At 39.2% G+C, this 41,987-nt stretch carries 34 protein-coding genes, 2 rRNA genes, 1 pseudogene and 1 riboswitch (2 of these 38 running past the window's edge); of the genes and pseudogenes, 23 read left to right on the top strand and 14 right to left on the bottom strand.

Features of this window, described 5'->3' with window-relative positions:
• From CPS94_RS08080 to CPS94_RS08070, 3 genes are all read left to right on the top strand, one after another.
• Nucleotides 1-45: ribosomal RNA gene (locus CPS94_RS08080) — 23S ribosomal RNA — on the top strand; it begins 2,872 nt to the left of the window's first position.
• A 71-nt stretch (nt 46-116) separates the two neighbouring features.
• Nucleotides 117-233, top strand: a 5S ribosomal RNA gene (gene rrf, locus CPS94_RS08075).
• A gap of 209 nt (nt 234-442) precedes the next feature.
• Nucleotides 443-1,069 carry a hypothetical protein gene (locus tag CPS94_RS08070; protein ID WP_112193580.1) on the top strand — a complete coding sequence of 209 codons (627 nt, stop codon included), beginning with the start codon at nt 443-445 and terminating at the stop codon, nt 1,067-1,069.
• 220 nt (nt 1,070-1,289) lie between these two features.
• Here the strand turns inward: CPS94_RS08070 and CPS94_RS11805 are convergent, their stop codons facing one another.
• The 3 genes and pseudogenes from CPS94_RS11805 to CPS94_RS08060 all read right to left on the bottom strand — a co-directional run bounded on the left by CPS94_RS11805 (nt 1,290) and on the right by CPS94_RS08060 (nt 3,030).
• Nucleotides 1,290-1,463: a hypothetical protein gene (locus CPS94_RS11805; RefSeq protein WP_407936382.1), complete on the bottom strand. Its 174-nt coding sequence runs from the start codon at nt 1,461-1,463 to the stop codon at nt 1,290-1,292.
• Between the two features lie 27 nt (nt 1,464-1,490).
• Nucleotides 1,491-1,712: pseudogene (locus CPS94_RS11800) on the bottom strand (phenolic acid decarboxylase); the annotation flags it as partial.
• A 37-nt stretch (nt 1,713-1,749) separates the two neighbouring features.
• The gene (locus CPS94_RS08060) at nt 1,750-3,030 is read right to left on the bottom strand and encodes a hypothetical protein (RefSeq protein ID WP_112193575.1); all 1,281 of its coding nucleotides are present in this window, start codon (nt 3,028-3,030) and stop codon (nt 1,750-1,752) included.
• Between the two features lie 286 nt (nt 3,031-3,316).
• On the opposite strand from CPS94_RS08060, the gene CPS94_RS08055 reads away from it, so the two are divergent.
• The gene (locus tag CPS94_RS08055) at nt 3,317-5,446 is read left to right on the top strand and encodes a PTS transporter subunit IIBC (protein ID WP_238145408.1); all 2,130 of its coding nucleotides are present in this window, start codon (nt 3,317-3,319) and stop codon (nt 5,444-5,446) included.
• Nucleotides 5,447-5,512: 66 nt separating this feature from the next.
• Nucleotides 5,513-6,322 carry an endonuclease/exonuclease/phosphatase family protein gene (locus tag CPS94_RS08050; protein ID WP_112193571.1) on the top strand — a complete coding sequence of 270 codons (810 nt, stop codon included), beginning with the start codon at nt 5,513-5,515 and terminating at the stop codon, nt 6,320-6,322.
• A gap of 44 nt (nt 6,323-6,366) precedes the next feature.
• On the opposite strand, the gene CPS94_RS08045 is transcribed toward CPS94_RS08050, so the two are convergent.
• Both CPS94_RS08045 and CPS94_RS08040 read right to left on the bottom strand, forming a co-directional pair.
• Complete coding sequence (locus CPS94_RS08045; RefSeq protein ID WP_112193569.1) at nt 6,367-7,929, bottom strand: ATP-binding cassette domain-containing protein; 1,563 nt, start codon at nt 7,927-7,929, stop codon at nt 6,367-6,369.
• Between the two features lie 11 nt (nt 7,930-7,940).
• On the bottom strand, nt 7,941-9,872 hold the full coding sequence (locus tag CPS94_RS08040) for a class III lanthionine synthetase LanKC N-terminal domain-containing protein (RefSeq protein ID WP_112193567.1): 1,932 nt from the start codon (nt 9,870-9,872) through the stop codon (nt 7,941-7,943).
• A 425-nt stretch (nt 9,873-10,297) separates the two neighbouring features.
• On the opposite strand from CPS94_RS08040, the gene CPS94_RS08035 reads away from it, so the two are divergent.
• Nucleotides 10,298-11,095: a helix-turn-helix domain-containing protein gene (locus CPS94_RS08035; protein ID WP_162626424.1), complete on the top strand. Its 798-nt coding sequence runs from the start codon at nt 10,298-10,300 to the stop codon at nt 11,093-11,095.
• Nucleotides 11,096-11,152: 57 nt separating this feature from the next.
• On the opposite strand, the gene CPS94_RS08030 is transcribed toward CPS94_RS08035, so the two are convergent.
• Together CPS94_RS08030 and CPS94_RS08025 are read right to left on the bottom strand one after the other, a co-directional pair.
• Nucleotides 11,153-12,148, bottom strand: coding sequence for a LacI family DNA-binding transcriptional regulator (locus tag CPS94_RS08030; RefSeq protein ID WP_004050688.1), 996 nt, complete (start codon nt 12,146-12,148; stop codon nt 11,153-11,155).
• Between the two features lie 14 nt (nt 12,149-12,162).
• Nucleotides 12,163-13,659, bottom strand: coding sequence for a sucrose-6-phosphate hydrolase (locus CPS94_RS08025; protein ID WP_112193563.1), 1,497 nt, complete (start codon nt 13,657-13,659; stop codon nt 12,163-12,165).
• Nucleotides 13,660-13,884: 225 nt separating this feature from the next.
• Between CPS94_RS08025 and CPS94_RS08020 the strand changes: the two genes are divergently transcribed.
• The 4 genes from CPS94_RS08020 to CPS94_RS08005 all read left to right on the top strand — a co-directional run bounded on the left by CPS94_RS08020 (nt 13,885) and on the right by CPS94_RS08005 (nt 18,955).
• Nucleotides 13,885-15,813 carry a sucrose-specific PTS transporter subunit IIBC gene (locus CPS94_RS08020; RefSeq protein WP_112193561.1) on the top strand — a complete coding sequence of 643 codons (1,929 nt, stop codon included), beginning with the start codon at nt 13,885-13,887 and terminating at the stop codon, nt 15,811-15,813.
• 172 nt (nt 15,814-15,985) lie between these two features.
• Nucleotides 15,986-17,158, top strand: coding sequence for an MFS transporter (locus tag CPS94_RS08015; RefSeq protein ID WP_112193559.1), 1,173 nt, complete (start codon nt 15,986-15,988; stop codon nt 17,156-17,158).
• An 89-nt stretch (nt 17,159-17,247) separates the two neighbouring features.
• Nucleotides 17,248-17,976, top strand: coding sequence for a DUF975 family protein (locus tag CPS94_RS08010; RefSeq protein ID WP_112193557.1), 729 nt, complete (start codon nt 17,248-17,250; stop codon nt 17,974-17,976).
• A 292-nt stretch (nt 17,977-18,268) separates the two neighbouring features.
• The gene (locus CPS94_RS08005) at nt 18,269-18,955 is read left to right on the top strand and encodes a carbon-nitrogen hydrolase family protein (protein WP_238145338.1); all 687 of its coding nucleotides are present in this window, start codon (nt 18,269-18,271) and stop codon (nt 18,953-18,955) included.
• Between the two features lie 50 nt (nt 18,956-19,005).
• On the opposite strand, the gene CPS94_RS08000 is transcribed toward CPS94_RS08005, so the two are convergent.
• The 5 genes from CPS94_RS08000 to CPS94_RS07980 all read right to left on the bottom strand — a co-directional run bounded on the left by CPS94_RS08000 (nt 19,006) and on the right by CPS94_RS07980 (nt 24,447).
• Nucleotides 19,006-19,797, bottom strand: coding sequence for a hypothetical protein (locus CPS94_RS08000; protein ID WP_112193553.1), 792 nt, complete (start codon nt 19,795-19,797; stop codon nt 19,006-19,008).
• 15 nt (nt 19,798-19,812) lie between these two features.
• Nucleotides 19,813-20,673, bottom strand: a complete 861-nt coding sequence (locus tag CPS94_RS07995) for a sugar ABC transporter permease (RefSeq protein ID WP_089135663.1) — start codon at nt 20,671-20,673, stop codon at nt 19,813-19,815.
• A 120-nt stretch (nt 20,674-20,793) separates the two neighbouring features.
• Nucleotides 20,794-22,083: a carbohydrate ABC transporter permease gene (locus CPS94_RS07990; RefSeq protein WP_112193551.1), complete on the bottom strand. Its 1,290-nt coding sequence runs from the start codon at nt 22,081-22,083 to the stop codon at nt 20,794-20,796.
• Nucleotides 22,084-22,151: 68 nt separating this feature from the next.
• On the bottom strand, nt 22,152-23,402 hold the full coding sequence (locus CPS94_RS07985) for an extracellular solute-binding protein (RefSeq protein ID WP_112193549.1): 1,251 nt from the start codon (nt 23,400-23,402) through the stop codon (nt 22,152-22,154).
• Between the two features lie 103 nt (nt 23,403-23,505).
• Nucleotides 23,506-24,447, bottom strand: a complete 942-nt coding sequence (locus tag CPS94_RS07980) for a LacI family DNA-binding transcriptional regulator (protein WP_112193547.1) — start codon at nt 24,445-24,447, stop codon at nt 23,506-23,508.
• A 182-nt stretch (nt 24,448-24,629) separates the two neighbouring features.
• Between CPS94_RS07980 and CPS94_RS07975 the strand changes: the two genes are divergently transcribed.
• The 4 genes from CPS94_RS07975 (at nt 24,630) to CPS94_RS07960 (ending at nt 30,949) form a co-directional block, all read left to right on the top strand.
• Nucleotides 24,630-26,291 carry an alpha-glucosidase gene (locus tag CPS94_RS07975; RefSeq protein ID WP_112193545.1) on the top strand — a complete coding sequence of 554 codons (1,662 nt, stop codon included), beginning with the start codon at nt 24,630-24,632 and terminating at the stop codon, nt 26,289-26,291.
• 16 nt (nt 26,292-26,307) lie between these two features.
• On the top strand, nt 26,308-28,065 hold the full coding sequence (locus CPS94_RS07970; protein WP_112193543.1) for a glycoside hydrolase family 13 protein: 1,758 nt from the start codon (nt 26,308-26,310) through the stop codon (nt 28,063-28,065).
• A 65-nt stretch (nt 28,066-28,130) separates the two neighbouring features.
• The gene (locus CPS94_RS07965; protein WP_056958148.1) at nt 28,131-29,078 is read left to right on the top strand and encodes a Dyp-type peroxidase; all 948 of its coding nucleotides are present in this window, start codon (nt 28,131-28,133) and stop codon (nt 29,076-29,078) included.
• Between the two features lie 101 nt (nt 29,079-29,179).
• A complete protein-coding gene (locus CPS94_RS07960; RefSeq protein ID WP_112193541.1) occupies nt 29,180-30,949 on the top strand; it encodes an alpha amylase N-terminal ig-like domain-containing protein in 1,770 nt (589 codons plus the stop codon).
• A gap of 141 nt (nt 30,950-31,090) precedes the next feature.
• On the opposite strand, the gene CPS94_RS07955 is transcribed toward CPS94_RS07960, so the two are convergent.
• Nucleotides 31,091-32,386 (bottom strand): C40 family peptidase, encoded by a 1,296-nt coding sequence (locus CPS94_RS07955; RefSeq protein WP_112193539.1) that lies wholly within the window; start codon nt 32,384-32,386, stop codon nt 31,091-31,093.
• Nucleotides 32,387-32,971: 585 nt separating this feature from the next.
• On the opposite strand from CPS94_RS07955, the gene serC reads away from it, so the two are divergent.
• The 3 genes from serC to CPS94_RS07940 all read left to right on the top strand — a co-directional run bounded on the left by serC (nt 32,972) and on the right by CPS94_RS07940 (nt 36,588).
• Complete coding sequence (serC, locus tag CPS94_RS07950) at nt 32,972-34,039, top strand: 3-phosphoserine/phosphohydroxythreonine transaminase (RefSeq protein ID WP_238145407.1); 1,068 nt, start codon at nt 32,972-32,974, stop codon at nt 34,037-34,039.
• A 125-nt stretch (nt 34,040-34,164) separates the two neighbouring features.
• On the top strand, nt 34,165-34,740 hold the full coding sequence (locus CPS94_RS07945; protein WP_112193535.1) for a uracil-DNA glycosylase family protein: 576 nt from the start codon (nt 34,165-34,167) through the stop codon (nt 34,738-34,740).
• A 162-nt stretch (nt 34,741-34,902) separates the two neighbouring features.
• On the top strand, nt 34,903-36,588 hold the full coding sequence (locus tag CPS94_RS07940; RefSeq protein WP_112286465.1) for an IS1182 family transposase: 1,686 nt from the start codon (nt 34,903-34,905) through the stop codon (nt 36,586-36,588).
• 17 nt (nt 36,589-36,605) lie between these two features.
• Here CPS94_RS07940 and CPS94_RS07935 read toward each other — a convergent pair whose 3' ends face one another.
• Nucleotides 36,606-37,139 carry a folate family ECF transporter S component gene (locus CPS94_RS07935; RefSeq protein ID WP_004050643.1) on the bottom strand — a complete coding sequence of 178 codons (534 nt, stop codon included), beginning with the start codon at nt 37,137-37,139 and terminating at the stop codon, nt 36,606-36,608.
• 59 nt (nt 37,140-37,198) lie between these two features.
• Nucleotides 37,199-37,303: riboswitch (THF riboswitch) on the bottom strand.
• A gap of 157 nt (nt 37,304-37,460) precedes the next feature.
• Here CPS94_RS07935 and CPS94_RS07930 point away from each other — a divergent pair.
• From CPS94_RS07930 to CPS94_RS07905, 6 genes are all read left to right on the top strand, one after another.
• Nucleotides 37,461-37,706, top strand: coding sequence for a MurR/RpiR family transcriptional regulator (locus CPS94_RS07930; RefSeq protein WP_162626423.1), 246 nt, complete (start codon nt 37,461-37,463; stop codon nt 37,704-37,706).
• 167 nt (nt 37,707-37,873) lie between these two features.
• Complete coding sequence (locus CPS94_RS07925) at nt 37,874-38,527, top strand: HD domain-containing protein (RefSeq protein ID WP_112193531.1); 654 nt, start codon at nt 37,874-37,876, stop codon at nt 38,525-38,527.
• A 198-nt stretch (nt 38,528-38,725) separates the two neighbouring features.
• A complete protein-coding gene (locus CPS94_RS07920; protein WP_056958109.1) occupies nt 38,726-39,415 on the top strand; it encodes a response regulator transcription factor in 690 nt (229 codons plus the stop codon).
• Nucleotides 39,405-40,760 carry a sensor histidine kinase gene (locus CPS94_RS07915; RefSeq protein ID WP_112193529.1) on the top strand — a complete coding sequence of 452 codons (1,356 nt, stop codon included), beginning with the start codon at nt 39,405-39,407 and terminating at the stop codon, nt 40,758-40,760. Before CPS94_RS07920 ends, CPS94_RS07915 begins: the two co-directional genes overlap by 11 nt.
• A 136-nt stretch (nt 40,761-40,896) precedes the next feature.
• Nucleotides 40,897-41,586, top strand: coding sequence for an ATP-binding cassette domain-containing protein (locus CPS94_RS07910; protein WP_112193526.1), 690 nt, complete (start codon nt 40,897-40,899; stop codon nt 41,584-41,586).
• Nucleotides 41,579-41,987: the 5' portion of an ABC-2 family transporter permease gene (locus tag CPS94_RS07905; protein WP_112193524.1), read on the top strand. It continues 341 nt past the right edge of the window; 409 of the gene's 750 nt are visible here — the first part of the coding sequence; the start codon lies at nt 41,579-41,581; its stop codon lies beyond the right edge, outside the window. Before CPS94_RS07910 ends, CPS94_RS07905 begins: the two co-directional genes overlap by 8 nt.

The raw sequence follows: 41,987 nt of genomic DNA, 5'->3' as shown, positions 1-41,987 counted from the left end.
GACGTATGGAGCGGACCATTACTAATCGGTCGAGGACTTAACCAAGTCAAAAACGTAGCGTTTTCGGAGATAAAGATATTGTCTAGTTTTGAGAGAACAAGGTTCTCACAAAAAAGTGTGGTGGCGATAGCACAAAGGTTACACCTGTTCCCATTCCGAACACAGAAGTTAAGCTTTGTAACGCCGATAGTAGTTAGGGGATCGCCCCTTGCGAGGGTAGGAAGTTGCCACGCGATCAAAGTCGTTAGTCGATTTGACTAGCGGCTTTTTTTGTATATCCTGCTATTTGATGAACACTTTGTTCAAGTGGGGGGGAAATAATTGAATAATATGATAAAACAAACGGAAGATGATATTTTAAGAGAAGTCTATGACATTATTTAAAATCAAAATGTAACAAGAGATGAACAAAGATCGCTTCGCATAAACAATTAAAAGCTTCGTGAGTTATCGGTGGTTATTGACGTATTTATTTGGAGCGAGTCCGATCGCTGAAGCGAATTACTTTAAAAAAGGTGATAAATTGACACATCCAGTTCGCAGTTTACGCCAGAGCAAAAAATACGGTTTTGGCTCTAACTTTACACCTGATTACACTGATGTTGAAAGTTATTTTGCGCGGATCAAGCGGGCTGTGGCTAAAAAAGAGATCTACACAGCAGCGCAATTCCATGGCCCTGTTCGTTTTAAGGGCGATAATGTGGAAAATTTGGCAACGGATGGGATCAAATATTTAAAACCTCGGATGTTAGACCTTGATCCAACGAGCTATGTTGGGATAAGAACTGGGACTTTGCGCTTTATTCGGTTGTTGGCAAGTTATTTTATCATGAGTCCAACGTTAAATAAGAGCGAAGTCAGTGAAGCTTTGGCCGTTGCAGATAAACGAAATGAGATCGTCGCTTTAGAAGATCCGACGAAAAAGAGTCGATTATCAGAAGCTGCGATCGCATTGATCGAACATCTAAAAGTCTATGTCGATCTGATCCAAGCAGGACCTGAATATCAAGAATTGATCGAAGATATGCAATATCGGGTCAAGATCCCAATGCTCCAAGTGCTCGTTTAGTTCGGCATATCAAAGATGATTCACTGACACATTATGCCTTAAAGCGGGCTAAAGCTTATCAAAAATCAGCTTTGCTTGCGCTTCATCCGTTTAGAGGTTTTGAAGATAATGCGAGTTTGACCGCTGATGAATTAAAAGCAAAGATCTTTCGGGGAAGTTGGGAACCGGATAATAGATAAAAAAGATCGACTTCATCTCTAAGTAGTTGAAGTCGATCTTTTTAGCGTTCGATCAAGTCAGTATATGTTTTAGGCAACCATTTGAGTTGCCCTTCTTGGCGAGCAATCGCACGGTTTAAAATAAGATAATGTCCAAAATGCGCTTGGATATAGGAACTATCCTCAAAAAGCAAGTGTTTTCGTTTTTTTAGATATTCAAGTTGACAAGCTATCAAGTCGATCTGATTTTGAAACAGAGGGTGTAACTCAGGAGCAGTCGGTTCAGTCCAAGCAACTTTATAGACGCCTTCAGTGATCATCGTGATATATGCGGGCTGATCTTTGACCCAACGACCTGCGACCATGCCCCTGTGGATCCGATAGTCGACAGTATGGTCATTTTTAGCATACCATTCATATTCCCACCCATTGTCATAGGTATAAATAAAATGTGTTCCTAAGAAATCATCTAAAGTTTTAGTCAAGTCATTATGTTTAATTACCTGCCTTTTGTTAAGTTGCTCAACGGCTGTTATGCTTGGCTGAATAAAGGCGGTAGAGGTGCCATGAAAAGATCAAGTTGCCACTAATGATAAAAAGACTGATCAAGATCAAACGGACTATGAAAGCTGGCAAGCTATCTTTTAGCATAGCTTGGTGGTAGACGTTAGAGTAGAGCAAGGCAGTTGGACTATGTAGTTGCCAAAGCGAGACTAGCTCGATCGTCAGCCCTAAACATACTTGTTGTAACAGACTACCAAGTGTTTTTATTTGGCCACTTTTATCAGGTAAAAGCCCGTCATTTGTATTAGCTTTACCAGCGATCATTGCAGATAAAGCCGTGATAAAGTAACCAACAAGATAGATCCTAGAAGATAGCATCAATAAGAGCCCACAGACTATCCCTAAAAATGCCCCTATTTGGATAGTTACGTTAGGATAGGCCAGTTTGTGATAGAGAAGTGTGCCTAAAAAATTGCTGAGCATCAAAATGATAAAAGACCAGATGATCAGTGAGACTTGCCCGCGAATAAAGAACCAAAAGAGGCTATAGATGATCAAAAAGTTTTTCAATGCCCCTAACCAAAATTGATAGGTCTGTTCATAGATGCGAAAGATATCTTGATAAAGAAAAAACAAGAAAATGATCCCACTAAAGATCAACATCCATTCAAAATCAGCGATCAAAGCAGTTTGACGATAAGTTCTGATCATTACATAGAGACATAAAATAATACCAGCAGGGACAAAAGAGCGCAGGTTTAACTTGAGCTGAGCTAGCATCTGTGTTTTAGGTGCAGGTAAATAAAAGGAAGCCATTAACGTCATGAGTAATAAGAGTGCCAGTAGATAGAGATTGAAAAGATTGCTGAAATATTTAATATTTACCCCTACTAGCAAAGCAATCAAAATTGAGAACACTAAACCAAGCTTACTGCTTTTGAGCAAAAGCCCTTTTTTGATGAGCGTTGGTAAACAAGAAAGTCCTGTCCCTACTAAGATCCCACTGAGGTCTAATAAGATCTGTTGTTTAAAGAGCGTTCCGATAATTGCAAGGAATACGCCCCCTAAAGCTACACCAAGATTTAGCCGCAAGACTTTAGTATAATTTGTGATCTTGCCAAAGCTATTTAACGTAAAGACCCCCATCTTTTGAAAAGAATAGAGTAAGATAAAGGGTAATGCAGTATGTAAAGTTCCAAGGCCAACTTTGACATCGATCATAAAAGCAAAAATGATATTAGGTAAAAGCAGATAGAGTTTGCTGAGCGTGTCGCTAAATAAACTAAAAATTTTTTCCAATTGTTACACTTCTTTCTTTATGTACATTTTACACCTTAAATGCTAAAAATTATCTCAACGAGTCGATCATGAGAGTAAATTAAAAGAATAAAATAAAAAAATTAAACGAAAAGGTTTACATTTTTAAGAAGAGTCGTTATAATAAAAAATGTAATGAAACCGATTGCATAAATCGGTTGCATAACTTAACGATTTAGAGATAATTTTTAAAGGAGTGAGGTAGTTGAAAGCGCAATTTCAAAAGTTTTTCAGTTTCGAATTTTGGCAAAAGTTCGGTAAATGTTTGATGGTCGTTATCGCCGTAATGCCAGCCGCTGGTTTGATGATCAGTATCGGTAAGACATTGGCAATGATCGATCCGAATATGACCGTCTTGGTTACGACCGGTGGGGTTATTGAACAGCTCGGTTGGGGTGTTATCAATAACTTGAATATCCTCTTTGCATTAGCGATCGGGGGTAGCTGGGCTAAGGAACGTGCTGGCGGTGCTTTTGCTGCAGGTTTAGCATTTATTTTAATTAACATTGTAACTGGTACTGTTTTTGGCGTTAACGCTGAAATGATGGCAGAATCTAAGGCTTATGTACATACCATCTTTGGTAGTAAGATCTTAGTCAGTGATTACTTTGTTAACGTTTTAGGTGCACCAGCACTTAACATGGGTGTCTTTGTTGGTATTATTGCAGGTTTTGTTGGGGCTACAGCTTACAACAAATACTACAACTTCCGTAAATTACCTGATGCTTTATCATTCTTCAATGGTAAACGGTTCGTACCTTTCGTAGTTATTTGGCGTTCTACAGTTGTAGCGTTAGTTTTAGCTATTATTTGGCCAGTTATCCAATATGGGATCAACAGTTTCGGTATGTGGATCGCTAACTCCCAAGAAACAGCTCGTTTCTTAGCTCCATTCCTCTTTGGTACTTTGGAACGTCTCTTGCTTCCATTTGGGTTACACCACATGTTGACGATTCCGATCAACTACACCTCATTAGGTGGGACTTATGAGATCTTAACAGGCGCTCAAGCTGGTCACCACGTATTTGGGCAAGATCCATTATGGCTTGCTTGGACAACTGACTTGGTAAACTTGAAGGGTGCCGGTAACATGGACAAGTACAACTATGTCTTGACACACTGGACTCCAGCTCGTTTCAAAGTTGGGCAAATGATCGGTTCGAGTGGTATTTTAATGGGGCTAACGCTTGCAATGTATCGCAACGTTGATCCTGATAAGAAGAAACAATATAGCTCAATGTTTATCTCAGCTGCACTTGCCGTATTCTTGACGGGGGTTACTGAACCACTTGAATACATGTTCATGTTCGTTGCCGTACCTCTTTATATCGTTTATGCGATCATGCAAGGGCTAGCCTTTGCCACAGCTGACCTCATCAACTTGCGGGTCCATTCCTTTGGTAACATCGAATTGCTGACACGCTCACCAATGGCCATAAAAGCTGGGTTAGGGCAAGATATCTTCAACTTTATTTGGGTATCGTTACTCTTTGCGGTCGTGATGTACTTCATTGCTAATTTCATGATCAAGAAGTTCAATTTAGCAACACCAGGACGTAATGGTAACTACGATGGTGTCGATCTAGGTGGAGATGATTCGACAGCCACAACAGCAGATGGTAAAGCAGATCCTAACTCGCAAGTAGTCAAGATCATCAACTTGCTAGGCGGTCGTGAAAATATCTCTGATGTTGATGCCTGCATGACGCGCTTACGTGTTACAGTTAAAGATGGTACTAAAGTTGGCTCTGAAGAAGAATGGAAACAAGTTGGCGCAATGGGCTTGATCGTCAAAGGCGAAGGGGTCCAAGCTGTTTATGGACCAAAGGCTGATATTTTGAAATCTGATGTGCAAGACTTACTTGATTCTGGTGTCGAAATTCCAAAAGTTGATGTTATGAGTGGCACAGTTACAGAAGAAAAGAAGATCCAATTCAAAGGTGTGACTGAAGAGATCCATAACGTAGCCGACGGTGATGTGATCAAGATCGAAGACGTTAATGATCCAGTCTTCTCACAAAAGATGATGGGTGATGGTTTCGGGGTCAAACCAGATAACCAAAATGTTTATGCCCCAGTTTCAGGGACAGTTACTAGTGTCTTCCCAACTAAGCATGCGATCGGGTTGCTGACGGATGCTGGCTTAGAAGTCCTAGTTCACATGGGTCTTGATACAGTTGGCTTGAATGGTGAACCATTTGAAGTCAAAGTTAATGACGGAGCTAAAGTTAAAGCTGGTGACTTGCTTGCCTTAGCTGATCTTGATAAGATCAAAGCTGCTGGTAAAGATGATACAATTGTTGTAGCATTTACTAATGTACAGGATATCAAGGAAGTCAAAATCGATAAGTTAGGACATCAAGCTGCTAAGACAGTTGTCGGAACAGTTGAAGTCTAAATGATCTAAAACTAAGCGACGCCCAGATATCTGGCGTCGCTTAGTTATTTTATGGAGGAATTTTACGTGGCAAAATTTTTAACGTTGAACACACATAGTTGGTTAGGCGAAGATCCTAAGTGGGCTTTAGAAACGCTAGGTAAACAGATCTTAAAGGCAGATTATGACGTGATCGCTTTACAAGAGATCAATCAACGGATCGATTCAGCGAAAGTTTTAAACACACCATATACGTTAAAAAATCAACATCAGTTACATGAGGATAATTATGCGTTAAAGTTGGTCGAATATCTAAAGGAACATGGACTGACCTATCATTTTACCTGGGCATATAGTCATATCGGATATGACGAATACCATGAAGGTGTTGCCTTACTTTCTAAGCAACCATTTAGTTCAGAGAAAAGTGTTTTGACCTCTGCAGTAGATGATGAATATAATTATCACACGCGACGTGCATTGATCGCCAAGACTACTGTTGCGGGAAGAGAACTGTGTGTCGTCAGTGGGCATTTTTCCTGGTGGAAGAGTGATTTTAAGTCTGAATGGCAACGCTTAGAGCAAGCTTTGGCAGATGAACAAGCACCGCTAGTCATCATGGGTGATTTTAATAACCCGGAAAATACTTTGGGACATGATTTGGTCTTAGCAAGTTCTTTAGGTTTAAAAGATAGTCATTTAGCTGCTAAAAAAGTTACTGGTGGACCGACGATCTTACAAGATATCGACGGTTGGGAAAATAACGACAAGGCTTTACGGATCGATTTTATCTTTGTCAGCCAGCAATTAGAAGTCAAGGAAAGTCATGTGCTCTTTGACGGTAAAAAATTACCATTGATCAGTGATCACTTTGGTGTTGAGTGTGTGATCGAATAAAAAAGTGCCTCACAGCGTTAAAAGACGGTGTGGGGCATTTTTAGTCAGGATTTGTTTAATTCATTTAAAGCAAGCGTCTTGGTAAAGAGTTTTTGTTCTTTTGGACTTAGTTTATGGGCGATCTCGATCACGGTCCCATCAAAGGTCGCGATCGCTTTTTGATGGATCAATTCAGAGAGTTTAGGATCTAAAGCGGAAGTTCCTTCATCAACTAGTAAAACTGGGCGTTCTTGGAGCAAAGCTCGGGCTAATTCGATGCGCTGTTTTTGGCCCCCCGAAAGATCAGAGCCATCTGCTTTTAGTGAAGAATCAAGCCCACGTTGGGCGACTAATTCAGTTAGTCCAGTCAGATCAAGCACTTGAGCTAATTTTTCTTTTGAAACGTCTTTACCTAAGCAAAGATTAAAACGTAAGGTGTCGGCAAAGATGCGTGGCTCTTGGGCGACATGGGCAAAATAAGCATGGACGCTTGCACGATCGACAGGCGCGCCGTTCAACTCATATGTCCCAGTGTCTGGAGTCAATTCACCCAATAAGATCTTAAAAAGCGTTGTTTTACCAAAGCCAGACGGTGCTGTCCAAAGGAGCTTTTCGTGTTTTGAAACACTAAGATCAAGCTCATGGTAGAGATCTTTATAACTTACTTGATTTAAGTCAAGTGAAGTAAAATCTGTCGCCGAAGGGAGATCCAGGGTACGTTTAGTTTTTTTAGCTGTCAGATATTTTTGGTAGATCGTATTGGTCGTCTTAAGGGTATTGAATGTTTCTAAGATCGAGAGCAAAGGGCTGGTGAAATTATTTGAAAGCTGAGCGATCATAAGAAAAACACCTACCGTGATATGACCACTCATTATCAGGTAGATCCCTAATAAAAATGGGACCACGATCATTGTGATAAAACTAGTCCCGACCAATGCTTCAGTAGTGTAGCCAATATTTAACTTCATTTTACGTAATGCTTCTTCTAAGTTTAAGATCGGTTTTTCCATTTTAGTAGAAAATAATTTTCGGATATCATAGAGTTTGATCAAAGAAAGATTTTTGAGTAGTTCTTCGATTTTTGCAGTATAAGCACTGTTGCTCTTTTGCCATGCAACAGAAGAAGTTTCGACCTTTTTTGAAAAGAGTCGTTGAACGGCAGCTGGAACAAGCGAAGTCAGTGCGTAGACGAACGTTAAAAGTAAGTTGGCAACTAGTCCTGCGATAAAAGAAGTCAAAAATTGGAACGAGTAAAAGACGATGTTTAACTGGCCTTCGATCCGCGCAGTCTCAAGTTGCTTAAGATCGTTTGTCAGATAGGATATATCTAGTTTAAGTGCATTATCGGTTTCAAGTAAGTAAGCGACTAGATCATTTTTGAATCTAACGTTGACGTCTTTTAGAAGTGAAGCTCGTATTTTACGATAGCCTAGACCAAGTAAGGTAAAGAGTGCGAAGCCTCCAACAGCAAGCAATGTTAAAGCCAAGAGTTCGTGATAGTTTTTTGTCTGAGCTAAGTTGATGTAGCGGGCCACAAGAAAAGCAGCAAAAACATCTTCGAATGCTTTAACTAAAGCAAGCACCAAAAACAAGGAACTTTTAACTTTTGAACAGTATTTATAAAACATACGTTTCCCCCCTATGTGTATGGATTATGGATGAATTGTTGAAATTTTTGGATATCATGAGCATCTGTATAAAGGGTAGAGTTATATTTATTAGACAATACCCCATTACACCATACTTTTCTTCCTCTTACTTTAAAAGATAAGATATCGATATACTTATCCCAAGATAAGGCTAATTGAAGAAAATCTGTTGACTTTGTTACTATACCAGCGTAGATCAACATAAGACTAATACCTGCTGCACCACCGGTAATGTTTGCACTTTTTACATAACGACCTTTAAGCATAGCTAAGAATTTTTTCAAAGTTTCAAGTTGTGCAGTAAGATCATATTTATCGCAGAAGTATAATACGATATAGGCTAAACCTGAGACCCCCTCATAGATATAGGGAGAGTAATTATCTTTTACCTTACGATAAGCTAGTCCTTTTTTAATAATAAAGGAGTTTAGTAGTACATCTAGTTCTGCTATGACCTTACTTTGGCTACTTTTAGTTAATTGATCGAATAAGAGTTGATCAGCAGGGGCGAGTGATCTATATAGCCATTTTGAAATGGACTCCTTATGAATTAAAAAATCGTCTATCACTAATTCTTTTACCTGAGGAGAAGGTTGATGAAAAGTTAATTTTCCTAAGCTTGGACTATTTATTAATGCTTCAAATTTTTTAATATCATTTTGAGATAAGGCTATAATGATTTCTACCCAATCTTTTGAGAAATTTTGAATAGCTAACGCCTTACTAAACATTGAGCATACTTGAGTAAATGTCGCTGGAGGTAAATTTCGATTGATCCCACTGAGAGCATCTATGATCAAGAGGGCTAATTTAAACCAGTCTTCTGCAAAAGTATTACATAAGTTGCTTGGAACAATATATCCTGGAGTTATTATTTTATCTACATACTTTTTTTGATTATTCATGACAGAATCTGCACAATCAACAAAGAAAACTTCATTTTTGCTAGTAATAATAAAATTATTAGGCTTGATGTCACGAAGGATCACATTCTTACTATGTGCATAAGAAAGTAGATTTCCGATTTTCTTTATAATGTCGATAAAATCGGTCATTGCCTGTGCTTTTTGATCTATATCAACAACAAGTGGCCCTACAGAGGAAAAGTAGTCATAAAATGTTTTTCCTGAGATAGCTTCAGTAACCAAATAATAATTTTCTTGGCTATAAAAATCTGTCAAACATTTAGGAAAATACTTTCCATTGAGTAGCGATAATATATAGTGTTCGTTTTTTCTTTTATCAATAGCTGTTCCTGTATTAGTTCCTACGCCGAAACGAGCTTCTTTCAAAACAATTTTGTATTTATTTAGATAGTTGCCTAAATATACCCCACCTCCTAGAGAAAATTGAATAGCATAATCTAAAGAGATATTATCCCATAAAGTATTTGGCTTAATAGGATCAAGAGCATCTTTAGCAAAGGGATCAGTATCTATAAATGGTGGCAATAAAAAATATGGTTCTTTTTTATCTAAATACTTTTTTCCATTGCAATAGAGATAATTTTTTTCTTCAGTAGCTACAAAAAGTCCATAGCGGTATGAAATATTTGTAGTCCCCTTAAATTGAGCATCAGTAAGAACGATCGGTCCAGAAAAATTTTTCAAAAAACGATATAAGTCATATAACAAGCGACTACAATGTTCTTTATTTTGGGGATAAATCGTTATTAACTTTCCACCATTGATACGACTACCATGTATATCAAGTAGTGAATTGATCAATGAGATAGATGATGCATATTTAAAAGAAAATTTAAGCTTTTGAGATAAAAAAGCAACATGATTTAATACAGTTTGATAGTTTTGGATTGTTGCAGATACATGTATTTTCCACCCTTGATGAGGAAGCAGATAAAAGTTTGATCCACACCATCCGTTATACTCATAACTGATAGGGATTTTGTTAATAGGATGCATTACTAACGCCTACCTTATTTGAAATTTGTAATAATACTAGCACATAGAAAGAGGAAAAAATAAAAAATGGCATATATTACAAAAAATATAGTAAATCACTAAGTATATTCAGAATTATCTACATATTTTTGTCAATTACAACAAAAAATATAAATGAACAGAAATTGGATTATACTGTAGGAAATATTACAAGGAGGTGAATTTCATGGATACAAGAGAACTACAAAAGTTGCGTCCAGTACGTGAGGTTGTTGAATCACAAGAACATTTTACAGTTGTATGTCACATTGAAATCAAAGGTGAGTAATGGCTTAAAAATTAGTGTATGCTAAAAGTCGCTTAAATCAACTTGTCAAGGTTGAATTTGAGCGATTTTTATTATAGTCTAAGTAATGAAAAAAGAAAAAAGGTTTGGAGGGCTTTTGATGAATTGTGGGGAATTAGTGCGAAAGATCCGGTGTTCCAAGAAGATGACACTACAGAAAGTAGCTAAAAATGTTATCTCACCATCTACCTTGGCAAAATTTGAACGTGGGGAATCAAATTTATCGGTGGAGAGTTTTTTGAAAGTGTTGCAAAATTTACATATTTCATTGCACCAATTTGGCTTTTTTTATGAAAATGAGCAGATCAAAAAATCAGAGGAATTTTGGCATCGTTTTAAAGAACATACTTTGAAAGTCGAACAATTACAGCCCTTAAATGATAGTCAAAATAAGCGAGGGTTCAAATATCAGTTGAAGACAGCTTACAGTCCTAATAGGTCAGAAGCTGATGTAATGTATTTCAATGAATATTTCTTTGAAGTCGATGTCTGGTCGCTAGATGAATTGAGATTATTAGCTTTTAAAGCAGATCTATTGAATATTCAAAGTCTAGAGCATTGTCGGTCAGTGCTAGAAGAGCAGATCTTAGCGGATACATATGATGGTGCTTATCTAGTCGAAGTCTACGAAGTTTTATTGAGTTTATATAGTGAATTATTAGTAAACAAGAAACATTTTAAGCCAAAAAGAGAAGTCTATGAATACATTCAAGAGCTAGATATGAAGTATTTATGGTATCAACATTGGCTTAGCTTATTACTCTTACTAAATGATTCGATCTGTGAAAAGCAGATGTTAGGCTTAAAAACGACGGTCGAATCTTTTTTATGCTCACCTTTTCAAAAAATACCTTATTGCGTAAAAAAGGCGCTTACTGATCTTGGGTTCAGTTACTAAGAGCGCCTTTTAAGGCCACACTAAAAGGGCGCCCAACTAACTTGTTGAGCACCCTTTTTAGTTTGATCTAGAAGTCGAGTTGCGCTGTAAAAAAGTCACAGGCAACTTATATTGCATCTGCTTGAGTGGTTCGGTCGGTTGCTTGATCCGTGCTTTTAAGACTTCGACTAACAGTTCAGCGATGTCTGAGATCGGTTGAACGATCGTTGATAATTCAGGATGATAGAGCTGGATCTGCGTCGTACCATCAAAACCAGTGACCTTTAACTGCTCGGGCACTTTGATCGCTAACTCTTTAGCTGCTTGTAAGACCAGAAGTGCTGTGAGATCATCGGTACAAACGATCCCGTCAGCGACACTTTCTTGCAAGAGCCGTTTGATCGAAAAGAGCTTGAGCGAAGGTGACTCTGAAAAACTCACCGTATGGATATGGCGACTTAAGCCATAAGTTTCTAGCGTATCGCAATATCCTGCTAGCCGTTGATCAGTCGGGTTACCTTGTTGGTGCGGATTTCCCAGGAAATAAATGTGACGTGCGCCCGCATTATAGAGTTCTTGGACCGCCAGCTTGCCGCCAGCATAGTTATCACAGGAGACGATCGGGATCTGTTCTGAGAGTTTGCGGTCAAATGAAACGATCGGTAAACCGACGCGATTGTATTCGTCGATCCCGAGGTTATGTGCCCCAGCGATGATCCCGTCGACTTGGTTAGCTAAGAGCATCTTTAGGTATTCGCGTTCTTTTTCTTTATCTGAACCAGCATTACACAAGATGACCTTGTAGCCTTCTGAAAAGAGCTTTTGTTCGATCTTTTCGACTAATTCAGCAAAAAAAGGATTGGTGATCGCAGGAAAGATCAGACCAACTAAATTAGTGCTCTTACCGTGTAAAGAGCGTGCTAATGAGTTAGGTTGGTAGTTCAACTCTTCCATCGCAGCAAAAACTTTATCACGGGTCTTTTGACTGATATAGCCATAGTCATTGATGACACGTGAAACGGTTGTGACAGAGACGCCCGCTTTTTTAGCGACGTCAGTTAATTTGGGACGCATAGGCTCCATCCTTTCTAGATGCTTTTAAGCTTCCAAAAAGTACCCCGATAGTTTAACGCAGCCTCAGTTGGTGAAGTAAGCGCGATCTGTTTATTGCCAGCTTCGGCAAAGAAACGTAAAGTCAGCACATGTTCACCACCGTTGACAAAAATTTCACAAAGCGAGTGATCGATAAAGATCTCAAGGTCGAGCGCTTGTTGGTCTGGGAGCGCAATGGTGCGCATTGTACCAAATTCAGTTGCAAATTGTGCGCCGCTATCTGCACGTGAAACCGTCAAATATGCGTCTTTTCCAGTTGAGAATTCAAGCTTCAAACTTTGGCTAAGGTCATCATTGCCAGCTAAATGGAGGGTACCATTCTGGTCAGTATCTAAAGTCAATTTTAACTCATATTGCTCGCCACTTTCAGCAATTATTTGCTGTTTAGCATTAACTTTTTTAGCTGCTTGGAGCGAAGTGCCTTTTTCACGCAGATCAGCCATGGAAACAACAGGCCGTTGAATGAGTTTGCCATCTTTTAAGGAAAGTTCTTTGACTTGGCTCAAGCAACTAGCCCAGTTTTCTTCATCAGTTGGGTATGAAACGTCAGGTAATCCGACCCAACTGATCAGATAAGCTTTGCCGTCTGGGGTATTGAACGCTTGGGAGGCATAAACATCGAATCCATCATCTAAATTTTGGATCTGATTAGTTCCAGCTTCAAATTTGGCTTTGTTTAGCTGAACATCTTCACCTAGAAGATACATATTAGGATAGATATTGTCATAAGCTACGACATCTTTGTCCAAACCTTGTGGGCAAAAGACCAAAAGTGGTTTGTCATCGACAAAGATCAAGTTAGGACATTCGATCATATAGCCCATGTTGTCTTCAGTGAATTCAAGATAGCCCAAATCGGTGAAATCCTTAAGGTCTTTAGATGAGAATAGGGAGATCTTACCCGTCTTAGTTTCTTTATCTTGAGCGCCTAAGATAACATAGTAGAGATCGCGGTGCTTGAAAACTTGCGGATCGCGGAAATGATCAGTCGTATGATCTGGTTGTGTGATCAATGGTTCGTCTAATTTTGTGATCTGGCCAGCTTGATCCATCCAAGCACCAAGTTGGAATGGATGTCTGATCCAATCTTTGTCACGATGGTTACCAGTGTACATTAAGAATAATTTATCATCGATAGGTAAAGCGGAACCAGAATAAGCACCATGACTATCAAATTTTGTATCTGGTGCAAGCGCTAGGCCGAGATCTTTCCAATGCACTAGGTCATCGGAGACTAAGTGCATCCACGACTTAAGACCATGAGCGGCACCAAATGGAAATGATTGATAAAAAACATGCCATTGGCCGTTGAAATATGAAAAACCATTAGGGTCATTTAAAAGACCTGAACTTGGGCGAATATGGTAACCCATTTGGTATTGTGAATTAGCTGCTTGTGCTTGTAATTTTAAGAGTGTTTCGGCGCTCCAGTCGGCATATGCCCGATAGCGCGTTTCACGTGTCCATTCCATAGTTGAATATCCCTTCTTTTTAAGCGTTTTTGAAAACGTTGTCTATATATTGAATTTTAACTTTTACACCTGTTTGTGTCAAACGTATATCATAATATATCGAAATAAATTTCTAAGTTTAAATTTTTTAAAATAAATTTGTGATAAACGATTGACATATTTTTGAAATACGCTATTATAATAAATATAGAAAATGTAAAACGTTTACAAAAAGGAGTGTTTACGATGGATCACAAAAAAGTGGCAAAAGACGTCATCGCAGCGGTCGGTCGCGACAATATGGTGGGAGCAGCCCACTGTGCGACCCGTTTGCGTTTAGTCTTAAAAGACGATAACAATATCGACCAAGCAGCGTTGGATAACAATCCAGACGTTAAGGGGACCTTTAAAACAAATGGCCAATATCAGATCATCATTGGACCAGGGGATGTCAACTTTGTTTATGATGAATTGATCAAAGAGACCGGTTTGAAGGAAGCTTCGACCGAAGATCTAAAGAAGATCGCTGAACAAGGTAAGAAGTTCAATCCGATCATGGCCTTTATCAAGCTCTTATCTGATATCTTTGTTCCGATCATCCCAGCTTTAGTTGCGGGTGGTTTGTTGATGGCTTTGAACAACTTCTTGACATCTAAAGGCTTATTTGGACCACAAGCGATCGTGGAAATGAATCCAATGATCAAAGGTTTGTCTAGCATGATCCAATTGATGTCGGCAGCACCATTTATCTTTATGCCGATCTTAGTTGCGATCTCGGCTGCTAAACGTTTCGGGGCTAACCAATACCTCGGGGCAGCGATCGGGATGATCATGACAAGTCCAGACTTGATGGCGGGTAAATCATGGGATATCTTTGGAATGCAAGTTATGCAAAATAACTACTACTACCAAGTTATTCCAGTTTTAGCAGCAGTTTGGATCTTGTCTGTTTTAGAAAAATGGTTACATAAACGTTTACCAGCAGCAGTTGACTTCACCTTTACACCATTGATCGCAGTTATGTTAACAGGATTCTTGACCTTTACGATCGTTGGGCCTGCAATGAAGACAGTTTCTGATTGGGTAACCAATGGTATCGTTTGGTTATACGACACAACGAGCTTTATCGGGATGGGTGTCTTTGGTCTTACTTACTCAGCTATCGTATTGACTGGGTTACACCAAAGTTTCCCTGCGATCGAGACCCAACTTATCACAGCCTTCAGTAACGGTAAAGGCGCGGGTGACTTTATTTTCGTTGTAGCTTCGATGGCTAACGTTGCGCAAGGTGCGGCAACATTTGCTGTTTGGACATTGACAAAAGACAAGAAGATGAAAGGTCTTGCATCTTCAGCTGGCGTTTCAGCTTTGCTTGGGATCACAGAACCAGCCTTGTTTGGGGTCAACTTGAAGTATAAATTCCCATTCTTCTGTGCTTTGATCGGTTCAGGTATTGCAGCGATGTTTGCTGGGTTGATGCATGTTGTTGCCGTTTCCCTAGGTTCCGCTGGTTTCCTTGGTTTCTTATCGATCAACGCTTCATCGATCCCAATGTATATCGTAGCTGAGCTCATCTCATTTGCGATCGCATTTGCTTTGACATTTATCTATGGTAAGAGCCACAGTGAATTATTGAATCCAGCTCCAGTGGCTGCACCAAGCGAACCAAAAGAAGTTAAAGAAGCAAAAACAGAAGCTAAGAAAGTTTCTGGGGTCGAAAATCAAGTTGTTGATTCACCCGTTGATGGTAAGTCCATCGATCTAGGCGAAGTAAACGATCAAGTATTCTCCACTAAGATGATGGGTGATGGTGCGGCAGTTGTGCCAGCTGACGGTACGATCTATGCTCCAGCAGATGGTGAGATCACAGTAGCTTATGAAACAAAGCATGCTTATGGTATCAAGACAGATCAAGGTGCAGAAGTATTGATCCACGTGGGTATCGATACGGTCAACTTGAAAGGTCAACATTTCACATCTAACGTAAATCAAGGTCAAAAGATCAAGAAGGGTGACGTTTTAGGGACAGCTGATCTAGAAGCCATCAAGCAAGCTGGTTACGACACAACGGTAATGGTGATCGTAACGAACACAATGAACTATGCAAGTGTTGAACGCATCGATGTCAACGAAGTAAAACACGGTGACAACTTGATCGCGATCACAGCTGAATAAAAAATGAGTACAAAGTAAAAATAAGTATTTAAAAGTGGTCTAGCTACCATGAGTATATTTTAGCTCATGGTGACTAGGCCATTTTTTATTGATATTTTGGTTTACATTTCTAAAAATGAGGCGTATATTCGGCTTTATCAGAGACTATTGGGGATGTTTAAGGGGAGCGCCTATGCGAAATAATAACACGATCAGATATGATGTTTTGAGCTATCAGGGACTTTCAGCGCTGTATGCTTTAGGGCTAAGCTTATGGGCTGGGACGATCTATCTTTATATGAAGCAAGTCGGATATAGTTATGGGCAGATCAATTTATTTTTGGCTCTTTTTTGGCTGGTCACATGTTTGACTGAGATCCCATCTGGTTTTCTCGCAGACATGTTTGGTGCTTTGAAATTAACATTTTTAAGTTCCTTATTTCGCGGGAGTGGCTTATTGTTTTTAGCACTCTTTGAGCATAATTTGACGATTTTAGTGCTAAGTGCAATTTTAACGGCAGTCGGTGATTCATTTTATTCAGGAACTTTAACTGCTTGGATCGTTGAGAAAACGAAAAAGACAGATCTTGATCAAAATAAGTTATTTTCACATAATTATATGTTAGTCAGCTTGGTAAGTTTTATCGGGGGCTATTTTGGAGCTGATTTTTTGGGGAATTTTGAACTAAAAGTACCATTGATCTGTGGCGCATTTATCTTATATGTTACAGGGGTCTTGGCTTTAAGTTTGACACGTTTTGAGCCAGAGTCTAAACCACACAAAAAGATAGTTAAATTTGACCATAATGTTTGGCAAAAGAAGCACCCGTTATTTGAGACCTTTGTTTTATTTTTACCATTAACTTTCGTGACAGTTGGACCGTATAATCAGTGGCAACTTTATTTTCAACATGGAACTACGATCAAAACAGGCTTGATCTTGGTAGGGATCAACTTGTGCGCTATTTTAGGAGCAATAGTGTTTGGCTTTTTGGTCAGACTGAACTTGCAAGCCGAAAAGCTTTTTTTAGCCCATGTGTTAGCGCTTTGTATCAGTGTTTGGATAATGATATATAGCCCTTATTATCTGGCGCTCATTTTTATGTGGCTCCATGTTGCTTTATGTTCTTCAGCTGAGGTATTGCAAACTAAGTTATTACATGAAAAGATCACCGATGACTTACGTACGACGTGGGTCTCAGTCAATAACACCTTAGAAGCCTTGGCGACGACGCTAGCGTTAGCCTTGAATGGCTTTTTGGCAGATCATTTTGGTTTAGCTATAGCATGGGGTGGTGGAGCATTATTGGGATTTTTGAGCACATTTGGTTGGTATGCTTGGCAAATAAGACGGCGAAAAGTCTAAAAAAGGCCGTGGTCAATAGTTTTTATTGCTGTTTATGTTAAATTTGTATTATAATAGTAAGCATAAAATAATTTAGGAGGTTTTTTCTAATGAAAACTAGAGGCGAACTTAAAGCTGAGGCGCGTGAGTTGCTTGCTGGTAACTGGGGAAAAGCTATTTTATTAAATATTATTCCGATCCTAGGTTCCTTAGTGGTAGGGATCATTATTGCGCTTTTAGCTGTAGTACTCGCATTTTTGGTCCAAAGTGGAGCTTTTTCTGGTGGGGAAACTTCGCTCACTGAAACGACAAGTAATGGTGCGGCTAACAGCGGTGGCCAATTGTTTAGTGGTTTGATCATGGCTTTGATCACAACAGGTATCGCTTATACGACACTTGATTGGTTGCGGACTAAGAACAATGATTTTAGTCCAGTCCGTGGGATGTTTTCGATCTTTTCACGTAAATATTTTGTGCCAGTCTTAGTCTTGTATATTTTACAAGCGATCTTTACTTTCTTATGGTCCTTATTATTTGTTATCCCAGGGATCATCAAGGGATATTCTTATTCACAAACATACTATATCTATAAAGATGTGAATCAAAAAGGTGAAGCTAACAACTTGAATTATCTCGATTACATCACACTTAGTCGTGAATTGATGAACGGGCATAAATTTGAAATGTTTGTTTTACAGTTGAGCTTTATCGGTTGGTGGTTGCTTGTTTCAGTAACCTTTGGGATCGCGGCAATTTGGGTCTACCCATACTACCAAACAACGATGAGTGCCTACTACAAGAACTTAGCTGGTGATAAATTTATCAATTATCGCGGTTAAGCCTAGATGAGCTAAATGCGTTCGGAGCTATTTTATCTGAGCGTCTGTCAACTGATATGGATGACCCGTAAAACACTTCCTATAGAAATGTGGGAAGTGTTTTTTACTAAAAAACTAGTATAGAGTTTTCAACCATACTAGAAAGTGTTAAACAGGTGGATATTACTATAATTTAACAAATCCTGAAATATTTAAAAATATTATAGAGCAGAGGAAGATTGATATGTGCAACTAAATAATAAAAATAGCTTTAGCCCAATTTGATAATGATTTAAACCATATAAATAGAACAATGTCAAAAATTGAAGAAATAGTAAAAAAAGCATCCCAGAAAAAAGTTGATTTCTTGGTCTTTCCAGAGCTATTTTTAACAGGATATGATTTGCCTTACATTATGGAAAAAAATAATATTTTGGAAATTAATGACGAACGCATTTTATCTCTTTGTCAAATGGCTAAAAGAAATGACATTTCTTTTTTAATAGGGTTGCCTCTTAGGATTCAAAATAGAGTTTATATTTCTGCTCTGTATATTAACTGTGAAGGGAATATAGAAGAGATAATTTCAAAAAATTATTTATATGGTATGGAAAGTGAGTTCTTTACGCCAGGGACGGTAGCAAAGTTGATCACCATTAAGGGATTCCGTATAGGCATAGGGATCTGTTTTGATTCTGCCCACTCAGAGCATATAACGGCTTTAAAAGATAGAGGAATAGATATGTTTATAGGGAGTTCCTTATATAGCAGAGGGGAAGGGAAAAAGGAAATGGAACACAATTTTAGTCAAATAAGTAGTAAGTATGATATTTTATCAGCTGTCGTAAATTACGCTGATAAGACTGGTAATTGGCTTTCTTGTGGTAATTCTTCTTTTTATGATAAAACTGGTCACATATATATGAAACTAGCTGAATGTAAAGAAGGACTATTGATCTCACAAATACAGAAGGATGGAACAGTATGCAAGTATGTTTGATCAATAATATTAGAGGCACCAAACCTTTAGCGCAGGTCTGGTGCCTCTTTTTATTGGTCTTTAAAGTGTGTCTGAGCGTAAACGAGGATAAATAACAAGGCTAACACAAATGTTTGTAGTAACATGAGACTAGCGATGTTAAATGAGATAAACCCCAAAAAAGCGGAAAGCAAACTTGCTGGGCCTAGGATGTTTAGCATCAAGTTAGTCGCTTCTTTAAAAGTCGTGATATCAGTTAAGGGACTATTACGGGTGAGCCATAAAAAGAAAGCTCCACCTAAAATAAAAATCAGATCGGTCACCAACATGATCGTTAAGACGAGCGCCATCATCGAGAAGGTGAGCGTGGCTTTATTTTGTTGATACCAACTCTTAGTTAGCTGGTTAGCTATGTCTCCTTTATTAGGCGGAAAACTTCTTTGGTAAAAGATACGATAAGTCTGACTACCTTCATGAAAAATAAAAGAGCGTGGTTGTAAAATGATAGCTACGGCATATTTTTTGGCTGTAGTTGTCGTTTCGTCCAAAGCGATCAATTTATTTTGCTTTTCAAAGATGATCTCTTTTTTGGTAAATGAATAACTTCCATTTCTAAATGGAGTTTGGTGTGCCACTTGTTGGAGCTTTTTATTTTGCAAGAGCTCTGTTACTCGAGGGAGATAGTTTTTAAGCTCAACTGTTGTTTGCTTTTGAAAATAAAAGGGGATCGCTAATAGGTTCAAAGCTAATAAGAAAAGCAAGACTAAAAGCATTTGAGCCCAATTTAGCGTATGACGCCCAGCAAACATCTTCTTTGGACTTAGTTGAGCATAAAAATAATTGAACGGAAATAATTCACGCATTAGACACACCTCGTTTTAACCTTTGGCACCACCAGCGGTCAAGCCAGTGACAAAATATTTTTGTAGATAAAAGAATAAAGCACAGATCGGTACTGCGATCAAGATCGCGCCAGTGGCAAAGAGTGCGACCTGTTGATCTTTTGGATCTTGGATGAACTGTTGTAATCCTACGGCAACAGTCAAGTTGGCATCTTCGCGTAGTAAGTACTTGGCAGTCATGAAATCACCAAAAGGTCCCATGAAAGCCCATAACGCTTGCACAGCGATCATCGGCTTGACTAAAGGCATCACGATCTTCCAAAAAATGGTGAAGTTACCTGCGCCGTCTAATTTAGCCGATTCATCAAAATCATATGGAACAGTGTCAAAGTAGCCTTTCATCAGCCAAGTATTCATTGGGATCCCACCACCAATATATATCAAAGTTAAATACCAGTAGTGATCAAGACCGTTGATGAGCATCCCTAGAACATAAAAGGCGGTCAAAGCTGCCATCGTCGGGACCATTTGTACTACTAAAAAGAAAGTCAAAGACCATTTTTTACCAGCAAAGTTGTAACGACTGTAAGTATATCCGGCTAAAGTCACAACGGCTACTTGGATCACCATCGTAAAAAACGAGATGACTAAGGTGTTTAGATACCAACGACCGTATAAGGTAGCACTAAATAGTTCTGAAAAGTTATTTAGTGTCCAAGGACCTGTGAAGTTTAAAGTGAAAGCTTGGACTTCGCTGTCCTTAAAGGCAGTCAAGCAGGTGATAAGTAATGGATATAAGATAACGACACTGAGAGTTACCATGTAAAAGTAGGTAAAAAATTTTTTGAAAAAGCGCCCACGTTTGATCGAGCCACTATTTTTGATCTTAGTTGTCATATTGTTATTATTGCTATATATACGTGGAATTTGGCGAGAGTATATAGCATTTCCTTTCTATGATTTATCGTATCAAAATTAGATATCCATTCCACTTTTATCGTTTCGCTAGATATCAGATCAGTCCATTTTAAACGCATTAGTCTTTTTAAAGACGAGTAACGATACAGCGATGACGATCGCTGAAATGAGCAAAGTCACAGCTGAAGCTAAACCGTATTGAGGCGTTGTGTTGGTCGTTAGTTTGTAGATCCAACTGATCAAGATATCGGTATTGCCAGCACCACCACCAACATCACCCGGCCCACCTTCGTTGAATAAGTAGATGATCGAGAAATTATTGAAGTTAAAAGTATATTGAGTCACAAAAGTTGGAGCTGCAACGCTTAGGATCGCTGGCAAAGTGATGTTATTGAACTTTTGGAGCGGAGAAGCACCGTCGATCGTCGCAGCTTCATAGAGATCATCTGAGATCGATTGTAAGATCCCGGTGACAAGGACATAGATATAAGGAAACCCCAGCCAACCTTGGATCATGATCAAAGCGACTTTAGTCCAAAACGGATCGGTCATCCAATTGATCGCTGAAAGATCAACAAAAGGCAGCAATTTGTTGAGCAATGGGATGATCTGAACATTGATCGCACCAGCTGAATCGTTGAAGATATTAGAAAAACTCATGATCGTCACAAAAGCAGGTACAGCCCAAGGTAATAAGAAGATGATCCCAAAGATCCTTTTACCTTTGATCCAATCTTGATGTGCGACTGTCGCGGTAAAGACGCCTAAGATTATCTGAAGTGTTGAAGCGATCAATGTCCAGATCAACGTCCAACTAAAGACAGCCATAAAAGTTGAGCGATAGGAGCTCAAAAAGAACATGTCTTTGAAATTTTGGATCCCGATCCAGTCGATCAAAGCGGCTGGAGGGATATGGTTGAAGTCATAGTTAGTGAATGCCATAAAGAGAGTAACTAAGACAGGCAACACGATCGTAAAGATCATCAAAATATAGGCCGGAAACGTCAATAGATAGGGAAAACCATGGGTCGCAAGCGATCCTTTGATACCAGTAAAGCCAGTAGCGATTGGAAGACCTATAGTTTTATTTTTGTTGACCTTGATCGCATCGCGAATTTGGGAAACATAAAAACCGACAAAGATCAAAGTAATTAGAAGTTGCAAAGTACCACGGACCATCAAAAACATGGAATTATCTATGCCAGGTTCGCTTCCTAAAGTGATCAATTCTTGTAAGGCATTGATTCCAAAGAAGGCTGATTCGAGGCAAAAGAGACCAAAGATCGTTAAGAAGATCGCCCCTTTTTCTTTTTGACCATTCTTGAACTGTCCCAAACCGGGAATAAGAGCATAGAGAATGATCTTTTTATCATACTCTTGTTTTTTCACGAAAGTTCACTCCATTTCTTTATGAAAAAAGGGCCTTAGTTTTGCTAAAGCCCTTTTGACATCACCAATTATTCTTTGTATTTTTGCTTGATAGCTTGTTGGATCTGTTTTGTAGCTTTATCAGCTGCTTGTTTTGGTGTATCTTTACCACTAGCGGCATTGATGACCATATTTTCAGCACCAGTCCAAACTTCTGTCATTTCAGGAATGTTTGGCATTGGTGAAGCGTCTTTGTATTGCTCGATCACGGCTGAAGTGAGTTCGTTATTTGTTTTAGCGACAGCGGTCCGTGTTTTTTCGTTAGCAGGAACTTCTTGAGTCATATCGTAGAATTTTTGCATGTTCTTATCATTGGTCAAGTAATCAATGAATTTTTGTGCCATACCTTTGTTCTTGGAATATTGTGAGATGACCCAAGCTTTACCACCACCAAAGGCTTGATATTTTTCACCGTTAGCTAAAGTAGGGAGTTTAGCCACACCGTAATTGACGCCTGCTTTCTTATAAGCAGCTGCTTGCCAAGGGCCATCGATGATCACGGCTGTTTTACCTTTAGTGAATTGATCAGTGATAAAGTTTTGGTTTGAAGTTTTTGCTTGCATCCCTTTTGGCCAAGTGTTTTTGAACCAGTTGGTCATGTAAGTGATCCCCTCTACAGCACCTTTGTTATTTAGACCGATATTTTTAGGATCGGTCCCATTATCCCCAAAGATGTAACCACCGTAGCCTTTGATCAGACCATAAGCGTTGTAGAAGTTAGTCCATTGTGTCAAGAAAGCGACGTTTTTGCTCTTGTCGTTTTCATAGGCATATTTAGGATCTTTAGATAGTTCTTCTAATTCTTGGAATGTCGTTGGTGCATGATCGATCAAGTCTTTATTGTAAAATAAGACCAGTGTTTCGATCGTCACAGGTTCACCGTATTGTTTTTGATTTAAAGTGACATTTTTCTTATCGGCATCACTGTAGCGCCCGTCAGTTGGAAGTTTAACGGTAGCTAATTGACCTTGTTTACCTAAAACACCGACACGATCATATGGTGCCATTAAAACATCGGCGGCTTTACCTGCTGGACCATCGAGTTTTAAGTTATCCAGTGCGGTCAAGGCATCTTTTGTTTTGACTTCGACTTTGACACCGTTCTTCTTTTCAAAATCGCCTTTCACACGATTGATATAATCTTTGTAGCCTTTATCGACGGTGATAGTGATCGTTTTGTTGTCCGCCTCTTTTTTAGAATTGGAACACCCCGCTAAGATAAGTCCGATACTGCTCGCGGCTAAGGCCAAGAAGCCGAATTTTTTTACTTTATTTAACACAGAAAAAACCTCCTTAAAATTAAATAATTGCTTAACTACGCCTCCATTATAGACAGTAGCAAATAATCTATGCAAGCGGTTTCTTTATGTTAACGCTAACATTTTATCGCAGTGGTCTAGTTGTCTGACGAACTAGTAGATCGGCGGGGAAAAGGCGACTGTTTAAAAGTGGTTTAGTATAAATCTTGGCTAAAAGCATCTCAGCTAGATAAGTTCCCATGAGTTCAAAATTTTGGGCCATCGTGGTCAAGTGATGATCAAAGAGTTTATCTAGTAGGATACCATCATGACCAATGACACCAAAATCATCAGGTAATACTCCCTTGGTCTCTAAAATAGAGCTGACTTCAAGCGCGATCTTGTCTGTAGCACAGATAAAAGCGCTGTTTTTTTTGAGTGGCAAACATTTTAAAAAATCAAGTTCACCGTCGTGTGCGCCTGAAATAGTAAAGATCTGGGAATTTTTATTTAAGTGACTGATGGCTTGTTCATACCCAGAGCGGCGTTTTTTAGCAAAAGTTTCAAGATGATCTAAACCGATGTAATAGAGATGTTCATAGCCACAATGGGCAGCGTAAATAGTAGCTTGATAGATGTCTTTTTGGTTGTCGGTATCAGCAAAATCAAAATACGGATTTTCCCCAAATAAGACAAGCGGCTTGTCGAGCTTAGCGAGTTTGCGGTGATCGGTATTTTTAGCTCCCATGACGATCAAACCATCACAAGTGTCGATATCTAGGTCAAATTGAGATGAGAGTTGTAAGGAATATTGCAAAGTATCAAGTTTTTTTGTGATTCCTGCCAGGACCCGCATATAATATGGTTCGGCACTGGATATATTTTCTAAGATCAAGACTTTGATGACTTGAGTCTTTTTATTTTTCAAAGCTTTAGCGCTTGCATTTGGATGGTAATTGAGTTCTTTTACAGCAGAAAAGACGAGCTCTTTTAGCTCATCGGAGACTGTTTCGGGATGATTGAAGACGCGCGAGACTGTCATCTGGGAAACGTTAGCTTTTTTAGCCACATCTCTTAAGGTAGTCATATATATCACTACTTTCTTTATAAAAATTTACAGATTAATTTTAAGGTATTAGTTATCTTTTTGCAACCGCTTTCTAAGACGGAAGTTATCGATATACAAAAATATTTTTTGCAAACGATTGCAAAAAAGTCGATACTTTTATAAGATTAAGGTGTGAGATTTTATAGAAAGGTGGGAAAAAAGTGAGTACATTAAGTGCTAAAGAGCGCATTATCTATCAAATATACCCCAAAAGTTTTAAGGATAGTAATGGTGATGGGATCGGGGATCTAAAAGGGATCACGGCTAAGCTCAAATATTTAAAGCAACTAGGGATAAATACGATCTGGCTCAATCCGATCTATGTTTCACCCCAAATTGACAACGGTTACGATGTTGCTGATTATTATCAGATCGATGAAAAATTGGGCACAATGGCAGATTTTGATGAATTAGTGGCTAAAGCGCATGCCTTGGGCTTAGACATTATTTTAGATTTTGTAATGAATCATACCTCTGACCAACATCCGTGGTTTCAAGCAGCTTTAAAGGACAAAGACAGTGAATTTCGCAATTGTTATTTGTGGCATCAAGGTAAAAATGGTGGTCCACCAAATAATTGGGGCTCCTTTTTTGGCGGAAGTGTGTGGCAAAAAGATCCTCTTGACTCAAATAATTACTATTTTCATCTGTTTGCAAAGGAAATGCCTGATTTGAATTGGGCTGAACCAAAAGTCCAAGTTGAAATGCTCAAGATCGCTAAGTTTTGGCTCGAGCATGGCGTCGATGGTTTTAGATTGGATGCCTTTATCCACATTGCCAAAGCCGACTTTGAGCAGGATATGTTAGCCAAGTCAGCTGAGCCCCAGATCGCAGAGATGTTTTATGCCAACTTACCGCAAGTTCAAGTTTATTTAAAAGAATTTATCGCTCAATTGCACCAGATAAAGCCCGATATCTTCATTTTAGGTGAAGCCGCTAGTGCCGACATCGATCTTGCTGTGGATTACACGACACCCAAAAAAGAGAGCTGTGATACGGTCGTGACTTTCCGCTACTTTGCTGAAGATAAAAGCCAAGTCGAGTCTGATCTGCCTCAGATCGGACAGCCTGTGAAATTAGATATTCTCGGCTTTAGATCCAACATGCTCGAGTGGCAAAAGCGACTTGAAGGGGTGAGTTATCCAACTTTGTATTGGAGCAATCATGATATGCCACGGATCTTGAGTCGTTTTGCGCCTAAAAAGGAATCTAAAGCTTGTGCAAAAATGTTGGCAACGTTGATGTACTTACAGCGAGGCATAGCCTGTATCTACTATGGGGAAGAATTAGGCATGCGCTCGCAAACTTTAGGCACGGTGGCCGATTTTGAAGATCCCCAGATCGTTGATTTTGCTAAGCAAGCAAAGCAAAAAGGCTGGCGTGATGGCGAGATATTGCGCAAAGCTAGTCAAGCTCATAAAATGGCAGCTCGCTTACCATTACCGTTTGATACGACGGCCTATGCTGGCTTTTCTAACGTTCAGCCCTGGAAATGGTCTAAAGAAAAAAATGTTGCCAGTATCGCTGAACAAATGAGTGATCCTGATAGTGTATTGAATTTTTATCGCCAAATTTTACAGTTAAAGCAAAAACCGGTATTTATTGAAGGGCGTTTTATTTTAGAAAATACTAGCTCTGAGTTGTATGTGTATCGGCGAGTAATAGATGAACATAAACAGGTGTTGGTCATCTGTAATTTAAGTGAACATGAGAAGAGTTATCCGTGTGGTGCCTTTACTAAGGTGCTCTTGAGCCAAAATGCTAAAGTTAGTGCAGCACAAGCCAAATTAGCACCATATGGATCGCTCATTTTACAAAAATAAAAAGTGAGGAAAAACGATGGATATTGCAGCAGTTTATCACCGCCCTGATAGTGAGATGGCTTACTTAGGGGCTAATGGAGTTTTTGAGATCCGTTTGAAAGTCAAACATGATGATGTTTTTAAAGTTGAATTGCTATATGGTGATCCATATGGAACTAAAGTCAATGAAAAAGATGCTGGAGCTTGGGAGTATGAGACCGTTACGATGGATCGGGCCTTTATCACTAAGACACATGATTATTTTTTAGCGCAAGTAACATTACCTTTGCACCGATTACAGTATGCTTTTAAGCTCACTGACAAAGGGGGACATCAGTGGCTTTATGATGACCGGAAATTTGTCCCTGCGACTGCAGAAAATCTTTTAGACTTGACCTGTTTTCGCATGCCATATTTGCATGAGATCGATCGGATCGCTCCACCTGAATGGGTCAAAGAAACAGTTTGGTATCAGATATTTCCGGAAAGATTTGCCAATGGTGATCTAACAAATGATCCAGCCAAGACATTACCTTGGGGCAGTGAAGAACCTACGCGTGAAAACTTTTTTGGGGGCGATCTTCAAGGGATCATCGACCACTTAGATTATTTACAAGAGCTCGGGATCACGGGCCTATATCTGTGTCCGATCTTTACGGCACATTCCAACCATAAATATGACACGATCGATTACTTTACGATCGATCCGCATTTTGGGGACAAAAAGACCTTTAAGCGTTTGGTCGATGAAGCGCATAAACGTGGGATGAAAGTCATGTTGGATGCTGTTTTTAATCATCTGGGCGATTTTTCGATGCAGTGGCAAGATGTGATCGAACATGGGCAAGAGTCACGCTTTGCTTCGTGGTTTCACATCAATGAATTTCCCGTCAGCTATACTAAGACGGATAATGATGAATTTGCCCGTGATCTAACTTATGAAGTCTTTGCTAACACGCCCCACATGCCGAAGTTAAATACGGCTTCGCGTGAAGTGCAAGATTATCTGCATGAGATCGCCGCGTATTGGATCAAACAATTCAATATTGATGCTTGGCGTTTAGATGTGGCAAATGAGATCGATCATCACTTTTGGCGTCATTTCTATTCACTGACGCATTACTTAAAGCCTGATTTTTATGTTTTGGGTGAAGTTTGGCACAATGCCCAAAGTTGGGTCAACCAACATGAATTTGACGGTGCGATGAATTATCCATTTACAGAAACTTTAAGTGATGGAATAGTGGCTAAAAAGATCAGTCTCAGTGAAATGGTCTCGCGTTTAAATGAACAACTGATGCTTTATCGCATGCCGACAAATCAAGTGATGTTAAATTCGATGGATACGCATGATACAGCTCGGTTGTTGACGCTTTGCCAAGGTGATAAAGATCTAACGCGTTTGACTTTGACCATGATGTTTTTGCAAATGGGGTCGCCATGTATTTACTATGGGACCGAAGTTGGGCTGGCTGGTGGCAATGATCCAGCGTGTCGAGCTTGCATGGTCTGGGATAAAGACAAGCAAGATCAAAAGATGCTCGCTTTTATGAAAGCTTTGATCAAATTGCGTAAAGATCAGCAACCTGTACTCAGCTATGGAACTTATGCTTGGCAAGTAGATGAGGAAGCCCAAGTTGTAAAATTAACGCGCCAAAAAGCGGCTACTAAGCTCTGTGCGATCTTTAATTTAGGTGAAAAGCCGTATGCGGTAGCTCCAACTGGTAAAACGCTCCTGGCACAAAATTTGACAGACGGGAAACTGGAAAAGAATGGCTTTGTGATCTTTGAATAATATCGCTTGTCGAATTTGGGATAAAGGACTAAAATTAAGGCGAAAATCAAAAAGGGGGTCAAAAAATGACAGTCGAACCAAAATTAGCCCAAGATGTTTGGAAAGATGCTGGCAAGCATGTACAATTCACGGTACTTGAGTTAAAGCGCCAAGATCAAAAGCATGAACAAGAAGTGATCACTGCTTTTGCTGATCGTTACCAAGCTATCTTGCGCTCGTTGCATATTCGAGACAATGAAGGTTGCTTACGGGCAACATTTGGATTTAGTAGTGATGCTTGGGATTATTTGTTCCCTAATGCACCGAAGCCAAAAGAGCTTGTTCCATATCAGACCTTGCGGGGAGATAAGTACGAGATGCCAGCAACAAAAGGGGATCTTTTCTTCCACATTCGGGCTAACGATGAAGCCGTTGTTTACGAAGCAATGTCACAATTTATGCTCTTTTTACGTGATATCACTAATGTGGTTGATGAAACGAAGGGCTTTCGTTACTTTGAGGGGCGTGCGATCGTAGGCTTTATCGATGGGACAGAAGCACCTGAGATGGAGTTAGCTTCCCAATATGCTTTAGTCGGTGATGAAGATCCAGAATTTGTCAATGGATCTTATGCCTTTGCGCAAAAGTGGTTGCATAACATGGATTTTTGGAACAAACTCAAGACTGAAGATCAAGAAAAGGCGATCGGACGTCAAAAGTTCAATGACCTTGAACTTGATGACGATGAGAAGTTCAAAAATGCGCACAATGTTGTCTCAAAAGTTGAGCTCAATGGTGAAGAACAAAAGATCATTCGGATGAATGTCCCTTATTCTGATCCGGCTTCCGGTAAGACGGGAACGTATTTTATGGGCTATTCGCGTTATTGGCAAGTGACTAAATTGATGTTACTGTCAATGCTCAAGGGGCATGATTTCTTGTTGTCGTTCTCGAAGATTTTATCAGGCCAATTGTTCTTTATCCCATCAAAGACGGTTTTAGATGAGATCGCTGATGGTGAATTTACCAAGTAATTTAATGATTTAGTTCAAGCAGTTGAGTTTTTCTTGACTGCTTTTTTTGCGCTATCTGGGCTATAATAGAGTTAAATACTTTAGGCAAAAGGAAGGTTTGTATGGAAAGATCAGCTATTTATCACCGCCCAGCAAGCGAGATGGCGTACATGGCGAATAAACAAAACTATCGGTTACAATTAAAGACCAAGCATCGCGATATTACGCGGGTGCAGGTGATTTTTGGAGCACCACAGATGCTGGTCAAAGATTCAGGTCAAACAGATGTTTGGAAATATGCGACTAAAGAAATGGATAAGCGTCTGCAAAATGGGATCTATGACGTCTGGGAAGTTAAACTGCCGATCCCTGTAACCCGCAAGCTAAAATATGCATTTCATTTACTTGATCGTGAAGGCAATGAGCTTTTATATGATGCCAATTTAATGCAACTCTATACTCCAAAAGCTGTTCAAGAAATGACGGGTTTTTTGACACCATACTTAGTCTTGGATGAAACTGCAACAACGCCAGAATGGACGAAAAAGATGATCTGGTACCGCTTGATGCCAGATCGCTTTGCCAATGGTGATCAAAAAAAAGATCTTAAAGATACACTTGAATGGGGCCAAAAAGCTGATAAAGCAAAGTTTTTTGGTGGCGACTTGCAAGGGATCATCGACAAGTTAGCTCACATTCAAGGATTGGGCTTTAATGGGATCTACTTAAGTCCAGTTTTTGATGCTTATTCTAACCATAAATTTGATACGATCGATTACTATGAGATCGATCCAGCCTTTGGGACCAAAGAGAAGTTTAAAGAATTGATCGAAGCGATCCATCAACGGGGGATGAAGGTCATGTTAGATATCACGTGCGATCATCTAAGTGATTTTTCGCTTCAATGGCAAGATGTGCGTAAATATGGGGCGCGGTCGAGTTTTGCCAAATGGTTTTTGATCAAGGAATTTCCGGTGCGTTACGTACCTAGTGAATTGCCTGATTATTCTGAACGTTTGACCTATGAAGCCCTGAACAACAATCCACATATGCCAAAAGTCGATCTGGAAAATCCTGAGGTCCAAGCGTATTTTGGTAATATTTTGACGTACTGGACACGTAATTTTGATATTGATGGCTGGAGCATTGCGGATTCTAATGAGATCCCAGCTGCCTTTAAACGTTACCTACTAGAAACATTACGTCAAGTTAAGGCAGATATCTATCTTTTAGGAAATACGATCGCTAAAAAAGCTGAACATGACGATGTTTTTGCGGGAAATAATTCGATCGACGTGCGTGAACTAGTTGAGGGAACTTTTATCACTAAGAATATTCCGCCGACTGAATTAGCCTATGCGCTAAATGAGCATCAATTACGGGCTGATCCAAGTACGCTTTCAGCTTCGCTTTTGGCAGCGGATAGTCCACAAACACAGCGGATCTTAGCCAAGTGCGAGGGTAATGTCCAATTGTTGCGTGCAGTTTTGGCATTTATGTTCATGCAACCAGAATCACCAAGTATTCTCTATGGTACTGAAAAAGGAATTAAGGCGGGAACTGAAGCCGCCTTACAGCCATGCATGGAGTGGAAAGATGATCAAGTAAGTGTTGAAATGCAACGCTTCTTGAAAACTTTATTAGCAATGCGGATTCGTTATAACAATGTATTGTGTGAAGGTTCATTTGAGTGGGGCCAATGTAGCAATCAATATTCTTATTTGAGTTTTAGCCGGCGCTTAGGCGATAAACGGCTGTTTGCGTTGTTTAACTTAGGCTATGGGAGCATTAAGATCATCTTACCGCAAAATTGTAAATTATTACTGGGACAAAATCTAGTCGAACAAGATAAGCGTTTAGGGCAAGCAGGTTTTGCGATCGTTGAATTATAGTAAAAAGAGCGCAGTCAAAAAGTTGGCTACGCTCTTTTTTATCTTTATGAAAAGACCCAGCATGATGCAGATGCATTATGCTGGGTCTTAGTTATTCATACGGCGCTGACCGCATGGCTGAATCTTTTTTAAAGCTATCTTTTAGTTTACGTGTACGGCAAATGATGGCATGAAGTAAGCCATGTTACCGATCTTAACGCTTTGACCTGGTTCTGGAGCAGCAACGAAGCTGTTACCACCTAAGTAGATCGCAACGTGGTAAGTTGAACCTGGTGTACCCCAGAATAATAAGTCACCAACTTGTGCTTGGCTAACTGGGATATGTGCACCAGCAGATTCTTGAGCGATCGTGTTACGACCGATCTGCTTACCAAAGTGTGCATAAACGTATTGTGTCAAACCTGAGCAGTCAAAACCAGATGGTGTAGAACCGCCCCATACGTAAGGTGTACCGATAAATGATTGTGCATAAGCTGCAATCGCAGCACCATCAGCTGAAGTTGAAACAACTTGTTGTTGAGGTTGTTGTACTTGAGCAGGTTGTGCTTGTTGTTGCACTTGTTGTGCTGGAGCTTGTGTTTGAGCTGGAGCTTGGTTTTGTACAGGTTGTTGTACTTGTGTAGCAGCTTGTTGTTGTGTAGCTTGTTGAGCGGCAGTTTCTTGTTGTGCTTGAGCAGCTTGTTGAGTGGCAGCTTCTTGAGCTGGGTCTTTAGCTGGATCGTTGATCGTCAATGTTTGACCAACAAGTAAAGTAGCACCCAAGTTGTTAGCAGCACGTAAAGAATCAACGGTTACACCGTAAGCTTGTGCGATAGAGTAAAGTGATTCGCCAGCTTGTACTGTGTGAGTTGTGTGGTTAGCTGAAACAACAAGTTGAGGTTCTTGAGCTTGTTCTTGTGTAGCTTCTTGTTGTACGACAGGTTGTTCTGGTTGTGCTTGTTGTTGCACTGGTTGTTCAGTTTGAGCCGGTTGTTGTGTTGCTTGAACTGTACCATTGACCTTCAAAACATTACCTGGGTGAATGAGGTAAGCATCTGCAGCTAAGCCGTTCAATTCACGTAATTTTTCAACTGATGTGTTATATTGTTGTGCAAGTGTCCAAAGAGTGTCACCAGCTTTAACAGTTACCTCAGAAGTGTTTGCTGTGTCAGCTTTCTTATCAGTAACTTGGGCTGGAGCGTTGTTTTTAGCCACTTGAGCATCTTTAGCTGGAACTTTCAATGTTTGACCAGTAACGATCAAGTGAGAGTTTTGGTCGATGTTGTTCAAAGTTTCGATCGCTTGGATAGAAACACCATATTTTTGTGAAAGATCCCAAACTGTATCGTTTTTAGCAACTTTATGAGTTGTATCTGCATTAGCTGTTGCTGTTGTAGCCAAGAATAATCCAGCTGCTCCGACTGTACCGACTAAAAGTTTTCTTGCTGTATGATTCAAAATATATATTCACTCCTAAATAAATTTCAATAATTTCTAAACGACTAACTTCAATTTGACTGATATATTTATTTTAATCCATTTATGTTGCAAGCTAATGCAAAAAAGATTACATTTTATCAAATTTTGTAATAAATAACCGCGAACCCTTGAAAATATTGGAGAAATAAATTTATTAAGATTTAGTAAAGATGGATAAAGAATTATAAATGTTGATATAACAAGATTTTTGATGAGGAAAGAGTGAAATATCAAAAAAATAATGTTACAAAAGTATTACAAAAATCATAAGTTATCAGAGTGAGAGAAAATGCCGGTTGTATTAAAGTTAGTCGAAGCTAAGCATGTAATGCGAGAGCAAATCGATGTTACAAAAAAATTAAATTACCGTTAATTAATGTTACTATCAATAATTATTAATAGTTATAGTAGATATATTTTAAATATCCCTTTAAAATCATGGTAAATATTGACTTTTGATGCGGGGTCCAATAAATTTATTATTATCAATTATTAATTTTTTAAATTAGAGTCAGAAGGAAGGTACGAGCTGTGAAAGTGTATAATTTTTCAGCGGGACCGGCAATGATGCCCCCCGAAGTGGTAGCTCAGATCCAAGCTGAGTTGGTATCCTATCGCGATAGTGAGATGAGTGTGATGGAGATCAGCCATCGTTCAGTGCTATATGAAGAGATGTTTCAAACTGCTAAAGCTGATCTAAGAGAGCTTTTAGCTGTTCCAAAAGACTACAAGATCTTATTTTTACAAGGAGGGGCATCGACACAATTTACGACGGTACCGTTGAATCTAGCCCGGAAGACGAAAAATATTGCTTTTGTCGACACAGGACATTGGTCGCAAACAGCGATCGCGGATGCGCGACTTGTACCTGAGCGCAGGGTCGATGTGGTCGCTTCAGGAAAAAGTTCTGCTTATACCCATTTGCCACACGAGATCGCTTTGGATAGACCTTATGATTATGTACATTTGACGATCAATAACACGATCGAAGGGACGATGTATCGTAAATTGCCTGAATTACAAGGGCAAACGATCGTTGGAGATATATCTTCAAATATTTTGGGTTATCAGCACAATGTCCAAAAGTATGGGCTTTTGTATGCTAGTGCGCAAAAAAATATCGGTCCGGCTGGGATGACTTTAGTGATCGTTAAAGAATCGCTTTTAGACAAAGAACAAGATCTGCCTTCAATGCTTGATTATGTGAAGTTGATCAAACGTGACTCTAATTTGAATACACCACCGGTTTTTCCGATCTATGCGGCTGGTCTAGTTTTCCAATGGTTGAAAAAACAGGGGGGCGTAAAGCAGATGCAGCAACAAAATGAGGCTAAAACGGCACTTTTATATGATATGTTGGATAACTCAAAACTCTTTTTGGGAACGGCACATGCACCTGATCGTTCGTTGACCAATGTTCCTTTTACGACAGGAAGTAAAGAGCTTGATGAAAAATTCATCACCCAAGCTGAGAAAAACGGGCTAAAAAATATCCGAGGGCATGTCTTGGCTGGCGGGATGCGGGCAAGCATGTATAATGCCTTTCCATTTGAGGGAGTAAAGGCTCTAGTTGATTTTATGAAAGCATTCGAGCAAAAAGAACGCCGGATCTATGCGACCACGATGAAATAAACGTGGTATAATATAGTTCCTTGGCAGGGGCGCTTTGGCGGTCGCGTCAAAGACTTAGTGTCACGCATTTGTGTGGCACTTTTTTTATTGGTGTGCTAGGCTGTGGATAAGGACAGGTGAACGATATGCAAGATAAGATATTTGAAGCGATAAAAAATGATCCCGCGAATAAAAAATATACGCAAGCTGGGATCGAGCCATTATATGTAGCCCCAAAAGAAGCTAAGATCTTGATCGTGGGACAAGCACCGGGAAAACGAGCGCAGGATACACGGTTGTTTTGGAATGATCCTAGTGGTGATAATTTGCGGGCTTGGATGGGAGTTTCACGGGAAGAATTCTATCAGTCAAAAGATTTTGCGATCTTGCCGATGGATTTTTATTTTCCAGGCAAGGGTAAAAGTGGTGATCTACCGCCACGAAAAGATTTTGCTAAAAAATGGCATCCATTGTTGTTAGAACAGATGCCTAATATCGAACTGACACTGTTAGTGGGAAGTTATGCGACAAAACATTATCTACATCTCAAAAGTACAGCGAGATTGACCGATGTTGTGCGCAATTATCGGGCATATTTGCCAGAGTACTTTCCGTTAGTTCATCCTTCGCCTCGTAACAAACTTTGGCAAAGTAAAAATCCGTGGTTTGTTAAAGAGGTATTGCCTGAGTTAAAAAGGCAAGTCCATTTGATCATTGATTAAAATTCAGAGGCTGTGACATAAGTCTCCAAAAAACGGTCGTAAATGGACTTTAAAAATTGTTCATTTACGACCGTTTTTGTATACTATAAATAAAAAAGGACATCAGAACCCCCCCTGATGCCCTATAGTCTACCCCTCTCAAAAAAGAAAGGAGATAAACCCATGCACAGTAATTGTAACATAAATCAACTCAGTTTGAACATGGCGACCTTCTATGAACCTGAAAAAAATCATCAAGCACACTACATACACCATTTAGTCGAATCTATTGATTTTGATGACTCTTATACCTTTGGGCGTCCTTTCGAATATGAACCTCGGGTCTTACTCAAGTTAGTTCTTTTGGCATATAGTTATGGTATTTTTTCTTGTCGAAAGATCGAACGTTTTGCTCGGGAAAACGTTGTTGCCATGTGGTTGACTCAGGAAGCCCAACCTACTTATCGTACTATTGCTCGCTTTGTTGTCTCTGATACTATTGAGATGATGCTAAAAAGTTCGTTTTCTGAATTTAGAGAATATTTGCGAAAAAATGGGCTCATTGATGAGGCTGTGTTTATTGATGGTACTAAGATTCTTGCTAACGCAAATAAATACTCGTTTGTTTGGAAGAAAAATACTATTCGCTATGATGATTTAAATCGACAAAAAGCTAAAAAGTTATTAAAAGAGATCAAAGAATCGATCGTCAATATTGATTTTGCTGATGATCTGACTGTTGATCAACTTGATGAGATATGTGCCCGATTGGAACAACGAATTGAATATTTGAATGAAAAGGTCGAAGAGACTAAGAAGATCTCCCCTAATCCTGCGAAGCAGGAACGACGGACGGCCAAGAAATACTTAAAACAAACACGCGAGCGTAAACAGAAAAACTCTAAATATGCTGAACAGTTTGCCATCGTTGGCGAGCGAAACAGCTATTCTAAAACTGACAATGACGCCACTTTTATGCGTATGAAAGAAGATCCAATGAAAAATGGTCAAACCAAACCTGGCTATAATCTCCAAGTCGCTGCTAATAATCAATTTGCTTTGGACTACACCCTCGCACCTAATCCAACTGATATGCGTACTTTGATCCCATTTTTAGAAAAGATGGATGCAGATGTTATCCAAGGTCCGATAGTTGCTGATGCTGGTTATGGATCTGAACCTAACTATGAATTTATCGAAGATAAATTCGGAGTGTTTGATTACCTTATTCCATATAATACGATGTTAAAGGAAGAAACCAAACGTTGGAGATCAGATGAGCGCAAAGTGATGAATTGGCATTATAACGCTGAAGATGATTACTATATAGATCCAAAGAATGTTCGTTTTAACTTTAAACGCTATGCATATCGCCATGATACATATGGTTATAAACGAAATTTTAAAGTATATGAAGCTGAAAAATTCGATGAAGATCGTAAAGAAAATCCAAATGCATTGACCAAAAAAGGAAATGTCAGAAAGATCTATATCAATCCACAATGGGAATATTTCAAGGGAAAAGTAAAAACAAACCTTTCAAATACTGAAAAAAATAAGATCTATCGTAGAAGAAAGTATGAGATCGAACCTATTTTCGGTAATTTGAAGGCTTATTTGGGTTTTACTCGATTTACCGTACGAAGTAAGAAAAAGGTAAATCGACAAATGGGGATAGCGTTAATGGCATTGAACATGTGGAAAATGTCCACTAGTAGTTCAAAAATATCACCAAATAATAAAAACAAAAAGAAGACCATTCGAATTTTTCAAAATTTTCAAAAAATTCGAATGGTCTTCTTTAAAGATAGAGACTTATGTCACAGCCTCTTTTGTTGTAAAAAAATAACCGACCAAGCGCATACTTGATCGGTGGAATAACTAAATTAGTGCATTAAGCGACTGTCTAAACGTGAAACAGCGCGCAAGATCAAGAAACTGATCGCAGCTTCGATCGGCCACATGATCAAGTTTTTAGGTCCGCGAACGCTCAACAGTTCCCAGATAGGTGCTTGGTACATCAGATGGATCCATAGAGTATTGAAGAAGATATTAGACACGAAGATCTGAACGAATTGGTAAACAGCGAGACGTTGCCAAGTAACTTTTTGTTGGTAAAGAAAAGCGCCAGCGATCAAGCCAGTGATAAAGGCACTAAAAGTAAAACCGATAAAAAACGTGCTTCCCGTAGAGAATAAAGTATTCTTGATCAAATCGCCAATGACTAAAGCAACACCGCCAAGCCAAGGCCCTAGAAAGTATCCGATCAAAGTCGTGCCCATAAAGCCAAGTCCGAATTTGACTAGATTATCAGAACCAAATGAGATCTTACTTAAAACCGTCTGCAAAGCGATGAGCATCGCTGCTAAAGTGACCGTTCGTGTCGTGAGTTTTGGACTTCTCCAAGATAAATTCGTCATAAAAAAACATCTCCCTAAAAATAATTTGGGGGGAGACAAGCACCAGTAATGGTTAGATCATTGGTGAATGCGGAAAATACACGCAGCTAAAATGACGGTTTAGCTTTCTGCCTACGTTCACATTCCGTTCCATAAGCCCGTAACGCATAAATTCCTACCCCTACAAGCGTAGATTTTAGCATGTATCACTAAATAAATCTACTAGTAAAACACGAACAATGAAAGCTTTTTAGTAGGAATATAGTTTAAAAGGTGAATGGTTGGTGTAATGGAAAAGTATTTTGTAGAATTAAAGCGAACTGGAAAAACAGGGGTGAGATGATGGATCTATTAACACGTATCAACCAACATTATCAGGAATTGACCGAGCAAGAACGCCAAATGATCACAGCTTTGCAAAAAGTCGATCTTGCGTGGGATGACTTGACTAGTAGTGAGTTAGCTAAAAAATTATATGTTTCACGGGCAAGGATTTTCCGAATGTTGAAGAAGTTAGAGCTCGAGAGCTTTGCTGAATTAAAATATTTGATCCAACAAGAGAAACAAACCGAATTGAGCTTTAGATAAGGAACAGAATTCTCACAGATCGTCACAGCATACCACACATATGTTGAGCAAGGAAAAAATATACAGATATTGATCATTTGAAACATATGAAAATCTGTGAGGCTCTATATGAGTCAGTAGATATGGGAAAAATGATAGATATCTAATTGCAAAGGAGCTGTTTTACTATGGAAAATAGAGAGTTGATCGTCAAAAATGCACGCGAATATGTATATGATGCTTTGAATAATGAAGGTAGTGGTCATGATTGGTGGCACGTTTTTCGTGTTACAAACAACGCTATCGAAATTGCTAAATATGAAGAGGCGGATATTTATATTTGTGAATTAGCGGCATTATTACATGATATTGCTGATGGAAAATTAAATGAAAGCGAAGAAGCTGGCCAAAAAAGGGTATATACATGGTTGGTCGATAATGGCGTGTCTAGTGAAACACTAGATCATGTTATGGATATTGTGTCAAAGATGTCATTTAAGGGTGGAAACCAAAAGGAAAATGTTTCTACTTTGGAAGGAAAGATCGTTCAGGACGCTGATCGTTTAGATGCTATGGGGGCAATAGGAATCGCACGGGTAATGTGTTATTCAGGCCACGTTGGACGTCCGATCCACGATCCAGCTATGAAGCCTAGAGAAAATCTCACTTTGGAAGAGTATCGCAATGGTAAAGATACAGCGATCATGCATTTTTACGAAAAATTGCTTAAGTTAAAGGACACTATGAATACAAGCTATGCCACGAAGCTAGCGCAGGGACGCCACGAATTTTTGAAAGTATATTTGGATCAGTTCTATCAAGAATGGGATGCCAAGCGGTAGTAGTTGATTATATTCACGCCAAACGAGATAAGTTATAAAGAGCAAGTAGTGATCATCTCATTACTTGCTCTTATTTTTCTGAAAGGACTCTGATTTTTGAGTGATAAATTGTGTATGGATAAGCCTTTTTTAGGGAGCATAATGTTTTTTTGTGCTCATTAGATCTAGTATTATTACTCTATAAAATGAGGTGGTAGCATGCACAAAATTTTGATAGTAGATGATGATATGGAGATCCTAAAGCTCATGAAAAATGCGTTAGAACTAAAAAATTACGCTGTGACAGTGATTCAAGAAGTTACATTGCCGGTAAAGTTAGCTGAATTTCAGGGCTATGATTTGATCTTATTGGATATTATGCTGACTAATATCAGTGGGATCGAGCTTTGTAAGCAACTCAGGAATCAGATCGCGACCCCGATCATCTTCATTAGTGCTAAGGATACCGAAGATGATATTTTGCAAGGTTTGGCTAATGGTGGGGATGACTATATTGTTAAACCATTTAGTTTAAAACAACTGGTGGCTAAAGTTGAGGCTGATCTAAAGCGCGAGGATCGAACTAAAAAAGCTCACGGCGAATTTAATACAGTCAGAAGAGATCTCGGTCAGATCACATTTTATTTGGAAGAAAAGCAGGTCTATATCGGTAGTAAGGCCATACCACTTACTAAACGTGAATATGCGATCTTAGAGCTTTTATCACGTGATCTGACCCGGGTCTATACGCGCGAGGAGATCTATTTTAATGTTTATGATGAATCTGCCGATGCTCTTTTTCGTTCGATCTCCGAATATGTCTATCAAATACGCAATAAATTTTCAATGTACGGGGTAGACCCGATCAAAACAGTGCGGGGAATGGGGTATAAGTGGAATGATCAGTAAATACACGATGCAACAGCGAATCTTATTTGCGGTCTTGGAGATCATTATTGGAAGCTTACTGGTCGTAGTTACTTTATTTTTAGGTTCATTTTTACTGGTACAAAGTGGACAATTGAGAGTATTTAATGAAGCTAACGTAACTTTTGATAAAAATGTTAGTCAGCAGGATATAACTAAAGCGATGAAGGCTAGTCCGTATGACTATACACTTTATGATGCTAAATCTAAGCGCTTGTTAACGGGGAAATATGCTCCTAGTGATATCAATAATTTTGAAATTGCTAAAGATAATAAGCGGGATCTGACTGTAGATACAGTAAAATACAAATATTTTGCTGATAAAAATTATATGCTTATTATCCGCCAAAATAGTGTACCAGAGTTTGCTGATCAGCGTTTGCGCGTGATCTCATATAACCAAATTAGTTATCTTTTTGTAATGTTGGGAATTCTTTTAGTGATAATGATCGTCGTCGTTAGACTTGTACGTGAGCTGGCAAAAGATTTCCGCTATGTCGAAGCGATCGCACTATCCATGGGCGAAGGTAGCACCGATCAGCCTAGAAAACACGTCAAAATCATTGAGTTTGAGCAAATATTGACCAATCTCTACAAAAAAAGTGATGAATTAGCTTGGTTGATCGAAAAAGAACGGTTAGAGAAAAAAGATCTATCCTTTCAAATAGCTGCCTTGGCCCATGATGTAAAAACTCCGCTGACAGTTGTTAAAGGTAATGTGGAATTACTGGAAATGACTTCGTTGACCCCAAAGCAGGTTGAATATCTAACTTCGATCAATAAAAGCATGGCAGTATTTGAACGCTATTTCAACAGTATGTTGACCTATACACGGCTGTTGAATGATGATCAAAGAGAAGAAGTGAAAGTATCGGACTTTATTTCTGAGCTAATTATCGAATTTAACGAAATAGCCAAAACGTATCAAGTTGAGTTACAGACAGAGCTAGAAATAGAGAGTAAGTTTTTTTATGGCAATCGCTTAGCGCTCAGTAGAGCAGTCCTAAATATTTTTGTTAATGCATGTCAGCACGCTAAAAAAGATGCGGGAAAAGTTACGGTAACGTTTAAAGAGACGGCAACGCAACTGATATTTGAAGTCTGGAACAACGGAGCCCCTTTTTCTAAAACCGCTAAGGAAGATGCAACTAAGCTATTTTTTACTGAAAATGGGGGACGTAATCTCGATAAGAAACATTATGGGATTGGCTTGGCATTTGCTAAAGCGGTCAGTTTAAAACACGGTGGGTACCTTGAGATATCTGATCCACCAGCTGGGGGCGCTAAAGTAAAATTGTGCCTAGAGCGTGTAAGAAAATGTGATTAGCACTATATGAATAATGAGGGCCCCGCCATGCTTTGGTGGGGTTTTCGTATTGTATCATCAAATACATATTTTGAATATCTGAATGATCTATGAAATTGATCAGCTATGATAATAAAAAATAAAGGAGGCGCTAAAAATGGAGATAAAAATACAAAAAATATCAAAAGCCTTTAAAAATGGTCAAGTTTTAGATGAAGTGAGTTTTGTGATCAAAAGTGGGACGGTCTGTGGTCTGTTAGGGATCAATGGTGCAGGAAAATCAACTTTGATGAAGATCATCGCTGGTTTAAAAAATGCTGAGCAAGGACAGGTATTTTACAATGGCGAGACGGTGATCCCTAAGGAAAATTTGGGGGCTTTGATCGAAGAACCCGCAATCTATAAAAATCTATCGGCTTTTGATAATTTGAAGACTAAAGCTTTGTTGTATGGCATAGATGATGACCAAATAAGAGATATTTTGAATAAAGTTGGCCTACAAAATGCAGGCAAGAAGCGTGCGGGAAAATTTTCAGTAGGGATGAAACAACGTTTAGGGATCGGGATGGCACTTTTGACAAAACCGGCTTTTCTTATTTTAGATGAGCCGACAAATGGTTTAGATCCTGCAGGAACAGTAGAGTTATTAGCGCTGATCAAAGAATTGAGCACGCAGGGGATGACGATCTTACTCTCAAGCCATCAACTCAATGTGATCAGTCAAGTTGCCGATCAGATCGTTATTTTAGACAAAGGAAAGGTCCGCTACGATGATCGTAGAGAAAATGTGGTAGATCTTGATCGGAAGTTTTTTGAGATCGTTCACGGAGGTGTTTTGGATGCGTGAGCCAAATTTAACAGCGATTTTTAGTTCAGAGCATTTAAAATTGAAGAAAACAAAGCGCTATTCGCTACTTTTCTCAGTGACTTTAGCTGCACCAGTGCTAGCCTATCTCATAGGTGGTGTTTTGATCTTCCTACCCTTTACGCTATATTGGTGGGAAGCCTTGTTTTTGTTTTTATTAGGTGGCCTGTTGTTTTTAGGCGATGTAAAGCGGGAAAAAAGTGCAGGAGATTTTCAAAATATCGAGAGCACAGAGATAAAAAAACAGATCTATTTTGCTAAGGTAGCCTTGAACTTTAGAACGTTATTTGGGGCGAGCTTCATATTATTTGGAGCGATATATTTAGTTACTCTATTATATGGGGGACTTCTACAAGCAGAGAGTTTGCGTCTTATAGTCGTTA

Origin of the sequence: Ligilactobacillus murinus (assembly GCF_003288115.1) — a bacterium.
Classification (GTDB): Bacteria; Bacillota; Bacilli; order Lactobacillales; family Lactobacillaceae; genus Ligilactobacillus; species Ligilactobacillus murinus.
This window is presented reverse-complemented; position numbering and strand designations above follow the sequence as displayed.

Bases quoted from the DNA above. Each gene is read 5' to 3' on its own strand.
- CPS94_RS08055 (WP_238145408.1), top strand. From the start codon at position 3,317: ATGGTCGTTATCGCCGTAATGCCAGCCGCTGGTTTGATGATCAGTATC.
- CPS94_RS08045 (WP_112193569.1), bottom strand. From the start codon at position 7,929: ATGTTTTATAAATACTGTTCAAAAGTTAAAAGTTCCTTGTTTTTGGTG.
- CPS94_RS08040 (WP_112193567.1), bottom strand. From the start codon at position 9,872: ATGCATCCTATTAACAAAATCCCTATCAGTTATGAGTATAACGGATGG.
- CPS94_RS08035 (WP_162626424.1), top strand. From the start codon at position 10,298: ATGAATTGTGGGGAATTAGTGCGAAAGATCCGGTGTTCCAAGAAGATG.
- CPS94_RS08030 (WP_004050688.1), bottom strand. From the start codon at position 12,148: ATGCGTCCCAAATTAACTGACGTCGCTAAAAAAGCGGGCGTCTCTGTC.
- CPS94_RS08025 (WP_112193563.1), bottom strand. From the start codon at position 13,659: ATGGAATGGACACGTGAAACGCGCTATCGGGCATATGCCGACTGGAGC.
- CPS94_RS08020 (WP_112193561.1), top strand. From the start codon at position 13,885: ATGGATCACAAAAAAGTGGCAAAAGACGTCATCGCAGCGGTCGGTCGC.
- CPS94_RS08015 (WP_112193559.1), top strand. From the start codon at position 15,986: ATGCGAAATAATAACACGATCAGATATGATGTTTTGAGCTATCAGGGA.
- CPS94_RS08010 (WP_112193557.1), top strand. From the start codon at position 17,248: ATGAAAACTAGAGGCGAACTTAAAGCTGAGGCGCGTGAGTTGCTTGCT.
- CPS94_RS08005 (WP_238145338.1), top strand. From the start codon at position 18,269: ATGTCAAAAATTGAAGAAATAGTAAAAAAAGCATCCCAGAAAAAAGTT.
- CPS94_RS08000 (WP_112193553.1), bottom strand. From the start codon at position 19,797: ATGCGTGAATTATTTCCGTTCAATTATTTTTATGCTCAACTAAGTCCA.
- CPS94_RS07995 (WP_089135663.1), bottom strand. From the start codon at position 20,673: ATGACAACTAAGATCAAAAATAGTGGCTCGATCAAACGTGGGCGCTTT.
- CPS94_RS07980 (WP_112193547.1), bottom strand. From the start codon at position 24,447: ATGACTACCTTAAGAGATGTGGCTAAAAAAGCTAACGTTTCCCAGATG.
- CPS94_RS07970 (WP_112193543.1), top strand. From the start codon at position 26,308: ATGGATATTGCAGCAGTTTATCACCGCCCTGATAGTGAGATGGCTTAC.
- CPS94_RS07965 (WP_056958148.1), top strand. From the start codon at position 28,131: ATGACAGTCGAACCAAAATTAGCCCAAGATGTTTGGAAAGATGCTGGC.
- CPS94_RS07960 (WP_112193541.1), top strand. From the start codon at position 29,180: ATGGAAAGATCAGCTATTTATCACCGCCCAGCAAGCGAGATGGCGTAC.
- serC (WP_238145407.1), top strand. From the start codon at position 32,972: ATGATGCCCCCCGAAGTGGTAGCTCAGATCCAAGCTGAGTTGGTATCC.
- CPS94_RS07945 (WP_112193535.1), top strand. From the start codon at position 34,165: ATGCAAGATAAGATATTTGAAGCGATAAAAAATGATCCCGCGAATAAA.
- CPS94_RS07940 (WP_112286465.1), top strand. From the start codon at position 34,903: ATGCACAGTAATTGTAACATAAATCAACTCAGTTTGAACATGGCGACC.
- CPS94_RS07935 (WP_004050643.1), bottom strand. From the start codon at position 37,139: ATGACGAATTTATCTTGGAGAAGTCCAAAACTCACGACACGAACGGTC.
- CPS94_RS07930 (WP_162626423.1), top strand. From the start codon at position 37,461: ATGGATCTATTAACACGTATCAACCAACATTATCAGGAATTGACCGAG.
- CPS94_RS07925 (WP_112193531.1), top strand. From the start codon at position 37,874: ATGGAAAATAGAGAGTTGATCGTCAAAAATGCACGCGAATATGTATAT.
- CPS94_RS07920 (WP_056958109.1), top strand. From the start codon at position 38,726: ATGCACAAAATTTTGATAGTAGATGATGATATGGAGATCCTAAAGCTC.
- CPS94_RS07915 (WP_112193529.1), top strand. From the start codon at position 39,405: ATGATCAGTAAATACACGATGCAACAGCGAATCTTATTTGCGGTCTTG.
- CPS94_RS07910 (WP_112193526.1), top strand. From the start codon at position 40,897: ATGGAGATAAAAATACAAAAAATATCAAAAGCCTTTAAAAATGGTCAA.